Source organism: Sorangium sp. So ce406, assembly GCF_051474675.1.
Classification (GTDB): Bacteria; Myxococcota_A; Polyangia; order Polyangiales; family Polyangiaceae; genus Sorangium; species Sorangium cellulosum_G.
This window is the reverse complement of the sequence record NZ_CP150340.1, coordinates 749,731-807,401: the sequence shown is the minus strand read 5'-3', so window position 1 is coordinate 807,401 and position 57,671 is coordinate 749,731. Positions and strand designations below refer to the sequence as shown.

Annotated in this window: 42 protein-coding genes (2 of these 42 only partly in view); 17 read left to right on the top strand and 25 right to left on the bottom strand. The window is 73.4% G+C overall.

The features are described from left to right. From WME96_RS02985 to WME96_RS02970, 4 genes are all read right to left on the bottom strand, one after another. Window positions 1–312: the beginning of a hypothetical protein gene (locus WME96_RS02985; protein WP_437288667.1), read on the bottom strand. Its footprint begins 540 nt before the window's first position; 312 of the gene's 852 nt are visible here — the first part of the coding sequence; it begins with the start codon at window positions 310–312; the stop codon falls past the left edge of the window. 218 nt (window positions 313–530) lie between these two features. Next, on the bottom strand, window positions 531–2,120 hold the full coding sequence (locus tag WME96_RS02980) for a vWA domain-containing protein (protein WP_437288666.1): 1,590 nt from the start codon (window positions 2,118–2,120) through the stop codon (window positions 531–533). A gap of 11 nt (window positions 2,121–2,131) precedes the next feature. Further along, complete coding sequence (locus tag WME96_RS02975) at window positions 2,132–3,718, bottom strand: hypothetical protein (RefSeq protein WP_437288665.1); 1,587 nt, start codon at window positions 3,716–3,718, stop codon at window positions 2,132–2,134. A gap of 217 nt (window positions 3,719–3,935) precedes the next feature. Beyond that, window positions 3,936–5,093, bottom strand: a complete 1,158-nt coding sequence (locus tag WME96_RS02970) for a zinc-dependent alcohol dehydrogenase (protein ID WP_437288664.1) — start codon at window positions 5,091–5,093, stop codon at window positions 3,936–3,938. 391 nt (window positions 5,094–5,484) lie between these two features. Between WME96_RS02970 and WME96_RS02965 the strand changes: the two genes are divergently transcribed. Continuing rightward, window positions 5,485–6,372, top strand: coding sequence for a DUF58 domain-containing protein (locus WME96_RS02965; RefSeq protein WP_437288663.1), 888 nt, complete (start codon window positions 5,485–5,487; stop codon window positions 6,370–6,372). Between the two features lies 1 nt (window position 6,373). After that, window positions 6,374–8,443 (top strand): VWA domain-containing protein, encoded by a 2,070-nt coding sequence (locus WME96_RS02960; RefSeq protein WP_437288662.1) that lies wholly within the window; start codon window positions 6,374–6,376, stop codon window positions 8,441–8,443. Window positions 8,444–8,590: 147 nt separating this feature from the next. Here WME96_RS02960 and WME96_RS02955 read toward each other — a convergent pair whose 3' ends face one another. From WME96_RS02955 to WME96_RS02945, 3 genes are all read right to left on the bottom strand, one after another. Continuing rightward, entirely contained in the window at window positions 8,591–9,061 is a 471-nt protein-coding gene (locus WME96_RS02955) for a hypothetical protein (RefSeq protein WP_437288661.1), read from the bottom strand. A gap of 644 nt (window positions 9,062–9,705) precedes the next feature. Continuing rightward, window positions 9,706–11,082, bottom strand: a complete 1,377-nt coding sequence (locus WME96_RS02950; RefSeq protein ID WP_437288660.1) for an AAA family ATPase — start codon at window positions 11,080–11,082, stop codon at window positions 9,706–9,708. 111 nt (window positions 11,083–11,193) lie between these two features. After that, entirely contained in the window at window positions 11,194–12,339 is a 1,146-nt protein-coding gene (locus tag WME96_RS02945) for a serine/threonine-protein kinase (protein WP_437288659.1), read from the bottom strand. Between the two features lie 399 nt (window positions 12,340–12,738). On the opposite strand from WME96_RS02945, the gene WME96_RS02940 reads away from it, so the two are divergent. Next, window positions 12,739–15,873 (top strand): VWA domain-containing protein, encoded by a 3,135-nt coding sequence (locus WME96_RS02940; RefSeq protein ID WP_437288658.1) that lies wholly within the window; start codon window positions 12,739–12,741, stop codon window positions 15,871–15,873. A 378-nt stretch (window positions 15,874–16,251) separates the two neighbouring features. On the opposite strand, the gene WME96_RS02935 is transcribed toward WME96_RS02940, so the two are convergent. Beyond that, window positions 16,252–17,463 carry a vWA domain-containing protein gene (locus WME96_RS02935; RefSeq protein ID WP_437288657.1) on the bottom strand — a complete coding sequence of 404 codons (1,212 nt, stop codon included), beginning with the start codon at window positions 17,461–17,463 and terminating at the stop codon, window positions 16,252–16,254. 348 nt (window positions 17,464–17,811) lie between these two features. Further along, window positions 17,812–19,203: a styrene monooxygenase/indole monooxygenase family protein gene (locus WME96_RS02930; protein ID WP_437288656.1), complete on the bottom strand. Its 1,392-nt coding sequence runs from the start codon at window positions 19,201–19,203 to the stop codon at window positions 17,812–17,814. Between the two features lie 567 nt (window positions 19,204–19,770). Between WME96_RS02930 and WME96_RS02925 the strand changes: the two genes are divergently transcribed. From WME96_RS02925 to pyrE, 4 genes are read left to right on the top strand one after another with little or no spacing between them, the layout of a single operon-like run. Further along, window positions 19,771–20,193 (top strand): bactofilin family protein, encoded by a 423-nt coding sequence (locus tag WME96_RS02925; protein WP_061614915.1) that lies wholly within the window; start codon window positions 19,771–19,773, stop codon window positions 20,191–20,193. A gap of 54 nt (window positions 20,194–20,247) precedes the next feature. Then, window positions 20,248–20,562 carry a bactofilin family protein gene (locus WME96_RS02920; RefSeq protein ID WP_061611987.1) on the top strand — a complete coding sequence of 105 codons (315 nt, stop codon included), beginning with the start codon at window positions 20,248–20,250 and terminating at the stop codon, window positions 20,560–20,562. 3 nt (window positions 20,563–20,565) lie between these two features. After that, window positions 20,566–21,303, top strand: a complete 738-nt coding sequence (locus WME96_RS02915; protein ID WP_437288655.1) for a bactofilin family protein — start codon at window positions 20,566–20,568, stop codon at window positions 21,301–21,303. Further along, window positions 21,300–21,878, top strand: coding sequence for an orotate phosphoribosyltransferase (gene pyrE / locus WME96_RS02910; RefSeq protein ID WP_437288654.1), 579 nt, complete (start codon window positions 21,300–21,302; stop codon window positions 21,876–21,878). The genes WME96_RS02915 and pyrE overlap by 4 nt, the downstream gene beginning before the upstream one ends. Before the next feature lie 132 nt (window positions 21,879–22,010). Here pyrE and glyQ read toward each other — a convergent pair whose 3' ends face one another. From glyQ to WME96_RS02895, 3 genes are all read right to left on the bottom strand, one after another. Then, window positions 22,011–22,958, bottom strand: coding sequence for a glycine--tRNA ligase subunit alpha (gene glyQ, locus WME96_RS02905; protein ID WP_061619340.1), 948 nt, complete (start codon window positions 22,956–22,958; stop codon window positions 22,011–22,013). Window positions 22,959–23,129: 171 nt separating this feature from the next. Next, the gene (locus WME96_RS02900; protein ID WP_437288653.1) at window positions 23,130–23,981 is read right to left on the bottom strand and encodes a hypothetical protein; all 852 of its coding nucleotides are present in this window, start codon (window positions 23,979–23,981) and stop codon (window positions 23,130–23,132) included. Between the two features lie 183 nt (window positions 23,982–24,164). Continuing rightward, on the bottom strand, window positions 24,165–28,151 hold the full coding sequence (locus WME96_RS02895; protein ID WP_437288652.1) for a serine/threonine-protein kinase: 3,987 nt from the start codon (window positions 28,149–28,151) through the stop codon (window positions 24,165–24,167). Window positions 28,152–28,224: 73 nt separating this feature from the next. Here WME96_RS02895 and WME96_RS02890 point away from each other — a divergent pair, with 73 nt between their 5' ends. The 3 genes from WME96_RS02890 to WME96_RS02880 all read left to right on the top strand — a co-directional run bounded on the left by WME96_RS02890 (window position 28,225) and on the right by WME96_RS02880 (window position 32,329). Next, window positions 28,225–29,718, top strand: a complete 1,494-nt coding sequence (locus WME96_RS02890; protein WP_437288651.1) for a serine/threonine-protein kinase — start codon at window positions 28,225–28,227, stop codon at window positions 29,716–29,718. Window positions 29,719–29,943: 225 nt separating this feature from the next. Continuing rightward, on the top strand, window positions 29,944–30,423 hold the full coding sequence (locus WME96_RS02885; protein ID WP_433933085.1) for a MarR family winged helix-turn-helix transcriptional regulator: 480 nt from the start codon (window positions 29,944–29,946) through the stop codon (window positions 30,421–30,423). A 1-nt stretch (window position 30,424) separates the two neighbouring features. Beyond that, window positions 30,425–32,329 carry a chloride channel protein gene (locus WME96_RS02880; protein ID WP_437288650.1) on the top strand — a complete coding sequence of 635 codons (1,905 nt, stop codon included), beginning with the start codon at window positions 30,425–30,427 and terminating at the stop codon, window positions 32,327–32,329. Here the strand turns inward: WME96_RS02880 and WME96_RS02875 are convergent. Continuing rightward, a complete protein-coding gene (locus WME96_RS02875; RefSeq protein WP_437288649.1) occupies window positions 32,326–33,540 on the bottom strand; it encodes a pyridoxal-phosphate-dependent aminotransferase family protein in 1,215 nt (404 codons plus the stop codon). The genes WME96_RS02880 and WME96_RS02875 overlap by 4 nt on opposite strands. Window positions 33,541–34,149: 609 nt before the next feature. After that, window positions 34,150–34,407 carry a GlsB/YeaQ/YmgE family stress response membrane protein gene (locus WME96_RS02870; protein WP_437288648.1) on the bottom strand — a complete coding sequence of 86 codons (258 nt, stop codon included), beginning with the start codon at window positions 34,405–34,407 and terminating at the stop codon, window positions 34,150–34,152. Between the two features lie 411 nt (window positions 34,408–34,818). On the opposite strand from WME96_RS02870, the gene WME96_RS02865 reads away from it, so the two are divergent. Further along, on the top strand, window positions 34,819–35,118 hold the full coding sequence (locus tag WME96_RS02865; RefSeq protein ID WP_437288647.1) for a CsbD family protein: 300 nt from the start codon (window positions 34,819–34,821) through the stop codon (window positions 35,116–35,118). 151 nt (window positions 35,119–35,269) lie between these two features. Here WME96_RS02865 and WME96_RS02860 read toward each other — a convergent pair whose 3' ends face one another. After that, window positions 35,270–35,992: a GNAT family N-acetyltransferase gene (locus WME96_RS02860; RefSeq protein WP_437288646.1), complete on the bottom strand. Its 723-nt coding sequence runs from the start codon at window positions 35,990–35,992 to the stop codon at window positions 35,270–35,272. 117 nt (window positions 35,993–36,109) lie between these two features. Further along, window positions 36,110–37,477 carry a sigma 54-interacting transcriptional regulator gene (locus WME96_RS02855; protein ID WP_437288645.1) on the bottom strand — a complete coding sequence of 456 codons (1,368 nt, stop codon included), beginning with the start codon at window positions 37,475–37,477 and terminating at the stop codon, window positions 36,110–36,112. 143 nt (window positions 37,478–37,620) lie between these two features. Here WME96_RS02855 and WME96_RS02850 point away from each other — a divergent pair, with 143 nt between their 5' ends. Next, a complete protein-coding gene (locus tag WME96_RS02850; RefSeq protein WP_437288644.1) occupies window positions 37,621–39,153 on the top strand; it encodes a phytoene desaturase family protein in 1,533 nt (510 codons plus the stop codon). Between the two features lie 60 nt (window positions 39,154–39,213). Here WME96_RS02850 and WME96_RS02845 read toward each other — a convergent pair whose 3' ends face one another. Both WME96_RS02845 and WME96_RS02840 read right to left on the bottom strand, forming a co-directional pair. Then, window positions 39,214–39,648 (bottom strand): VOC family protein, encoded by a 435-nt coding sequence (locus WME96_RS02845; RefSeq protein ID WP_437288643.1) that lies wholly within the window; start codon window positions 39,646–39,648, stop codon window positions 39,214–39,216. Window positions 39,649–39,753: 105 nt separating this feature from the next. Then, window positions 39,754–40,365 (bottom strand): hypothetical protein, encoded by a 612-nt coding sequence (locus WME96_RS02840; protein WP_437288642.1) that lies wholly within the window; start codon window positions 40,363–40,365, stop codon window positions 39,754–39,756. 167 nt (window positions 40,366–40,532) lie between these two features. On the opposite strand from WME96_RS02840, the gene WME96_RS02835 reads away from it, so the two are divergent. The 3 genes from WME96_RS02835 to WME96_RS02825 are packed head-to-tail and all read left to right on the top strand — an operon-like array spanning window position 40,533 to window position 43,744. Further along, window positions 40,533–41,918, top strand: a complete 1,386-nt coding sequence (locus WME96_RS02835) for a cystathionine beta-synthase (RefSeq protein WP_437288641.1) — start codon at window positions 40,533–40,535, stop codon at window positions 41,916–41,918. A gap of 25 nt (window positions 41,919–41,943) precedes the next feature. After that, window positions 41,944–42,213, top strand: a complete 270-nt coding sequence (locus tag WME96_RS02830; protein WP_437288640.1) for an acyl carrier protein — start codon at window positions 41,944–41,946, stop codon at window positions 42,211–42,213. 10 nt (window positions 42,214–42,223) lie between these two features. Further along, window positions 42,224–43,744 (top strand): AMP-binding protein, encoded by a 1,521-nt coding sequence (locus tag WME96_RS02825; protein WP_437288639.1) that lies wholly within the window; start codon window positions 42,224–42,226, stop codon window positions 43,742–43,744. Here WME96_RS02825 and WME96_RS02820 read toward each other — a convergent pair. The 5 genes from WME96_RS02820 to WME96_RS02800 all read right to left on the bottom strand — a co-directional run bounded on the left by WME96_RS02820 (window position 43,723) and on the right by WME96_RS02800 (window position 48,783). Continuing rightward, window positions 43,723–44,208, bottom strand: coding sequence for a carboxymuconolactone decarboxylase family protein (locus WME96_RS02820; RefSeq protein ID WP_437288638.1), 486 nt, complete (start codon window positions 44,206–44,208; stop codon window positions 43,723–43,725). The two genes, WME96_RS02825 and WME96_RS02820, sit on opposite strands and share 22 nt — an antisense overlap. A 302-nt stretch (window positions 44,209–44,510) precedes the next feature. Beyond that, window positions 44,511–44,984, bottom strand: coding sequence for a hypothetical protein (locus WME96_RS02815; protein ID WP_437288637.1), 474 nt, complete (start codon window positions 44,982–44,984; stop codon window positions 44,511–44,513). Between the two features lie 108 nt (window positions 44,985–45,092). After that, window positions 45,093–46,622 (bottom strand): PLP-dependent aminotransferase family protein, encoded by a 1,530-nt coding sequence (locus WME96_RS02810; protein WP_437288636.1) that lies wholly within the window; start codon window positions 46,620–46,622, stop codon window positions 45,093–45,095. A 148-nt stretch (window positions 46,623–46,770) separates the two neighbouring features. Continuing rightward, a complete protein-coding gene (locus tag WME96_RS02805; protein ID WP_437288635.1) occupies window positions 46,771–47,916 on the bottom strand; it encodes a hypothetical protein in 1,146 nt (381 codons plus the stop codon). A gap of 336 nt (window positions 47,917–48,252) precedes the next feature. Continuing rightward, window positions 48,253–48,783, bottom strand: coding sequence for a hypothetical protein (locus tag WME96_RS02800; protein WP_437288634.1), 531 nt, complete (start codon window positions 48,781–48,783; stop codon window positions 48,253–48,255). Window positions 48,784–49,449: 666 nt separating this feature from the next. On the opposite strand from WME96_RS02800, the gene WME96_RS02795 reads away from it, so the two are divergent. Together WME96_RS02795 and WME96_RS02790 are read left to right on the top strand one after the other, a co-directional pair. Beyond that, window positions 49,450–53,382 (top strand): serine/threonine-protein kinase, encoded by a 3,933-nt coding sequence (locus tag WME96_RS02795; protein WP_437288633.1) that lies wholly within the window; start codon window positions 49,450–49,452, stop codon window positions 53,380–53,382. A gap of 1,007 nt (window positions 53,383–54,389) precedes the next feature. Then, a complete protein-coding gene (locus tag WME96_RS02790; RefSeq protein WP_437288632.1) occupies window positions 54,390–55,277 on the top strand; it encodes a squalene/phytoene synthase family protein in 888 nt (295 codons plus the stop codon). On the opposite strand, the gene WME96_RS02785 is transcribed toward WME96_RS02790, so the two are convergent. Together WME96_RS02785 and WME96_RS02780 are read right to left on the bottom strand one after the other, a co-directional pair. Next, window positions 55,265–55,633: a response regulator gene (locus WME96_RS02785; RefSeq protein WP_437288631.1), complete on the bottom strand. Its 369-nt coding sequence runs from the start codon at window positions 55,631–55,633 to the stop codon at window positions 55,265–55,267. The two genes, WME96_RS02790 and WME96_RS02785, sit on opposite strands and share 13 nt — an antisense overlap. Beyond that, a protein-coding gene (locus WME96_RS02780) for a HAMP domain-containing sensor histidine kinase (RefSeq protein WP_437288630.1) crosses the window boundary here: on the bottom strand, window positions 55,630–57,671 show its 3' portion. Its footprint extends 97 nt past the window's final position; 2,042 of the gene's 2,139 nt are visible here — the last part of the coding sequence; its start codon lies beyond the right edge, outside the window; its stop codon occupies window positions 55,630–55,632. The genes WME96_RS02785 and WME96_RS02780 overlap by 4 nt, the downstream gene beginning before the upstream one ends.

Below are 57,671 nucleotides of genomic sequence, written 5' to 3'. Positions count from 1 at the left end.
ATGAGAGCAGATGACGTTGATGCCCCTGTCGCAGTCCGACGTGCACTGCGTCGTGCAGCTGTCCGTACAGGTCGCCTCCGCCGAGAGGGTGCACTCCGACTTGCACACCGGCACGAGCTTCGTGGCGCACGCCGTCTTGTAGATCCCGAGCTCGGTGCAGCTCGCGGCGCACTCCGCCGTGACGCGCACCTCACAGTTCGACAGCCCGTCGAACCGGATATTGCCGCACTCCTCGACACCCGCGCTCACCGGGAGAGCGGCGGTCAGACAGGCGATGATCGCCGCAAACCCAAGAAAACCAGTTCTTCGCATGAGCAAACTTCCTTCCCCGCGACGGTAAACCAAGCATTCTACACAGGGCGCTTTCCGAGGGAAGCGCCATCTCCTCCGCGCACGCGCGTTGCGCACGCGCGTGCGGGCGCATCCCGGGACTCTCCCGTCTTCCCCCTCCTCCCTCCCCCCTCCTCCCTCCCCCCCTTGCGCGGTTCCACATCGATGGATACGCGCGGCCGAGGATCGATCTCCCGCGATCAGTCGGCGGGCCAGGGGTTCGGCGGATCGGCCGGCGTGTAGGGCTGCACGTTCGCCTCCGCCTCGATGAGGTTCTGGATGAACAGGTCGACGTAGCGCAGGTCGTCCTCCACGTCCGGATCCGGGCTCTCCTCGAGCCACGCCTCCACGTTCGGGCGCAGCGCCTCCAGCGTGCGGCGCGCGGTGCGCGGATCGGCGTCCGCGGCGAGCTGGGCGGCGAGCTTGAACCCGGCGAAGAGGTTCAACATCACGAAGCCCTTCTCGACCGTGGCGTCGGAGAAATAACCGGCCCTGGGCGGCGCGTCAGGCGTACTCGGCGCCTCGACGTCGACCTGCTGCGAGCGCACCTCGCCGGTCAGCGGGTGCTTCCAGGAGAGCTCGAGGCTGCCGACGGCGTGCGGGTCCTCGACGCGGCTCTGGTCCTCCCTCGGCACGAGCTCGAGCAGGATCGCGCCGCCGCCGCCGCGCCGGCCGGCGCCGATGGGCTCCGCGGCGCTGGTCCGCCCGGCGAGGAACAGGCTCGGGATGTGCACCGTGCCGCCGCCCTCGCCGACGCGCCAGCCGTTCGTGCCGTAAGCGCCGCGCACGACGTAGCCGTCGCCGAGCGTGACGTCGAGATCGACGTCGAGCGCCAGGGGCACGAGGAACGTCTTCACCTCCTCCGTGAAGACCTCCTCGACCGCCTTCGGGTCCTCCAGGAAGTAGAAGTTGCCCGCGCCGACCTCGCTGATCCCGCGCATCGCGTCGACGTCGAACTGGCTGCCGACGCCGACGGCGGTGACGCCGATCCCCATCTCCGCGTAGCCCGCCGCGAGCGTCTTGAGCCGCTCGGGCGACGTGAGCCCGACGGTGGCCACGCCGTCGGACAGGAAGATCACGCGGTTCTGCCACGCCGGATCGAGGTGCCGCTCGGCGAGCGCGAACGCGGTGAAGAGCCCCTCGTACAGGTTGGTCGACCCGTCCGCGACAAGGTGTTCGAACGCCTCCGTCAGCGCGTCCCGATCCGAGGCCTCTGCCCGCTCGAGGACGACCTCGGCGGCGTCCGCGTAGCGGACGAGCGAGATCCGATCGGTCGGCTCGAGGGCGTCGATCATCTCGACGAGCCCCGCCTTCACGTAGGTGATCGGGTCGCCTTCCATCGAGCCGCTCGTGTCGACCGCGACGACGAGGTGCAGCGGCGGCCGCTCGATCGCGCCGAGGTCCACCGGCGAGTTCATCCCGATCTGGATGAGCGTGCAGGGCGACCCGCTGATCATGTTGCCCATGATCCCGAGCAGGCCGTGCATGCACACGTCCTCGCCGCAGGTCGCGGCCGGGTAGTCGAGCTTGTGCTCGGCGAAGAAGCCGACGTCGTCGAGCGTGTCGGGCCCCGGGATCTCGCCGTCCTCGAGGATCTGGCGGAACAGGCCGAAGTCCTGCGAGCCGCTCTGGGAAACGCCCACGCTGCCGGTGGGCCCGGGCACCCCGGGCGCCGTGGGCGGGGCGGCGCCGTACGCGTCGTCCGCGTCGCCCGCGCCCATGCTGCACCCGGACGCGCCGAGCAGGGAAGCGGCGCCGAGCGCGAGAACATCAAGGATTCGAAGCTTCATGGGTTGACCTCCTACGGGGCCGCCGGGGCGGCGACGAAGACCGACTCGAGCAGGCGCGTTTGATCGATGGGCGCGGAGAAGCACTCCGTGTCGCGGACGGGCATGTCCTCCGCGCGCACGAGGTGGAGCGTCCCGACGCCCTCCTTGAGCACCTCGCTCTCCCCGGCGCGCAGCGAGACGACCCCGGAGATGCCCTCTCCGAGGAGCGACACCTCGAGCGGCGCGACCAGGCTGCCGCACGCGTCGTGGAACCCGTCGCAGCCCGCGATCGGCGAGAGCTCGACCGTGAAATCGCGGGCGGCCACGCCCCGATCGAGCATCCACGGGCGGGCGAGCACGTTGCCTTGCAGCGCGACGACGGCGTACGCCTCGCTCTCGATGGCGACGCCGCGCGCGCGCGCCTGCTCGCCCTGCCGGAGCTCCGGGTAGAGCCCGCTGACGACTCCCGTGATCATGACGGAGCGCAGGCTGACCATGTCGCCGGCCTTGACCGGCAGCGCCTCGGCGGGCAGGCAGAGATAGAAGATCCTCTTGTCGGGCTCGAGCGCGATCGCGTGGCATCCATCCGGCGACGACGTGACGCTGGCCACGACCGCGGTCACGTCGTCGCGCACGGTCCAGTCGAGCCGGCTCCCCTCGGCGGAGGGGCTGCACGCCTCGGCGGGCGGCGGAGGCTCGACCGGCGGCGCGTCGAACACCGCGGGGTGCTCGGCGAGCTCGAGCCGCGCCCCGGCGCGCTGGAGCGCGATCACCCGCGCCGGCTGCGGGTTCTGCGTCGACGTGGTGAGGATCTGCTCCGGGAACTGCAGCGCGGACCACGCGAGCAGCGTGAGCGGCAGCCCGTCGGCGTCGATCAGGTAGGCGTCGCACCCCGCGTTGCCCAGCGGCAGCGCGCGGCCCGGCTGGATGAGCCAGGTCTCGGCGTCCGCGAACAGCTCGCGCGAGAGGGCGCCCGTCGGATCGGCGAGCAGGACGCGGCAGTCGACCCGCACCGACTCGCGCAGCCGGCGCACGCGGATGAGCTGCTCGGTCTCGGTCGTGTTGCCGATCACGAGCGACGCGAGCTCCTGCGGCTCCTGTGGCAGGCACCCGTTCGTCCCGCCGCACGGCTCCGGCTCCGGCGCGCGGCTCGTGGCCACGCACGCGAGGCTGCCCGCCATCAGCGCCAGCCGGTGCGCGATCGGCTGCCGCGCGGGCTCGGGCCCCTGCGCGGCCTCGCCGAGCGCGCGGTACGAGAGGAAGAGCATCGGCAACGCGGTGAGGTCCGTCGGATCGACGGTGATGCGCCACGGGAGCGGCGTGAGCGCCATGAGCGCCTCGACCGCGCGGGCGGCCTCCGGAGCGAGCTTGATGGCCGAGAAGACGACGCCGGTGGCGAGGTGGGCGCCGAGGAAGCCGCGGCGCGAGGAGACGCGGAGCAGCGCGGCGAGGACCGCGGGCGCGACCAGCAGCCCGGCGAAGTCGCTGACCTTTCCGGTCAGCCACCCGGGGAGGAGGCCAGAGCCTTTGAGGGCGTGATCGTTGAGGACAAGGAGCGCCAGGGCGCCCAACCACAAGGGGTGAAGGAGCGATCGATGCGGGCGCAGAGGTCGAACCATCAGAGCTATCCCTCCGTGCGATGACGGGCCGGCACGGGTGCCCAGGCAAGCGGGCGGCCTGCCGAGGCCGGCGCTGAGCAAGCGACATACCCGGAGGGAAGCTGTGTGTTTTCGATGATTTACAACGCAGCGTCGCGGCGCGCCCCTGACGCCGGTGTCAGCCGGCGCGCGCGGTCGAGCGTGGTCGAGCGCGCGCCGGGCGATCGGAGGCGGGGCGTCAGGGCGTGAGGACGACCTTGACGCAGTCTTCGAGCTTCTTGTTGAAGACCTCGTAGCCGTGCGGGGCGCGCGAGAGCGGGAGACGGTGACTGATGATGTCGTCCGCCCGGAGGTGGCCGTCCTGGATGTGCTTGAGGATCTGATCGATGTAGTTCTGCGCCGGGGCCTGGCCGGCCCGCATCCTGAGGCCCTTGTCGAAGAACTGGCCCAGCGGGAAGTTGTCGTATGGCACGCCATAGACGCCCACGACCGGCACGACGCCGCCCCGGCGCACGGCGCTGAACGCGAGCTTGAGCGCCGATATCGTCCCGACCTGGCCATGGATGACGTTGGCGGCCTTCTCGAGGACGGTGCGGTGCGCCTCCATCCCGACGGCGTCGACGCACACGTCGGCGCCGCGCCCGTCGGTCATCGAGCGGATCGCCTCGACGGCGTTCACCTGATCGATGTTGATCGTCTCGGCCTGGGCGACGTCGCGGGCCTTCTTCAGGCGGTACTCCTCCCGGTCGACGCCGATGACGCGCCCCGCGCCGCGGAGCCAGGCGATCTTCATGGTCGCGAGGCCGACCGGCCCGCAGCCGAACACCGCGACCGTCTCTCCGCCCTTGAGCTCGGCCCACTCGATCGCCGTCCACCCGGTGGGGAGGATGTCGGTGGCGAAGAGGACCTGCTCGTCGGTGAGCCCGTCGGGCACCTTCCGCGGCCCGACGTCGGCGTAGGGGACGCGCACGAGCTCGGCCTGGCCGCCGTTGTAGCCGCCGTAGAGGTCCGTGTACCCGAAGAGGGCGGCGCCCTTGCCCTCGATCACGCCGCCCTCGGGGCCATAGTGCTTGGGGTTCGAGCGCTCGCAGTGGACGGGGAACTCCGCCTGACAGAAGAAGCAGTGCCCGCACGCGATCGGGAACGGGACGACCACCCGGTCGCCCTTCTTCAGCTTCGTGACCTGCGGGCCGACCTCCTCGACGATGCCCATGAACTCGTGGCCGAGCACCATCGGCCGCGGCTGGGGGAAGAAGCCGTTGTAGATATGGAGATCGGAGCCGCAGATCGCGGTCGCGGTGACGCGCACGATGGCGTCGGTGGGCTCTACAATCCTGGGATCCGGAACGTTATCGACGCGGACGTCGGAAGGTTTGTGGAAAACAAGGGCCTTCACGATACCTCCTCTTCAGGTGAAACATCGGTATCGGGCGATCGACGGCTCTACCCGGTCGAGCCCACTCACGAACTGCTGGACCGCTGCGCCGGTCGCATAAAGCGAGCCATGGAGAAAGCTGCGCCCGTGGACGGAAGTGGACGGAAAATGAACGGCGGCGCCGAATCCGGATGTGGCGCGGTGCCCCAGGGTGGCGGTTTGTCTCGGAGTCGCACGGCAGCGGCGAGCCGAGCCGGTCCGCCGCTCGTTCACGGCCTCTCCGGCCGCACTCGACCCGTTCGCCGCTCGTCTCTGCCCGTCCGCCGCTCGTCTCTGCCCGTCGCGCGCGCGAGCAGCCGTCCCCCGCGACCCCGCTGGCACCGCCGGCCGCAACGATGTCTACTCCTCCCCGATGCTCCCCTCCTCTCCCGAGCCGCTCCTCGGCGCGAGCTTCGTCCGCGAGCTCGAGGTCCTGCAGCGGCGGCTCGAGATCCGCGCCCGCTCCGGCGGGGCCGGCGAGCACCTCGCGCGGCGCCGCGGCGGGTCGGCCGAGTTCAAGGAGCACCGGGCCTACGCGCCCGGCGACGACATGCGGCGCATCGACTGGGCCGCCTACGCGCGCACCGGCGAGCCGGTGCTCAAGCTGTTCCGCGCCGAGGAGGACGTCATCGCCCGGATCGTCTGCGACGCGTCGGCGTCGCTCGATTTCGGCGAGCCAACGAAGCTCGACGCCGCCCGGCGGCTCGCGGCCGCGATCGGCTACATGACGCTCGCGCGCTCCGAGCGCGCGCAGCTCTTCGTGGCGGGCGACGGCATCGCCCGCGAGCACGCGCCGGTGCGCGGGCGCGCCGGGCTCGCCGCGCTGCTCCGCGCCCTCGACGGCGTGAGGGCGTCCGGCGGGACCCACCTCGCGCGGGCGATCGACGCCGTCGTGCGGCAGAGCGCCCGGCCCGGCATGCTGTGCGTCCTCTCCGATTTCTTCGACCCGGGCCCCGTCACGGCCGCGCTCGGGCGCGCGGCGCAGGCGGGCCACGACGTCGCCGTCGTCCAGGTCGTCGCCGCCGAGGAGCTCGCGCCGAGCTTCGAGGGCGACCTGACGCTGGAGGACGCCGAGACCGGGGCGCTCGTCGACGTGACCATGGACGCGGCGGCACTCGCCGCCTACGCCGCGCGCTTCGCCGGCCTGTGCGAGGCGCTGCGCGCCTGGGCGCGCCGGCACGGGGCGACGTACGTGCGCGCGCGGAGCGACGAGCCGCTCGAGGGCGCCGTCCGCCGCTTCGTCTCGAGGAGCGTCGACTGAGGTGGCCGCGCCGCTCGCACAGGCCTCGGCGGGCTCTCCGCTCTCGCTGCTCGCCCCCGGCGGCCTGTGGCTGCTCGCGCTGCTCGGCCCGCTCGTCCTCCTCTACATCCTCAAGATCAAGCGGAGCCGCCGCCGCGTCCCCTCGACGTGGCTCTGGGCCGCCGCGCAGCGCGACCTCATGGCGCGCGCGCCCTTCCGCAGGCTCATCGCCCAGCTCCCGCTCGTTCTGCAGGCGCTCGCGCTCGCGCTGCTCGCGCTCGCCCTCGCCCGCCCCGCCTCGCGCGGGCGCGCGTTCACCGGCGACCACGTGGCGATCATCCTGGACACGAGCGCCTCGATGTCCGCGGCCGCGCGGTCGCCGTCCGGCGAGGCGACCACGCGCATCGAGCTCGGAAAGCGGCTCGCCAGGGATCTCCTCTCGGGCCTCACGCCGGGCAGCGACGCGCTGATCCTGGAGGCGGGGCGCGACGCGCGCCTCGTCGCGGCGCTCGATCGCGATCTCGTCCGGCTCAAGGCGGCGGTGGACACCGTCGCCGCGCGCGAGGTCGAGGGCGACCTCGGGGCCGCGGTGGCGCTCGCGGTCGACAGGCTCCGGCAGCTCGGCGGCGCCCGCCGGATCGTCGTGATCACCGACGGCAACCTGGCCCGCCCCGCCGCGCTGCGCGGGGTGTCGCTCCCGCTCGAGGTCATCACCGTCGGCGCCCCGGTGGACAACGCCGCGATCGTCCGCGTCGACGTGCGCTCCGGGAGCGGCGCAGCGAGCGCGAGCGGCGCGAGCGGCGCGGACGCTCCGCGGCCCGACGATCGCGAGGAGGTGCAGGCCTTCCTCGTGGTCGCGAACCTCGGGGCACAGCCGCGCGATCTCTACGTGACGATGCGGCAGGACAACGCGTCCGACGTGCTCAGCTCGCGGCGCGTGCTGGTGAAGCCGGGCGAGCGCCTGCCGGTGGTGCTCACGTTCCGCCCGTCCCCCGGCGACTACCGCAAGGGGCTGCTCTTCGAGCTCTCGCCGCGGGACGCGATGCCGATCGACGACGTCGCGTACGGCCGCGTACCGGCGGGCGACAAGCTCCCGGTGTTCCTCGCGTCGGGCGGCGGGGGTCAGGGCGCGCCGGGCCAGGGCGGTCCGACGGGAGCGACGGCCTCCAGCGGCTCTCCGTGGCTCGCGCGGGCGCTCGCGTCGGACCCGATGACCTCGGTGACTTCGGGCTCGCTCGCGGAGCTCCTCGGCGCGCCCGCGCTCGATCCCGACACGTTCGTGGTGGTCGACGGCGCCTGCCCGCCCGACGTGCCGGGCGGCGACCTCCTCCTCGTGAACCCGCCGCCCGGGCGCTGCTTCGGCACGGTCGTCGGCCCGACGCTCGAGCAGCCCACGCTCACGTCGTGGGACACGGCCGATCCGCGGCTGCGCTTCCTCACGCTCGACGGCGTGCACCTGCGCGCCGCCTCCTCGCTCGAGCCCGAGTCCGCGACGAGGACGCTGATCCGCGCCCAGGAGGGCACGGTGGCGACCGACATCTCCACCGCCTCGCGGACCGGCACGCTGCTCGGCTTCGACGTGGGCGAGAGCGACTGGCCGCTCAAGGCGTCCTTCGTGCTCTTCGTGCGCAACCTGCTCGAGCAGGCGCGCGCCCACCGCGCGCACGGCATCACCGGCCCCGCGCGCACCGGCGAGCCGCTGCGCATGAGCGTCCCTGCGACCGCGCGCGATCTCCAGGCCATCGGCCCTGCCGGCGAGCGGCTCGACGTCGCGCAGCGCGGCGGCGTCGCCGTGATCGCCGAGACGCCGCGCGCCGGCTTCTACCGCCTCTCCTGGCAGGGGCCGCAGGCCGGCTCCGTCCTGGTGCCGGCCAACCTGACGAGCGTCGCCGAGAGCGACCTCACGCCGAGGCCGCTCGTCGCCGAGGGCGGCGGCGAGGTCGCCGTCTCGAGCGCGTCGAGCGAGCCGGACGCCCACACCGAGTGGACCTGGCTGCTCGCGCTCGCGGCGCTCGCCTTCGTTGTGTTCGACGTCTGGTATTTCACGCGCGTGCCCCGGCGGGTGCAGGGCCACGACACGCCCGTCGGCTAGAACCTCGGGTCAGAGATCCTGCCAGGGACCGGTGTCGCGAGGGGAGAGAGAGTTCAACGCCAAGGCGCAAAGGCGCAAAGGCGCAAAGGCGCAAAGGTGCATGGCGGCGCGCTCCCTGGCCCGACGTCCCGCGGCAGCGCCAGGATCCTACCCGATCACGCTGGCTGATATGGTCTTCGTCTCGATATCGACCCACAGCCGAGATCTTCGAGCTTCGAGCTCCTTCGCGTAGAAGATCTTCGGGTAGGGCTGACCGTTGAGCATCACCCCTTGTTTGCAGGTGGCCGCGATCGCCGCCTTCGTTGCGGCGAACAACCTGGCCACGTTGGTCTTCCTGGCCAAAGGGCGGATCGTGACCTGCTCGAGATCCTCACCGCGCTGACGCGCACCGGCAAACTCGAGCAGATCGGCGGCCTCACGGTCGACGAAGCTCCAGTCCTGCTCGCTCGCGGGCGCCTTTCGCAGCGCCAGATACGCCAGCTCATAGCCGCCGCTCAGGTACTCGTCAGCCGCGAGAGAGGTTGCTTCGACGACGGAGAGCGCCGCGCCGTGATGAGCGGTCTCGAAACGCTGGAGCACGAGACGCGCCTTGTGAGGACGAGCGACGTCGGCGATCATCTGAAAGAGCGTCGCTGTCGGAACAAACGCCTCTACCCTGGTCATGCGGCCCCCGCGAGGATGAACGCGTCGTCAGTCTTCAAGATCCGCGCGGTCGATGAGGCTTCACTTCGAGACCAACCACCGTCTTCGTTGTCGGCCGCAGCCGCCGAACGGTCGCCCGACGCCGGACGCTGCGAGCAAGATCGCCACCTACCAGGATTCGCCTAGCTCCGCAATCGACGGCGCCCGAGGCCGCAGGAGCGAGGATCTGGCTGGACGAGCTTCTCCGCGAGGTTCATGCGCGACCTGTCGCGAGCATACCCCGCGGCGGCGGCGGAAGCTGGGCGCGCGGCAGGATCGGAACGGCCGAGCTAACGCAGGCCACCCGGCTGGCACGCCTCCCCCTCGATGGCGCGCAGGGCGCGGCGCCTACGCGCTTCGGCTAGGCGATGGCTCCGTTGCGGGAAGGCTTTGAAGCCAGGTAACAGCCTCGTCCCAGGTCAAAGCGCGCCTCGGCACGCCCTCGCGGAGCCGCCGCCATTCTTCAGAGATAGACCTGAGCGTGGACGACCACCTCGACCCCGCGGGTTTGAGCGAGGCGGCACAGGTCCCGAATGGCGCGAGGGCTGCGTGCCGCGTTGGTATCGATCCAGAGGCGCACGTCAAGCGTCCTTGGAGGACGTGTCGCCCAGGCCAAGCTGCTCGTCGAGCTCTGCCTCTGTCCAGGCCTCCCAGCGGCCCTCCGGCCGTGAGCGCAAGAACCAGAGATACCCGCCGTTCTGCAAGCTGAGATTGCTTCGCATCTCCGCAGGAAGCTGGGTGTAGCCTTCCGGCGTGACCCACTGCTCGTCGGCACCGCTCGCGCGCGCGCGGGCCCGGAGCGCGCGGTCCGAGCGCGAAGGCTGCCGCGTGACGAGCGTCTCTCCCTCGGGGGAACGGCTGAACCGGAGCACCTCCGGACCGTCGAAGACCTGGACATGGCTCTCGAGGAAGATCTGATCGACGATCCCGCGCTGCGCCTGCTCGCGCAGGATGTCGCGGACGAGCTCCTGGTTCTCGGGATGCAAGCTCATCTCCGGCTCCTCGATCGCGACGAGCGCCGCGCGGGACGTGAGCACGGCCGCGACGAGGGCGACCACCTGCTGCTCTCCTGAGCTGAGCTCGGAGAGCCGGAGGATCTGCTTGCCCCGGACCTCGAAGCGCAGATCGGTCACCTCCCCGCCAGCCACTGGAGCGCGGAGCACGGAGATCTCTCGATCCGAGAGCGTCTTGAACCGATGGATGAGGTCCACGAAGGCGCGCCAGCGCTCGGTCTCGCCCGGGTCGAGCGAGGTGGCCAGCGCCAGCAGGCGTTCGGCCGTGGCGACGGACAGCGTGCTGGACCCCTCATCGCGCGGCACCCCCTCGCCAACGGCCCGGAAGTCTCGACGGCGAGCGTCCAGCAGGAAGAACGGTTTGCTCCCGGGGCCGAGCGGCGCCTCCAGGGCATTCTTCAGCGGGGAGATCTCGTCATCGTGCAACCTGTTCCCCTCGCCATCTTTCAGCACAACCCCCCCCGCGTTCTTCAGCGCTCGCGGAGCCCTCCAGTGGTTCGCTGAGGCGGGAGTCGCCCTCTCCAGCCGGAGGAGGACGTCGTTGCCCGACGGGGTCAACGTGACGCGGAGTGCGCCGAGCCACGCATCGTCGAAGTGGACCTCGATCCGCTGCGGATCGCGAATACCGGGAGGCCAGCTCCGGTGGTTCATCAACAAGCCAAAGTGGTCGTCTCTGAACCCCCACTGCAGCTTGAACGCTGCGTCCGGTGGGCTCGCCCCACCACCACCAGCGACGGAGCTCAACCAGTACGAGGCGCACCGAAAGAACAGATCGATCGCCGCCAGCGCGTTCGACTTGCCCGCCCCGTTGGGACCGTGGAACACGGGCATCCCATCCGCCGCGCCGCCGGACGTGAAGACGATCTCCGTGGGCCCCCGGAATGTCCGGAAGTTCTCGATCACGAGCCGCGCGATGCGCAGCGACGGTGTAGCGCGGGCGTTCACCGGCCAGAGCAGAGCAAGACGCAGGCCGCAAGGTCAAGTCGTCCACCCGCGGTCCGCGCTTCCGTCAGCCCGCAGCGCATCCCCCTGCCCCGCTCCTCAGCGCCCCGGCCCTCAGTGGCAGGCCGCCTGCTCACCCGCCGGCCGGACCCGGTGCAGCCGGTGACCCCGCCGACGCGACGACCAGCGGCGGCTTGGCCGGCCCCGCTCTTCCACCCATGAAAGGCGTGGCGTTACGCCACAGTTGGACGGCACACAGACGTCCTCGCAGGGGATCCACTCTCCCTGGAGCGACACCCCGCGCGCGTCCTCGCGGACGCCCCGCGACCAGAGCCACGCGGCGAGCGCCTCGCCGAGCTCGCGCAGGCTCGACCAGCGCGCCGTCGGCTCCTTCTGCAGCCCGCGCTCCAGGATCGCCCAGAGATCCGCGTCGAGGTTGCACGTGTCGACCAGCGACGGCACCGCGTCCTGCAGCACCGCCCGCAGGCCGTCCAGCGCGTTCCTCGACGAGAACGGGGGACGGCCCGACAGGAGCTCGTACAGCATCGCGCAGAACGACCAGACGTCGGCCCGGCGATCGACGGTGGGCGCCGCGAGCGCCTGCTCCGGCGGCATGTAGTCCGGGGTCCCGAAGACCTCGAAGCTCGCCGACGCCGGGCTCTCCTCGCGCTCGGAGAGGAGCTTGGCGACGCCGAAATCGATGATCTTCGGCTGCATCCGGCCGCCGGCGCGGCGGACCAGCATCACGTTGTCCGGCTTGAGATCGCGGTGGACGACCCCCTTGTCGTGCGCGGCGTGCATCGCGCCCGCCACCGGCAGGAGCAGCGCGATCGCCCGCTCCGGCGTCATCCACCCCTCGCGCGCCAGCACGCTCCGCAGCGACTCGCCCTCGATGAGCTCCATCACCAGGTACGGATCGCCCGCGGCGGTCTCGCCGAGATCGAACACCCGCACGATCTCCCCGTGGTTCATCCGGCCCGCGGCCCGCGCCTCGCGCTGGAAGTACTCCACGAGCTCCGGCGACCGCAGCTCGGGCCGCATCAGCTTGATCGCGACCGTCGACTCGACCGCGACGTTCGTCGCGACCCAGACCGTGCCCATCGCCCCCTCGCCGATCTTGCGGAGCAGCCGGTACTTGCCCGCGATGAGATCACCCTCCTGGTAGTGCACGCTACAGGGCGACTCGCCGAACCCCTCGCCGAGGTCCCATGAGCTGTCGTCCGTGGTGCTCCAGGCGTCCGTGGTCTCGATGCGCGACATGATCTCTCCTGCCCCCTGCCACGCGGCCCCGCCGCGGTCGTGACCGGTTCGTCAACAGTGGGAAGCAGACGGCGTGCCATCCCTGGCAAACCTGGAAAGGTTTCCAGGAACGGCCGAAATGCCGCATGAAACACGCAAGACACCGACAGCGGCGCCGCACGGTTGCCCCGATGGGGCAGTCGGCCACACCCCGCCGAAGCGGCGTGCCCCGACGCGCCCCAAAGGTGGTTTACTGCGGCACCCCCGCATGCGGATCGAACGGAGGCCTTCCTGATCCCGGCGGCCGCGCTGCGCGCCCTGCCCTTTGCCGCCACGGCGGCCGGCGCGCTCGCCTTCGCCGCGCTGCTGCGCCTCGCCCTCCGCCGCGGCGCGCTTCGCCGCCCGATCCTGCTCGCGTGGATGCTGGCGGGCGCGCTGCCGGCGCTCCACGTCGGCCTGGTCTGGTGCGGCCTGCTGCCGGACGTCTACCTGCGGCTCGCGCGCCCCTGGGGCGCCGTGCTCGCGCTGGGCGCGACGTCGTTCGTCGCGCTCCGGTACCTCGCGCTCTCGCTCGCGTCGCCGCGCGCCCGCGCGCAGGGGGCGTGGCGCGCGCGGCTCGGCGATCTCCTCGCCCCCTTCGCCGCGTTCGCCGCGGCCATGGCCGTGGCCGGGCCGGAGATCGGCCGGCCACTCGATCGGCTCACCGTCCTGGTCGCCGTCGATCGCAGCCGCTCCATCGATCTCGTCCCGAACGCCGACAAGCGCGTCGCGCACGAGCTCTCCATCGCCGAGCTCGGCATGCGCGACGACGACCGGATCGCCACGATCGCGTTCGCCGCCGGCGCGGCCACCGAGGACCCGCCGCGCCCGCGATCGCAGCTCCCCGCCCCGCAGCGGGTCGCGCTCGGCCGCGACGGGACGGACCTCGCCGCGGGCCTCCGGCGCGCGCTCGCCGAGGTGCCGCCCGACTCCGCGGCGCGCGTCGTGCTCGTCACCGACGGCGTCGCGACCCGCGGCGACACGATGGCCGCGGCCGCGGCCGCCGTCGCGGCCGGCCTCCCGGTCGACGTGATCCCGCTGGAGCAGCGGGCTGTCCCCGACATCCGCGTGGTCGCCCTGCGCGCGCCCGCGCGGGCCGACGAGGGCGAGGCGCTCGACCTGCGGCTCGTCACGTCGTCGCCGTCGCCGGCCGAGGTCGAGATCCGCCTCCGCCGCGACGGCGAGCTCATCGCCCGCACCGACGCCTCCATCGCCGCGGGCGAGGACGTGCTGCGCATCCGCGAGAAGGCGCCGGGGCCGGGGCTGCACCGCTACGACGTCGAGATCACCGCGAAGGATCCGCGGCTCGACGAGGCCGCCGAGGACAACGCGGCGAGCGCGTTCCTGCGCGTCCGCGGCGCCGCCGCGGCGCTCGTGCTGGAGGGCGACGCCGGGCAGGGCGCCTTCGTCGCGCGGGCGCTCGAGGGCGGCGCGTTCCGGGTGGCAGAGGGCGGCCTCGACCGCGTCCCCGCCGACCTCGGCGGGCTCGCGGGCTACGACGTCGTGGTGCTCAGCGACATCCGCGCCTCGGACCTCTCGCCGGGGCAGATCGACGCGCTCGCGAGCTACGTCCGCGACCTCGGCGGCGGCCTCGTCCTGATGGGCGGCGACCGGAGCATGGGGCCTGGCGGCTACGCGCGGACGCCGATCGAGGAGGTCTCGCCCGTCTCGTTCGATCTGAAGCAGGAGCGCCGTCGGGGGAGCCTGGCCGAGGTGATCGGCATCGACATCTCCGGCTCGATGGCGGCGAGCGCCGGCGCCCACACGAAGCTCGAGCTCGCCAACGAGGCCGCCGCCCGGTCGGCGGCGCTGCTCGGCCCCGGCGACCGGCTCGGCGTCGCGCACGTCGACACGGCGGTGCGGTGGAGCGTGCCGCTCGGGCCGGTTGTGGACAGCGCCGCGATCGACAGGGCGATCCGCGCGGTGGGCCCGGGCGGCGGCGGCATCTACGTCGACATCACGCTCGAGGCGGCCTACCGCGCGCTCGACCAGGACGCCTCGAACCTGAAGCACGTGCTGCTCTTCGCCGACGGCTCGGACGCGGAGAACATGGGGCCTTGCCGCGCGATGGTGGAGGCGGCGGTGCGCCGCGGGATCACGACGAGCGTCGTGGCGCTCGGCCAGGGCAGCGACGTGCCGGAGCTCGAGACGCTGTCGCGCCTGGGCAACGGCCGCTTCTACCTGGTCGAGGACGCCACGCGGCTGCCGGCGGTGTTCACGCAGGAGACGATCCTCGCGGCGAGGAGCGCGCTCGTGGAGGAGCCGTTCCACGTCGCGCTGGGCGCGCCGTCGTCGATCACGGCCGGCGTGCCGTTCGGCGAGGCGCCGCCGCTCGCGGGGTACGTGGTGACGATCCCGAAGAGCCGGGCGACGGTGCTGCTGTCGGGGCCGGAGGGCGATCCGGTGCTCGCGGTGTGGTCGGCCGGGCTCGGCCGGGCCGCGGCGTTCACGAGCGATCTGAAGGGCCGCTGGGGCGCGGCGTGGACGCGGTGGCCCGGCGCGGCGCGGATGATCGCGCAGGCCGCGCGCGACGTGACGCGCAAGGCCGAGGATCCGCGGGTGCGCCTCGAGGCGGACGCGTCGGGCGGCGAGCTGTCGGTGCGCGCGAGCGTCGTCGGCGACGACGGGCGGGCGCAGTCGTTCCGCCGGCTGGTGGTGCACGTCGCGGGGCCCGACGGCTTCGCGCGCGAGCTGCCGCTCGAGGCGACGGGCGCGGGGTCGTACACGGCGACGCTGCCGCTGTCGCGGCCGGGGACGTACGTCGCGGTGGCCCGGGACGAGCTCACGGGCGAGGCCGTCGGGACCACGGGCGCGGCGATGACGGCCGGCGAGGAGCTGCGCCCGACGGGCAGCGATCTGTCGCTGCTCGGGCGGATCGCGGAGTTCACCGGGGGCAAGCGGCGCGACACGCTCGCGGGCATCTTCGAGGACCGGGCGTCGCGGCGCTTCGCGTACCGGGACGCGACGCCCCCGCTCGTGCTCTTCGCCGCGCTCGCGCTGCTGCTCGCCGTCGCGGCGCGGCGCCTCGCGCTGCCCGAGGCGGCGGCGGCGTGGGCCGCGCGCGCGGCGGAGCGGCTGCGGGCGGGCCGGTGGGGCGCCGCGGCCGAGGCGGCCGGCGCCGGAGCGACGGTGGGGGCGCTGCTGTCGGCGAGGGAGCGCGGGCGCGAGCGGCGCGGGAGCACGCCGGAGAGGCCGGGGGCGCAGGGCGAGCGGCGCGACGAGCGCGACGAGCGCGGCGTGCGCGGCGGGCCTGGCGAGCGCGGGCCGGCGTGGGCGGCGCCTCCCGGGAGGCCGGCGCCGCCGGCGTGGAAGCCGCCGCCCCCGGGTGCGGCGCAGCCGGCGTGGACGGCGGAGCAGGCGGCCGCGCGCCCGGATCAGGGCGGAGCGGCCGGAGCGCCGGAGGCGGGGCGGGGCGCGCACGGGACGGCGGCTCCGGGAGCCCACGAGCCCCCGCGCGCGGAGCGGCCGCTCACCGCCGCCGAGAAGATCCTGGCGCGGCGCCGCGGTCGCCTGTGACATGGCCAGTCGGCCGTCGCGATGCGCATCGTGAGCGCGCTCGACGGTGCGCGAGAAGCGGCGGTATCCGCAAGAGTTCGTCGATACCGTGCCGCGTCGCCCGAGGTCATCCCCGGGTCATGAGAGAGAGATGGAACCACAGAGGCACAGAGGGCACAGAGGGAGAGAGAGAGAAAAAAAATTTCTTCCCCTCTCCTTCTCTTCCTCTGTGCCCTCTGTGCCTCTGTGGTTCAAATTCTTCCCATCATACTCCCAGGAACGAGCTTGGCATCCGGCAAGGCGCCGACGTTCGCGGTCGAGCGCTCGCCGGCGCGAGAGGAGCGCGTGGCCAGCGAGGGCCGCTATTGACGTACCTCGCTGGCCAGGGAGCGCCGCCGATCACAGCGGGACTTCGATCACGTCCTCGCAGGTGAACTCGACGCTCAGCGACGCCGCGGGGTCGGCTTGCACCGTGGCGCACGCGCTGGCGCAGAGCTCGATCGACGCCGGATTCGCTGGGTCGTCGTAGCGCCATGCGCTCTCGGCCGCGCAGTCCTGATCATACAGGAGGGTCGTCGGGGTATTGCTCGCGCCGCTCGTGTACGTCACGTTGACCTTCTGCTTGTCGAACGACCTGCCATCGGGCGCCGGCGGGATCGCGATCGTGCACGAGATCGCGGTCCCGCGGATCTGGTCGATGGCCGCCTTGAACGTGGCCGTGGTCTGCGCCGGGTCGCCGGTGTCGATGATGAACGCCTCGCCCGTGCCGCCCGCCTCGGCGATGTCGTGCAAGTTGTCGACGTTCTCCGGCGCGTCCGGCACCGGCGGGTTCGCGACGCCGACCACGTAGGTCGCGATGCCGTTCTCGCGCGCCGCCCGGACATGCCGCACGACCGCCTCGATCGAGTCCGACCCCTCGCAGAGCTGCGGGTAGCCGTCGGTCACGAGCACGAGCGCGTATTTCCCGGGGCTCTGCGGCCGCTCCTCCTCGATGAAACCGACCGTGCCTTCCACCACGAACGCCGTCGGCGTGCCCATGCGCCAGTCGTCATCGCGCCTGGGCGTGACGTCATCGATCGCCTCGCCGAACGCCTCCGAGGGCAGCGACGTCATCGGGACATCCGGGTTCTCATACGTGCCGGCCCTGCACATCCGCCGCCGATCGGGGCCGGGGAAGAACGTGAGCGACGCCATGAGCCCGGTGGACTCGGGATCCGAGAAGAACTGCTTCGTGGCGGCGACGACGGGATCCCACTTGAGCGCCTTGTCGTGCCACTCCTCGTTGTTCGCGCCCATGCTGCCCGACACGTCGAACGCAAAGGCGAGGTACACCTGTTGAAGACCGGTCTGGGCAGACTGCGCGGCGCACGCCTGCCCCGCGCCCGTCGAGCCGACGGCGCCGCTGCTGCCAGAGCCGGAGTTCCCGCCCGGGCCAGCGCCGGCGCCCACCCCGAAGTCGCCGGTGCTCGCCGAGCCGGTCGGCGAGCCGCCGCTCTGCGAGCTACCGCCGCCCGAGCTACCGCCGCCGTCGCTGCTGTTCGAGGCGCCTCCACACGCAGCGCCGGCCAGAGCCACCATCGACAAAGCAATGGTCATCGTAAGCAATCGCATGGTCCAACTCCTCTTAAGCACGTGCCAGCGCCGTCGACGGCGCTGTAGCAACTAGAAGCGAGGAGGCCTCCGGAGACGGCAACCTGCCGGACCACATCCTGAAACTCCGGGACCAGTGTGGAGTATAACCGAGAACGCTGCACCGTGCGTGACAACTGCATGAAAAAGAGATCGCGACGATCACAGCGCAAGATATTCATGCGCGTGCAACGCGCCTGTGTGCTCGTGTGACCGAGGGTCTCACATAGAAGGGTGATGGGAGCTCAGCGCGCGTTCCGTGAGCGTGAGGCGCGCCGCCGTGCTGCACATCCGGAGGCGAGCCGAAGGGTGGAAGGACTGTTATCGGTGCTACGCGAGCGCTCCCCCGGCGTGCGCCTGCGCTCCCGGGTGCCCGGGCGACAGCCCGAGGCGCTGCCGCACCTGCGCGAGGCCGACGCCGACGCCCCCCGCGGCGAGCGCGAGCGGCCACGGGCGGCCGGTCTTCTGCCCGATGAACGCGCGCACCCGCCCCACGTCCTCGAGGATCGGCGTCAGCTGGGCCGGGTCGGCGAAGTTGTTCACGAACGCGTTCGCGAGCGCCTGTTGCCTGCTCGTGTTGTCCGCCCGCCCGTCGCTGCCGTATTGCGCGAAGAGGAGGTGAAACACGCCGGCCGAGGCCGCGAGGAGGAGGTTGTTGAACCTGTCCGTGGGCCCGCCGTGGCGGGCATAGAAGCGATCGAAGGTGCGCGTCATCCATCCGGCGTCGAAGGGGCCGTCGCCGTGCTGCGCGACGCACTCGACCAGGTTGCGCGCCATCTTGTTGCCGCTGTTGGCGCCCTGGCCGCCGATCGGATCGAGCGAGAGCGCCGTGTCGCCGAGCGGCGTCACTATCCGGCCGGAGGGCAGCCGCCCGACGGGGTTGCGCACCGCCGGGACGACCCGCCCCACCTGCCATCCATGCCTGTCCGACAGCTCGGCTGACCTGAACCATTCATGGTCCCAGGGGATGAGCTCCTTCACCAGCCGCTTCGTGATCGCGACGGCCTCCTCCCCCGTCTTGACGCCCTGGAACCGGTCCAGCGGCCCCCCGGGGATCGCCTCGATGATACAGTTCCAGCTCGGTCCCACGTCCTTGTGGTGGTAGGGCACCCAGAACGCCTCCCCGACGCCCGCGAACAGGTTGAACTTGACCGGGAGCAGCGGGACGCCGTCGAACCCGAGCTTCGGGCCGGTCACGCAGACCATGGCGAGGTTGCGCTGCGCTTCGGCGTGGACGCTGCGCGCCGGGTCGCGCTCGAACAGGTTGCACAGGTCGCCTCTCCCTGCAGCGACGATGGTGAGATCGTTCTCCGCCGCGATCTGGTCGAGCCGCGCGACGGAGACGGGCTCGATGGCGATCTTGCCGCCGCGCGCCTCGAGCTCGAGCATCCACCGGTGGCTCTGGAGCCGGAGATCGATCGCCATGAACGGCCGCTCCAGGCGGCCCGCCAGCGTCAGGAGGCGGTTGCCCGGGGCGGCGCACGCGGTGAGCTGAGCGCCCTCGCCCCTGGGCGCGGCGTCTTCCCAGAAGGCCAGGCCGAGCTCGCGCTCGAACTCGAGGGCCATGTCGAACCGGGCGGCGGTGCCGGTCGGCTTCGACTCATTCAGCCACTGCTCGGGCGTGCGATCCGAGTAGAGCGTCACCTCATGGCCGGCCTTCACCAGGCCGTGCGCCGCGAGCAGGCCAGCCTGTCCCGACCCCACGATAGCTATCTTCCGCATAGGACACCCCCAGGTTGCGTTCGTCCACGTTCGCCTCACGACGACGCGCGCCGAGCCGTCCAAGTCGGTTCATCGCCCGGCGCGTCGCGAGCATGGAAAGCCCAGTCGAATCGCACCTTATCACCAGAGCCAGCTCCTCAGGAAGCCTCCCGCAGCGCCCACAGTCCCCCGCTGCCGATCTGAACCACCCCCCATTCACCAGAGAGAGCGCGGGAGGGGTGGGGTGTCGCGCGGGGGGCCGAGGGGGAGGGCCCCACGAACCCGAGCGCCGGCCCGCATCGCAGCGGGTCGCGCCTTCACCCCTGCACTCGGCACTTCCGCGCAGCGGGCAACAGCCACCACGAGGCGCGAGTTCGTGGGAGGGCCCCCCTCGGCCCCCCGCGCGACACCCCACCCCTCCCGCGCTCTCCGTCGCCTCGTCGCCTGGTTGCGAGGCGCGACGCCTTGGAGTAGCGTCCGCGCCGCCGCGGAGCCTGGGCGATGTCGCTCGCCCAGCTCCAGCGGACGAGCCGGGCTTCTGGTGCGCGCCCCGGCTCACGCGGCCCCCACCGCGCACGGGAGACGAGAATGGCCCGAGGCTCGACAACCACGCGCAGCGAATCGGACGCTGCCGAATCGCTCATCGGCCGGGGCGCCCGCATCCGCGGGCGGGTCCACGGCGACGGCTCGCTCCGGGTCGAGGGGAGCGTCGAGGGGGACATCCGCCTGGCCGGCGACCTCGAGATCGAGGACGGCGCGTCGGTCACCGGGGACGTCGAGGCGAGCTCGCTCGTCGTCGCCGGGCAGCTCACGGGAGACGTGACGTCGCGCGGCCCCGTCACCATCCGGGCGACCGCGCAGTACGCCGGCAACCTGGGGGGCAGCGAGGTGATCCTCGAGGAAGGCGCGGCGTTCGCCGGTCGCATCGAGGCGGAGTTCGACCTCCCGGCCGAGCTCTCGGAGCGGACCGGCGGGCGCGGTCAGGGCACCCGGCAAGCGGCGGGGCGGTAGCGCGCGTTGACGGACGAAGCATCGCGCCCCGAGGGCGCGACGAGGAGCACGAACGTGGCGGGTACGATCATCGGAAACGGGCTCACGATCGAGGGCGAGATCACCTCCGACGAGGAGGTGATCGTCGCCGGGACGGTGCGCGGGCGGCTCACCGTCGAGGGGCCTCTGACCATCGACGCTGGGGCGCTGGTCGAAGCGGACATCGGGGCGGCGTCGCTCCAGGTGGGCGGCAACGTGACCGGCAACGTCACGGCGGCCGACCGCGTGGACCTCCTCGCGGGCGGTCGCCTGGTCGGCGACGTGAAGGCGTCGCGGCTCACCATCGCGGACGGAGCCTCGTTCAAGGGCAACGTCGACATGGACGTGTAGCCGATGGCCTCCCAGTCCTCGATCGGGCCGACGACGGCCATCCGCGGCAACGTGCAGGGCGACGGGGATCTCGAGATCCTCGGGCGCGTCGAGGGGAGCGTCGTCATGACCGGCGACGTGACCATCGGCGAAGGCGCGCTCATCCAGAGCGACGTGCGCGGGCGGCGCGTGGTCGTCCGCGGCGCGGTCGCCGGCAACATCTCCGGGGAAGAGGCCGTGATCCTCGAGCCCGGCGCGCGCGTCGTCGGCGACCTCGGCGCGCCGCAGATCGGCATCCACGCGGGCGCGCTGGTGCGCGGCAACGTCACCACCGGCGCGCCGCTCGCCGCGCAGCCGGCCCCGGCGCGCGCCGCAGCGGCAGAAGCCGCGCCGCGCGCCGCCGCGCCCGCGGCCGCGCGGCCGGCCCGCGCGCCGGCCCCCGCGCCGGCGGCCCGGCCTGCGCCCCGCGTCGCGCCTGCGGCGGCGCGCCCCGCGCCGGTGGCGCGCCCCGCGCCGGTGGCGCGCCCCGCGCCGGCGGCGCGCCCTGCGCCGGCAGCGCGCCCCGCGCCGGTCGAGGCGGCGCCCGAGCCGCGCCTCGCGGCGTCGCACGACGAGGACGACGCCGATCTGGCGGCCTCGGCGGGCGGCGAGGGCGACGAGCCCGAGGCGGCCGAGGGCGCCGGCGGGCCGCCGCCGCCCGTCGTCCCTGCGCTCCGGAAGGGGGCCGCGAAGGCCTCGCTCCGCAAGCGGGGCGGGCGGTGAGCGCCATCGGCACCTCGGAGCGGGAGCGGCTCGTCGCGCTGCTGCGCGAGCGATCGTTCGAGCAGAAGCGCGTCGTGCTCGCGTCCGGGCGCGAGAGCGACTTCTTCATCGACTGCAAGCAGTCGGTGCTGACCGCCGAGGGGCACGCGCTCGTCGGCGCGCTGATGTTCGAGGCGCTCGACGCGCTCCCCCGGTGCGAGGCCGTCGCCGGCGTCGAGCTCGGGGGGTGCCCCCTCGCGAGCGCGGTGTCGCTCACGAGCTTCCTGCGCGGCCGCCCCCTCCCCGCGCTCTACGTGCGCAAGGAGGTCAAGGACCACGGCTCGCGCCGCCTGGTCGAGGGCGATCGCGGGCTCGTGCCCGGGATGCCCGTGGCGATCCTCGAGGACGTGATCACGACCGGCGGCTCGACGCTGAAGGCGGTCGAGAAGCTGCGCGCCGCGGGCGCCTCGGTGGTCGGCGTGGTCGCCCTCGTCGACCGCCTCGAGGGCGGCGCGGAGGCGATCCGCGCGGCGGGGCTGCCGGTCGTCGCGATCTGCACGCGGCGGGATTTCCTGCCGGACAGCCCGCCCGGCTGAGGCGCCGCGCGCTCCCGCGCCCCCTCGGGGCGCGGGCTCGGCCGGTCGGCGGCGACGCGCTGCTCGACCAGCCTCGCGGCGCGCGCTGCTCCGTGACCCTCGCCAGCGCGCGCTGCCCCGTCGCCTGCGGCGCTACTCCGCCGCCTTCGCCTGCTGCTCGCCGAGGAGCGGGAAGCCGAGCGCCTCGCGTTGCGCGAGGTACGTCTCGGCGACCGACCGCGCCAGCGCGCGGACCCGGCCGATGAAGCGCTGCCGCTCGGTCACGCTGATCGCGCCGCGCGCGTCGAGGACGTTGAAGCGGTGCGCCGCCTTCACGACGAAGTCGTAGGCCGGCAGCACCAGCGCCTTGCGCGGATCGATCGCCGCCCCCTTCGCCGCCGGATCGGCGCCCCGGTACAGGAGCCGCTTCACCTCGGCCTCGCACACGTCGAACGCCGCGAAGTGCTCGGCGATGTCGGCCTCCTCGAAGTTGTAGGTCGACCACTCCCACTCCGCGCGCTGGTAGAGATCCCCGTACCGCACGACCTTGCCGCCGGCGTCGGAGTAGACGACGTCGTAGATGCTGTCCTTGTCCTGCAGGTACATCGCGATCCGCTCGAGGCCGTACGTGAGCTCGCCGGACACGGGGCGGCAGTCGATGCCGCCGATCTGCTGGAAGTAGGTGAACTGCGAGATCTCGAGCCCGTCGAGCCACACCTGCCAGCCGAGCCCCCACGCGCCGAGGGTCGGCGACTCCCAGTCGTCCTCGAGGAACCGGACGTCGTGCTCAAGCGGGTTCGTGCCGATCGCGCGCAGCGACTCCAGGTAGAGATCCTGGATGTCGATCGGGCTCGGCTTGAGGATGACCTGGAACTGGTGGAACTGCTGAAGACGATTCGGGTTTTCGCCGTAGCGGCCGTCCGACGGCCGACGGGAAGGCTCGACGAACGCCACGTTCCAGGGCTCGGGGCCGAGCGCACGCAGGAACGTCGCCGGGTTGAAGGTGCCGGCGCCGACCTCCGAGTTGTACGGCTGCACGACGAGGCAGCCGCGCTCGGCCCAGAACTTCTGCAGTGCGAGGATGAGGTTTTGGAAGGTCATGGGAGGGCCGGTTCTTAGCGTGGATCTCGCGCGCGGGCGATATGCAGCCCGGCGCCGCGCGAAAAGCAGCCGCCGACCGACCATCCCGTCGAGGACGACGCGGGCCCCGGGTCCCCCTCCAGCGCAGAGGGCCGCTCCCCCTTCCTTCCCGCGCGGGCGCAGGGGCGTGGGTCAGGGAGGCGGGCTGCACGACGGGTAAAGCGCGGTGAAGCCCGTCTCATCGAGGAACGTCGAGATCGCCTCCGCGTACACGGTGTTGCCCGGCGTCCTGCAGACCGGGTTGCCAAGGCTGTCGGGCGAGCAGTCGGCGCCCGCCTCGTCCTGGCACGCGCCGAGGAGGGTGATGCCGCAGAGCGACGAGCCGTCGCAGATGCGCACGTCCGCGAAGACGCTCCAGCTCAGGCCGCACGCCGCAGCGGCGGCGTCGTCCGCGCAGGCGAAGACCTCCACCTTGGCGGGGTCGAAGATGTTGCCGAACATCGTGGCGTCCGGAATGGAGTAGTTCACGGCGTCCTGCGCCGAGGCGTCCGTGAGCCCCCCGTGGCTGCCCACCATGCGGATCGGCACCTTCGCGCCGATGCCGTTGAGGGTCTGGAGCAGGCACGCCGTCACCCAGCGCTGCGATGACAGGGCGCCCAGCTTCCCCGCCTTCCACGTCGGCGCGAGGCCGATCGCGCCCTTGAAGGACACCGCTGGCATCGACGTGTTCACCGTGGTGCCGCGAGGGAGCGCGCAGCCCACGACGTAGTGGAGGAGCTTGCGCCCCGCGTCGCTGGACAGGAGCCGCGTGGGCGTGAGCAGGCCGGTCGCGGGGTCGACGAGCGGAGACAGCGCGAGCCGCTGCAACAGATGCTGCGTGGTGGTCTGCCAGAAGAACGACGGCACGTCGCCGTTGGTCCAGATGATCGCGTCCTCCGCGACCGCGAGCTCGTCGTCTGCGCCGTCCTGCGGCGCCGCGACGCAACCGGACGCGAAGAGGAGAGAACCGGCAACGACAGCAAGGGACGATCGGGCGTTGAACATGCTCTTCCTTCCGCCGCTGGCGCGGCATGCGAACGCGCTCGCTCAGTCCATGGATCGTGCCAGCCACGCGCGGCGGCGCCGCCGTCGACCGGCCCGCCGCTTCCGGCCCGAACAGCGCCGTGTCTCGACGCGCGAAGCCGGCGGCGCCCGGGCGGCGCCATGGCCGACCGGAGGCGCTGGCCCTCAGCCCATGGAGGCTCGCGCCTCCACCTCGCGGAAGCGCCGCCAGAGGTCGTCGAAGCGAGGCTGCCAGATCGGACACGCGACGAGGAGCGCCCCGGCCTGCGCGAGCGCGCCGGACGCCTCGTCCGGCTCGCCGCGCCGGATGGCCATCGCCGCGCGCCAGTGGAGGAGCTCCAGGAGCTCGAACGGGAGCAGCCCGCCGCTGGCCTCGTCGAGCAGCGCGGCCCAGCGACGCCCCAGCGCGCCGGCGTCGGGCGCGTCGGGCGGCCCCGCGCCGAGCTGCTCCAGGACGAGCCCGAGCATCCGGAAGAGCGCGGACAGCGAGGGGGCCGTCGCGGCGTCCGGCGGGCAGCGCCGGGCGATCCAGTCGACGAGGCGCGCCGCCTCGTCGTGGCCGCCGCGCGCGATCAGGATCCGGGCGAGCAGCAGCGAGCTCTCCGGCACCGGGACCTCCACGAACCGCTCCTCGAGGACGAGGGCGCGCCGCGCGAGCGGGAGGGCCTCCTCATCCTGGTGGTTGGCGTGGAGCAGCTCGGCGACGTTGTGCGTCGCCATCCGCTCGAAGAGCGGGTTGCCGATCTCCCGCGCCAGGGCGATCGTCCGGCGCATGTCGTCGATCGCGAGGAGCAGCTCGTTCCTGGTCGTCCACAGCAAGGCGCGGTTGACGTACATCGCGCAGACGTGGGGCCAGTCCTCGACCTGCGCCGCCAGCTCGATGCCCGTCTGGAACGTCGCCTCCGCCTCCTCCAGCCGCCCGGCGAACACGAGCGCAGCCGACCGCAGGACGAGCGCCACGACGCGCGCCTCGTAGTCGCGCGCGGCCTCGGCGGCCGCGACGCCCTGGCCCAGGAGGTCGGCCGCCTCCGCCATGCGCCCCTGCCGCATGCACGTCCGCCCGAGCCCCACCACGAGCCGGGCGGCGAGGCCCGGCGAGCCGGCGCGCTCGACCAGCGGGCGCGCCTCCTCCACCCGCCTGGCCGAGGTCTCGAAATCGTTGGCCCAGTCGAGGACGGTCGCCTCGACGAGCAGGGCGTCGGCCAGGAACGCGGCGTCCCCTAGCTGCTCCGCGAGCGCACGCGCGGCGGCGAGATCCTCCAGCGCCTCGCGCGGGCGGTGGACGCCGTAGCGGCTCTTGCCGCGCCCGATCCGCGCGAGCGCGCGCGCGCGCGGCTCGCCGTCCGCCGCGAACGAGAGGCACGCGGTGTAGTGCTGGTCCGCCTCGACGTGGCGGTGCCGCGAGAGGGCGGCGTCGCCGAGCCGGAGGCACGCGTCCGCCGCCTCCTCCAGCGCCCCGCACCCGCCGGCGTGCCGCGCCAGCGGCTCGAGGAGCTCGGGGCGGGGCCCCTCCGCCTCGACCCTGGACCGGAAGTACGCGAGCGCGTGCCGGTGGATCTGCGCGCGCTGCGCCGGATCGAGCAGCTCGTAGACCGCGTCGTGGAACACCGCGCTCTGGAACGAGCAACGCTCGCCCGCGCCGCGCTGGAGGATCCCCCGCTCCGCGAGCGCGCTCAGGCCGTAGCCCGCGTCGATCGGCGTGCCGGCGCCGCCCGCGCGCTCGATCGCGTCCTGGACCTGCTCGAGCTCCGCCCGGCCGAACGAGGCGCCCAGCACCGAGCAGAGCCTGACGCAGGCCGCGAGCTCCGGCGGCAGGGCGTCGATCTGCCGCTCCGCGAGCCACTGCCACGCCGGCGACGGAGGCAACGCGTCGAGCTCCGCCGTCGCGACGTAGTGGCTGCCGGAGCCCGCGCGGCGCCGCACGATGCCGGCCCGCTTCAGCGAGCGCACGAGCTCCGCGAGGCAGGCGGGGTTCCCGCCCGCCCAGCCCGCGAGCCGGCGCAGCGTGGCGGCGGGCGGGTACTCGGCCGGCCGCAGGAGCTCGGCGGCGAGCGCCATCCCGGCCTCCTCGTCGAGGGGCGCGAGCGCCGCCCGGCGGTGGCGCTGCGTGCGCGCGCCCCACGCGCGGCGCACCTGCTCGAAGCGGGGGTGCGCGGCGACAACGACCCAGAGCGCGACGCCCGCGCCGTCGAGCGTCGCGTACTCGAGCGCGTCGACAAGCGCGTCGTCGGCCCTGTGCGCGTCGTCGAGGAGCACCGCCACCGGGCCGCGGCGCGCGAGCCGGCGCAGCCCCTCCCCGATCGCCTGCACCACGCCGAGGTGGAGCGACGCGGGCGCGCCGCCGCCCGCCGGGGGCGACCAGCCCAGCGCCGCGGCCACTGCCGGCCACGTCGCCGAGCCGAGCGCGTCGCCGAGGCGCTCGCGGCAGAACGCGGCGGGATCCGCCGGCGGGTCCGCGGGCGCCTCGAGCACCTGGCGCAGGAGCTCCGCCGCCTCGCGCGCCGGCTCCCCGGGCAGCGGCTGCGCGGCGCGCAGGGAGATCACCCGCGCCTCGGGCGCCCGGACCGTCAGGCGGCGCGCCACGGCGGCGGCCTCCGCCACGAGGCGGCTCTTGCCGAGCCCCGGCTCGCCGACGAGCGTGAACAGGCCCGGGCACGTCCCGTCGAAGGCCGCCCCGGCGCTCGCGGAGAGCGCCGCGACGACGTCATCGCGGCCGGCGAGCGGCGCCTCGAGCTCGGCCGAGGGCGCGGCGCGCGACGAGGCGGGGCCCGGGTCGTCGCGCGCCGGCAGGGCGCGCTCGAGCTCCGCGGTGAGCGCGACGCCCGACCAGGGCTCCGGGGGCAGCCAGGTCTCCGGGCGCTCGACGGCGGCGCCGTACGCTGCGGCGGCGCTCCGCGCCTTGCGGCGGAGCGTGACGGAGGCCAGGTGGAGCGCCGCCCGCGCGCCGTGCCGCTCGGCGAGCTCGCGCGCGGCGGCGAGCGCGGCCTCGGCCGGGTGATCGGCGTTCCGGCCGGAGAACACGGCCACGTAGCGGCTGCCGCGTTGCCGCGCGATGAACCCGTTGCGGCCGGTCACGACGGCGATGACCGGCGGCGCCGGGGCGACCGTGTCGGCGACGAGCAGGACGACCGGGTGCCCCCCCTCGGCGATCAGCCTGGCCGGCGCGGCGGCCGCCCGCGCCGCGACCGCCCGCGCCGCGACTGCCCGCGCCGCCTCGGCGCGCGCCGCCGCGAGCGCGCGTCGCAGCGCCGAGGCGCTCGCGGGGCGGCGGTCGCGGTCCTTGGCGAGGCACGCGAGCGTCAGCGCCTCCAGCGCGGCGGGCACGGGCGCGAGCTCGCCCGGGCGCCGCGGGCGCAGCGCGAGGTGGCCGTGCTCGACGGCGCCGCCGTCGCCCGCGAACGGCAGCTCCAGCGTGAGCAGCTCGAACAGGACGACGCCGAACGCGTAGAGGTCGGCGCGCTCGTCGATCGCCTCGCCCCGGATCTGCTCGGGGGCCATGTAATCGGGGGTCCCGAGGACCGCGCCGGTGCGGGTGAGCTGCGCCTCCTCGCCGGGGGCGCCCGCGGCGCGCTTCGCGAGGCCGAAGTCGAGCAGCACGACGCGCGCTCCGGGGGCGGAGGGCGCGCCCCCGGAGCGCGCGATGAAGAGGTTCTCCGGCTTGAGATCCCTGTGGATCACGCCCTCGGCGTGCGCGGCCTCGAGCGCGGCGAGCACGGCGTCGGCCCGCGCGGCGGCCCAGTCCGGGCCGGGCGGCTCGGCGAGCGAGGCGAGCTCCGAGGCGAGCGTGCGGCCGGAGAGCCGCTCCATGACGAGGTAGGGGCGGCCGTCGTCGAGCCGACCGCGCCCGTGGAGCCGCGGAGCGTGCGGAGGGCCGATGCGCTGGAGCGCCTCCGCCTCGCGGCGGAAGCGCTCCTCGAGCACCGGGGTGGCGGAGAAGCCGACCTTGACGGCGACCTCGGCGCCGTCGCTGCCCGAGATCCCCGCCCACACCGCGGCGAACCCGCCTTGCCCGAGGCGCTCGCCCAGCGAGATGCCGTCGATGCGCGGCGGGGCGGGCGCCGGGCGCTCGCTCGCCGGAGGGGGCGTCCACCCGTCGCGGGGGCACGGAGCGCCGCCTTCGCGGCGCCGGTGACAGGAGGGGCAGCGATGCACTCGATGATGGCTCCGGCGGAGGGACGCGCGCGAGCGCCGACCTTCCCTGTGATACTCTCGCGCCCGCTGGCAGATGGCACGCGCCGATGATCGTACCCTCCAGAGCGCGCTGCCCGGGATCACGGGGCTCGCCGGCGAGACGACGGTCGACCTCCCCGCGGACGAGGGGCAGGCGGCGGCCGCCGGGGGCGAGCCCACGCGCGAGGCGCCGGATCGCGCGGGCGATTACCGGATCGGGCGCGCCCTCGCCGCGGGGGGCTTCGGCGTCGTCTACCGCGGGGAGCACGCGGAGCACGGCTCGCCCGCGGCGGTGAAGGTGCTGCACCCCGAGCTCGCCCTGCACCCCGACCTGCTCGTCCGCTTCGAGCGGGAGATCGAGGCGACGCGGCGGGTGCGGCACCCGGGCGTGGTCGAGATCTTCGACGTCGGCCGGCTCGCGGACGGGCGCCCCTACCTGGTCATGGAGCTGCTCGAGGGCGCCGACCTCGCGCAGCTCCTGCGCGACCGCGGCCGGCTGCCGCCGGAGGAGGCGCTCGCCGTGCTCGAGCCGCTGTGCAGCGCGCTCCAGGCGGCGCACGCGCAGGCGATCGTGCACCGCGACGTCAAGCCGTCGAACGTCTTCCTGTGCGCCGGGGGCGACCGCCCGCGCGTGGTGCTGCTCGACTTCGGGGTGGCGAAGCTGCTCGACGCGCCCGGGCCCGCGCTCACGACGTCGCGGCACGTCGTGGGCTCGCCCTCGTGCATGTCCCCCGAGCAGCTCATGAGCCGCCCGCTCGACGCGCGGTCGGACATCTACGCGCTCGGCGCGCTGACGTACACGATGCTCGTCGGGGAGCCGCCGTTCTCGGGCACGTCGCTCGTCGTGCTGCGCCAGCTCCACCTGTTCGCGAGCCCGCCCCGCCCGAGCGCGCGGGCGCGCGTGAGCCCGTCGCTCGACCGCGTGGTGCTGCAGGCGCTCAGCAAGGACCCTGCGGAGCGCCAGGCGTCGGTGGGCGAGTTCATCGCCGGCCTGCGCGCGGCGCTTGCGGCGCCCGAGGCGCGCGGCGCCGCCGAGCGGCGCTCCGCGGTGGGCATCCACCTCGAGGTGCAGGCCGACCCCGGCGCCCTCGAGGAGCCGGACGCGGAGCTGCTCGACGATTTCGAGGCGGTCCTGCCGCTCGCGCTCGGCGCGCTCGCGGACGCGGGGTTCGCGGCCGCCGTCGAGGCGGGCACGGCCGCGCTGGTCACCGCCGACCGGCCGCTGGATCCGGCGGGAGACCAGGCGGCGCGGCGCCGCGCGGTGGACGCGGCGCTGTCGCTGATGCGGCGGCTCGACGCGCGCGCCGGGCGCGACCCGAGGGTCCACGTCCGCCTCTGCGTGCACGCCGGCGAGCTCGTCGCGGGCAGAGACGGCGCGCTGACGGGCGGTGACCTGCTGGAGCTCGCCGCCTGGCTTCCCGAGGGGACGGCGCACGGCGTGTTCGCCTCGCCGGCGGTGCTCGACGGGCTCGGCATCGCCGCGCAGCCCGCGCCGACGTCGCGGCGCTCGAGCGCGCTGCTGCGCGTGATCGACGCGGAGCGGCGGTAGGGGGATCCCCTCGCCGGCGGGAGCCCCGGCGGGCTCGCGCCTCGAGCGCGCCGCGCAGAACGCCGCGGCCTGCGCCGCTCTGCGCGGCGCGGCAGAGGCGGCTTGCGCCTGCCCGGCCGGCGGCGTAGCTTCCGGCGCGATTGTATGGGGTCCCATGCATCATCACCCGGGCGGCGAAAGACCACCGCGCAGCGGGCGCCCGGCGGGCCGGACGCGCAGCGGGTCATGGACGCGATCCGCGCCATCGTGCAGCGCCTGCGGGTCTCCTCGCGCGCGTGCGAGCGGCAGCTCGGCGTGAGCAGCGCGCAGCTCTTCGTGCTGCAGCAGCTCGACCAGGCGGCGGCCGCGTCGATCGCCGAGCTCGCGCAGCGCACGCTGACGCACCAGAGCTCCGTGTCGGTCGTGGTGACGCGCCTCGCGGAGCGCGGGCTGGTCGCCCGGCGCGCCTCACCCGAGGACGCGCGCCGGACCGAGATCGCGCTCACCCCCGCCGGTCGCGCGCTGCTCCGCCGCGCGCCGCGCACCGTTCAGGCCGAGCTCATCGCCGCCGTGGACGGCCTGCCGGCCGACGAGCGCCGCGGGCTCGCGCAGAGCCTCACCACCCTCGCCCGGGCGCTCGGCGCCGGGGACGAGGCACCCCCCCTGTTGTTCGATGGCGACGAAGCCCGCTCCGGCACCGGGGCGGGAGATCACGAGGAGAGCTGACATGTCGAGCGCGAACGCCCCACATACCAACGCGGCCGCCGGGAGCCTCCCGGTCGCCCCCTCGATGGGCCCGGCCCTCGAGGACCTCCGCGTCCCCGCCCCCGCGGCCGCCGTCGACCGGCGGGTCGTCCTCGTGAGCGGCCTCGCGATCGCGATCGCCGGCGTCGCGTTCCTCGCGGCGGAGCTGCTCACCGCGCTCATCGCCGTCATCACGAACCTCGCGTTCTTCGGCCGGCTCTCCGCCGCGCCCGCGTCGCCCGCCGAGCACCAGGTGGGCGCGTTCGTGCTCGTCGTGCCGATCGTCGGCGCGCTCGTCGTCGGCGTGATGGCGCGCTACGGCTCGCAGGCGATCCGCGGCCACGGGATCCCGGAGGCGATGGAGCAGGTGCTCTTCAACCAGAGCCGCATCCCGCCCCGGATGACGCTGCTCAAGCCGCTCTCCGCCGCGATCGCGATCGGCACCGGCGGGCCGTTCGGCGCGGAGGGGCCGATCATCGCGACCGGCGGCGCGCTCGGCTCGCTGGTCGGGCAGGTGCTCCGGATCACCGCGGACGAGCGCAAGACGCTGCTCGCCGCGGGCGCGGCGGCCGGCATGTCGGCGACGTTCGGGAGCCCGGTGGCCGCCGTGCTGCTCGCGATCGAGCTCCTGCTCTTCGAGTACCGGCCGCGCTCGGTGATCCCCGTCGCCCTCGCCGCCGCCACGGCGGCCGCCGCGCGCCTGGCCGCCGGCCAGACCGCGCCGGCGTTCGAGATGCCGGCCGTGGCGCCCTCGACCGGCCCCGCGCTCGCCTTCTACATCGTGCTCGGCGCCGTCCTCGGCGTCGCGGCGATGGGCGCGACCCGCGCGATCTACGCGATCGAGGAGGCGTTCGAGCGGCTGCCGATGCACTGGATGTGGTGGCCGGCGATCGGCGCCGTCGCGATCGGCGCGGTGGGCTACTTCGCGCCGCAGACGCTGGGCGTCGGGTACGACAACATCGACGACATCCTGAGCGGCCGGCTGGCGCTCGCCGCGCTCGTGTCGCTCTCGGTGCTGAAGTTCGTCTCCTGGTCGATCGCGCTCGGCAGCGGCACCTCGGGCGGGACGCTCGCGCCGCTCTTCACCATCGGCGGCGGGCTCGGCGCGGCCCTCGGCCTCGCCGCCAGCGCGCTCTTCCCCTGGCTCAACGCGGACGCGCGCGTCGCCGCGCTCGTCGGCATGGCGGCGATCTTCGCGGGCGCCTCCCGCGCGCTGCTCGCCTCGGTGGTCTTCGCCTTCGAGACGACCCGGCAGCCGATGGGGCTCCTGCCGCTGCTCGGCGGCTGCAGCGCGGCCTTCCTCGTCTCGAGCCTGCTGATGCGGCACTCGATCATGACGGAGAAGCTCGCCCGCCGCGGCGCGCGCGTGATGGTGGAGTACGCGGCCGATCACCTGGCCCAGATCACCGTGCGCGAGGCCGCCTCCTGCCCCGCCGTGACGCTCTCCGCCGACGAGACGGTCGAGGCGGCCCGCGCCTTCCTGCTGTCGCAGGGCAAGGGTTCGCGCCACCAGGGCTTCCCGGTCGTGGACGGCCGCGGAGAGCTCATCGGCGTGGTCACCATGCGCGACGTGCTCGCCCAGCAGGCCGGCGATCTCCCGATCCGCGACCTCGTCCGGCGGCCGCCCGCCGTCGTGTTCGAGGACAGCTCGCTGCGGGAGGCGGCCGATCACATGGTCACCGAGGGGGTGGGCAGGCTCCCGGTCGTGTCGAGGCAGGAGCCCCGCAAGGTGCTCGGGATGCTGACGCGCAGCGACCTGCTCGACGCGCACAGGAGCCGGATCGAGGCCGGGCAGCGCCGCGAGCAGGCGCTCGCCAGGCGGGGCGGCGCGCCGCCCGAGCGCCGGCCGAAGCGCCGCGAGCGAGGAGCTCCCGTCCTGAGGGGCTAGTCGACGAAGTAGTCGCGGTCGCCGGCGAGCCCCTGCTCGAGCGCGGCCATGCCCTTGGCGACGTCGAGCTTCACGCCTTCGCGCCGGAAGCTCATCCCCATGGCGTAGAGCGTCTTGAACAGGTTGTGCGAGCGGCACTGCTCGCCCATCTGGCCGACGCGCACGATGTTGAGGCCGAAGGCGCCCGAGATCTCGACGCGGAAGGCCTTGGTCATGTACTCGCGGATGCGCGCGCTGTCGACGCCGCTCGGCAGCTTGATGGCGAGCACGCTGTTGAGGCGCACGTCCTTCGCCGCGAACAGCTCGAGCCCCATCGCCTCGACGCCCGCCTGCATGGCCAGAGAGCTCATCTCGTGGCGGCGGAAGCGCCGCTCGAGCGTCTCCTCGCAGACGAGGCGCAGCGCCTCGTGCAGCGCGAGCACGCCGGGCACGGGCGCGGTGTAGTGGTATTGCTGGTAGCCCCAGAACCGCTGCGCGCGCGTGGCGTCGTAGCACCAGTGCGGGCGCGGCGAGGGGCGCTCCTCGACCACCTTCCACGCGTCCTGCGAGAACGCGCAGGCCGAGACGCCCGGGATCGACGACAGCGCCTTCTGCCCGCCGACGATGCCGACGTCGATGCCCCACTCGTCCATGTGCACCGGCATGGCCGTGAGCGTGACCACCGCGTCCACGATCGTGAGCGCGCCGTGCGCCTTCGCGAGCTTGCAGATCTCCGGCAGCTCCACCATGCGGACGCCGCAGGACGTCTCGCCGTGCGCCATGGTGACCACGTCGTAGCGCTGCTTCTTCAGCGCCTCGCGCACCTCCGCGAGCGTGACGGGCCGCCCGGGCGGCCCCTCGAGGAAGGTCACGTCGGCGCCGACGCCGAGCGCCATCTCGCCGAGGCGGCCGCTGAACGTCCCCACCTTCAGGCAGAGGACCTTGCGCCCGGGCCAGCACAGGTTCGCCACGGCCATCTCCATGGCCGCGGACGCGGGCCCGGCGATGCCGAGGATCTTGTCGCTGCGCGTCTGGAACGCGTACGCCGCCATGTACTTCACGTTCTGGATGACGCGGTCCATGGTGGGGCCGAGGTGATTGATGATCACCCCGTTCGCCTGCGCCACCGCCTGCGGGATGGGCACCGGACCGGCGCCCATGAGGAGCAGCGGCTCGGACGGCAGTATCGCGGCGAGGGGCGTGATCGGCGGGGGCAGGATGGAGAACGACATGGCCAGGACCTTGGGCAAAAGCGCGGAGCGCGCTAGCAAGCCCAATGCATCCTGCCGCGTCAAGTTTTACCCGGCAAGCGGGCGCGACGCCTGACGGACGCGGGCGGCCGGCGGGCGCCGGCATGCGTTGATCCCGATTGCCGACGGCGTCGTTCTCGGGACGTCCGGCGCCGGCGCGGGCTGCCGGCCAGGAGAGGCCCTGCTCGTCGCACGACCCTGGGGGGGTGAGTCATGCGACGAGCGGGACCTCCGCTGCTCCCGCAAGGGAGGCCCTGCTCGTCGCACGACCCTGGGGGGGGTGAGTCATGCGACGAGCAGGACCTCCGATGCCCTTGCTCCGAGGAGGCCCTGTTCATCGCACGACCCTGGGGGGGTGAGTCATGCGATGAACAGGGCCCCCTCTGGCCTACCGTGATGCGTGGAAGCGAGCGCTGCTTCGCCTGAACCCGAGTCGGGCTCATGAACAGCAAGGCTTCCTCCACGCCGCGTACGGTAGACCCAAGGTGTTCCCCGACGTCACAGGGCGCAGCAGCGGAACAGGAGCTCCTCCATGTCGCGCCCTGTGACGGTATCGGGCGTAGCGCCTCGGCAGAGGGTCAATCGACCCGTTCATACCACCGAGCGACGCCGCGTGATCGCCTGATAGCCCGCGGTGAGCAGGATGGCGCCGATGAGGGACATGAAGAACCCCGCCGGCTCGCCCTCGCGGTACATGAACAGCATGCGGCCGAGCAGCCCGCCGACGAACGAGCCGACGACGCCGATGATCATCGAGACGACCCACCCGCCCGGCTCACGGCCCGGGACGATAAGACGCGCCAGAGCACCGACGACGAGGCCAAACAGGAGAAAGAGAACGAACGACATGATGAACCTCCCAGGAAGGAGCGAAGTGCTCCTCGTTGCTTGCAGACTGTTCAGCAAGCGCCGCGCCATCTCGCGAAGTCCGCGCTCTCCACAGCCGCCCGGGCGGACAGGACGCCGCGGACAGAGCTCGGGGGCGCCGTTTCACCGCAGAATCCGCCTGCAGCACGGAATGCGACCGGGAGAGCCGGGACGGCCTGCTCGCCCGGCGGGGACGCTTCCGCCGTATCTGTGTGGCGTAGTGCCTCAAACGAGCTGAAAGGGAGAGCGCGGGCGGGGTAGCCTGCCTCAATGTCCCCTCCGCCCTCCCGATGGGGTCGGACCGCGCCGTCGTGGCGTGGCGGTTGCACGTGGTGGAGAGCGATGGCGCGCCGCAGAGAGGCGCGGCCGACGTCCAGTCAAGAGGAGGGTACGATGAGCAACGAAAGCGACCGTAACGAAGGAGCCGCCGAGGAGCTGGGCGGCAAGCTCAAGAAGGGGCTCGGCAAGCTGATCGGCGACGAGCAGATGGAAGCGGAGGGCCGGGCCAAGGAGGTCAGGGGTAAGGTCCAGCAGGAGGACGCCAAGGCAGAGGAACGCGCGAAGGGCGCGCTCGAGGAGGCCGCCGGCGCCATCAAGAACCGGGTCGGCAAGCTGGTCGACAACGAGCAGATGGCCGCCGAGGGGAAGGCCAAGGAGCTCCAGGGCGAGAACCGGCAGAGGGCCAATCAGTAGGTAGAGCTCACGCCCGGAACGGGCGCTGCCCCCGGACAGCACGCTGCCTGCGGCGCTGTTCGAGGGCAGCGTCCACCCGACCCACTGCCGAGCTCAGCAGCTCCGCAGGACCATCATCGTAAGACGCACTACAGTCAAGCCGATGCGCGCACTACTCCGCCGACTCGACAGACGGTCGCGGTGGTTCGGAGGTTTGCGCCTCGGCGGCCGTCCCCCGCCGGAGCTGATCCAGCAGGAGCGGCATCGCGCCGAACCCGGCGTTGACGAGGCGCTCGTCGAGCCTGGCCAGGCCGCAGCGGAACTCATACGCCCTGAGGTGTGCCTCGTTGTGAAAGTACCTGAGGTTCACGCCCGGGCCGACGGCGGCGTCGATCTCCATGGCCACGATCCGGAATCCCGCCCTCAGCTTGGCGATGAGCACCGCGTTGTTGCACGGTGCGTGCTCGCTGACCACGTAGTCGAAGCCGAGCTCGCGCGTGTAGGCGAGGATCCGCCGGACGATCTCCGCATAGATGCCGCGCCGACGGTAAGCGGGGTGGACGTTCGAGTGCCACATCCGGTAGGTCTCGTCATCCTTCTGATGGCCAGAGAACATGGCCACGATCGCCTCGCCGTCGCGCGCGACCCAGAAGTCCGCGAGGCGATGGGCCCCCTCCGACGCCGCGAGCAACGCGCGGGCGCGCTGGCCCTCCCCGCCCGACAGCGCCCGGAGGTCGAAGAAGACCTCGGCAGGGAAATGGCGGCGCAGCTCGGCGTCGTGCAGCGCCCAGTACGCCTCCGCGCCGGCGAGCCGCTCGACCGGATAGAGGCCGGTGAGCGGCTCACCAAAGTGCTTCTGGCGAATCGGAGTGACCCAGTCCCAGGCGTCGCTCATGCGGAGAGCCTACCATGGCGGGTCGCTTCACCCCGAGTTTCCGCAGCCGGGGGGTGGATCGACTCCCCACCTCCCGGGCGCGCCGTCACGCCGTCGCGTGGTGACGCTGTCGCGCCGTCACGCCTCGGTCGCCGATACGGCGTGCCGCTGGAGCAGCTCGCGCAGGTGGCTCCGGTCCATCCGGGCGGCGCGCGCGGCGCGCGAGAGGTTGCCGCCGTTCGCGCGCACGAGCGCCGTCAGGTACGCCCGCTCCCAGCGCGCCACGGCGCGCTCCTTCGCCTCGCGGAACGACAGGCTGAGATCGTCGTCCCGGAGCGCCTCCAGCCCCGGGGGATTGCCCTCCCTGCCCTCCGAGCCCATCACGGCCTCGCGAAAGAGCGCCGGATCGATCATCAGCACCGCCCGCTCCACCGCGCCGCGCAGCTCGCGGACGTTGCCCGGCCAGTCCTGGCGCATGAAGGTCTCGAGGAGCTCGCCGGGCGGGCTCTGGTCCTGCCCTTGCGCGAACTGCCGGTAGAAGTGCGCCGTGAGCAGCGCGATGTCGTCCGGGCGCTCGCGCAGCGCCGGCACGCGGAGGCGGACGATGTTCAGCCGGTAGTAGAGGTCCGACCGGAAATTGCCGCGGTTCACCTCCTGGCGGAGATCGCGGTTGGTCGTCGCGATGACGCGGATGTCGAGCTTGGTCGGCTCGACCGTGCCGATGCGCCGGATCTGCCGCTCCTCGAGCACGCGCAGGAGCTTCGGCTGCATGTCGAGCGGGAGCTCGCCCATCTCGTCGAGCAGCACCGTGCCGCCCCGCGCCGCCTCGAAGGCACCGACGCGCGCCGCCTGCGCGCCCGTGAACGCCCCCTTCGCGTGCCCGAAGAGCTCGGCCTCGATCAGCGTCGGCGGGATCGAGCCGCAGTCGATCACGACGAACGGCCCGCCCGCGCGCGGGCTGCTCTCGTGGATGGCCTCGGCGAGCAGGCCCTTGCCCGTGCCCGTCTCGCCCTCGATCAGCACCGTCGAGTCCGACGCGGCGATGCGCGGCAGCGCCGCGAAGATCCGGCGCATCGCGGCGCTCTGCCCGAGCACCCGGCCGTACCGGTCCTCGTCGCCGAGCGGCTCGCGGATCTCCTCGGCCAGCGGCTCGAAGCGGAGCGTCGACTGCCCGAGGCCGAGCGCGGCGCCCGGCTGGAGGTAGGCGGCCTCGATGCGGAAGCCGGAGAGCGTCGTGCCGTTCTTGCTGCCGAGATCGCGGAGCAAGAAGCCCCGCGGGGTGACGGTGATCACGCAGTGGTGCCGCGACACAGCGCGGTCGGTCAGGATGAGCTGGTTGCCGGGCGCCGTGCCGATCACGAACTCGGCCGCGTCCGACACCTGGGCCGCCCCGGCGTCCGGGCCGGCCGTGACCTGCACGCGGAAGCGGCTGAACGCGATCTCCTTGGAGCGGACCTTGAGGAGCGCCGTCTCGGCGCTCGCGTGACCTTTCGGCTCGGAGCCCATCGCGCCAGCGTACCACGCCGCCGCGCAGGGCCGGGGCCGGTCGGTGACCTCCCCGGGGGCGCGCCGGCGCGTCGCGGGCGCCCCCGCCTGTCGCGGGCGCACCGGCTTCCCGGGAGCGCACCGGCGCCCTACAGGGAGCGGCCATGACCCCGGCCAGCCCAGGCGCGCGGCGCGGCGCTGACGCGGACGTCCTCGTGATCGGCGCCGGCTTCGGCGGCCTCGGCGCGGCGCTCTCCCTCGCGGAGCGCGGGGCGAAGGTGGTCCTGTGCGAGGCGCTCAGGTACCCCGGCGGCTGCGCCAGCACCTTCGAGCGCGGCGGCTACCGCTTCGAGTCGGGGGCCACGCTGTTCTCCGGGCTCGCCCCGGAGCAGCTCTTCGGCCGGTGGATCGCGCGCCACGGCCTCGACGTCGCGGTCGACTGGATCGACCCGCTGGTCGAGCTGCGGACGCCCTCGCTCCGCCTCGCGATCGGGCGCGACCGCGGCGCGCTCGTGGACGCGCTCGCCGGCCTGCCGGGCGCCCCGGCGCGCGGGATCCGCGGCTTCTTCGCCTACCAGGCGCGGATCGCCGACACCCTGTGGGCGCTCTTCGACGACCCCGCCCTGCTGCCGCCGCTCGGCGTCCGCGCGCTCGTGCGCCACGCGGCGAGCACGGCCCGCTACGCCGCGCTGCTGCCGGTGCTCGGGCGGCCGCTCGAGAGCGTGCTCGCGCGGTTCGGCGTGGCCGGCTTCGCCCCGCTCCGGCAGTACCTCGACGGGCTCTGCCAGATCACGGTGCAGTGCGGGGTCGCCGAGGCCGAGGCGCCCTTCGCGATGGCGACGATGGACTACTACTTCCGCGGCACCGGCCACGTCCGCGGCGGCATCGGCGCGCTCGCGTGGGCGCTCGTCCGGGCCGTCGAGCGGCTCGGCGGCGAGGCGCGCATGGCGAGCCGCGTGCGCTCGCTCGAGCCGGTCCCGGGCGGGTTCCGCGCCGGGACGCGCTCGGGCGAGATCCGCGCGCGCCACGTCATCGCGAACCTGCTCCCGCAGGACCTCCGCGCGCTGCTCGGCGCCGCGCCGGGCGCGCTGCCGCGGCTCGATCGGCTCGCGCGCGACGTCGAGGGGGGCTGGGGCGCGGCGATGCTCTACCTCGTGGCGCGCGCGCCCGAGGGCGCGTCGGCCGCGGCGCACCACCTGGAGCTGGTGCAGGACCCGCGCGCGCCGTTCACGGAGGGCAACCACCTGTTCGTGTCGGTGAGCGGCGCCGCCGACGAGGGCCGCGCGCCGCCGGGGCACCGCACGCTGACCGTGTCGACGCACGTCCCGCTCGCGAAGCTCCGCGCGCTCCCGCCCGCGCAGCAGGGCGAAGCCATCGGCGCGATCCAGGCGCGGATGCGCGAGGGGCTCGCGGCGCTCGCGCCCGAATGGAGCGAGAACATCGTGCACGCGCTGACGGCCTCGCCGCGGACGTTCGCGCGCTTCACCGGGCGCGCGGGCGGCGCCGTCGGCGGCGTGCCGCGGCGCGCGGGGCTCGGGCACTACCTGTCGGTCTGGCCGCGCCCGGTGCAGGACGGGCTCTGGATGGTGGGCGACTCGGTCTTTCCCGGGCAGAGCACGCTGGCGACGGCGGTAGGCGGCGTGCGCACCGCGGAGAGCGTCGCGCGGCGGCTCGGGCTCGCGCCCGGCGGGGGGTGAGCGGCGCCCGGTAACGCGGGAGCGCCGGAGAGCGCGACGCGCAATCGCGTCGTCGGTGGCTCATCCCGGAGCGCCGAGCAGCTCGGCGTCCCACCCCTCGGCCCCAGGCCCGAGCGGCTGGCCGTAGGAGAACTCGACATAATTGCCGTCCGGATCCCTGAGCGCGCAGAAGTAGGCGACGGGATAGGGTAGCTCCCTGGGAGGCCAGACGAGGTGTGCTCGGCCGCGACTCGCCACCTCGTCGACGGCGGCGCGGCTCTCGAGCGCGAACCCGAAGTGGCTCATGTCCTCCGGTGCCTGCGGAGCGCGGCGGCCCCCCTCGATCATCACCAGGACGAACGTCCGCTCTTTCCCCTCCTCGGCCAGCCATGCGACCCGCGTGCCGGCGTCGTTGCGCTCGTGAACCACCTTGAGCCCGCAGAAATCGCGATAAAAGGTGATCGTCGCGTCGAGGTTGCCGACGTGGAGCGCGACGTGGGTCATCATGGGTCTCATTGTAAATGCTCCTTCCTTGTCCTCGCAGGCGATCGTGGACGGACGGACCGACTCGACAGCAACGGGAATCGCGGCCCGACCGGCCGCGGCGAGTGCCCGTCCTCGCTAGGCGGGATCGAGCGCCTTGCTCGCCGCGTACCTGCGCGCGGAGGCCCGGATCTTCTCGATCTGCGCCGCGTCGAAGGAGACGGGCGCTCCGGTGCGCGTGTAGCTCATCACGTTGTCGTCCGTGCCGCTGTGGCCGAGCCCGAAGAAGTGGCCGAGCTCGTGCGCGAGCACGGTCGGCCGCGCGTTCGCCGCCAGGATGACGAACCGGCGCTCGGGCGTCGCCCGGCGGCGCCAGTGCACGCCCATCCGGAAGCGCCGCGGATCGTCGACGTCCCGCAGCGACGCGACGACCATCACGTTGATCCGGCGCGCCTCGATGGCCGAGGCGAGGGCGTCGCGGTCCTCGCGCGTCTCGATCCGCGAGAAGCCCGGGGACAGCGCGCGCGAGCCGGCCTTGCGCAGCGCCACGCCGGCGGGCTCGAACAGCCGGACCGCCTCGGCGATCTGCGCGTCGACCCAGGCCTCGTCGCGCACCGGCTGCCCCGCCTCGCCCTCCGCCACGGCGATCGACAGGGGAAACGCATGGACGGGCGAGGCCGCTGGCCCCGCGGCGCGGGCCAGCCTCGAGGCGAACGCGCCGACGGAGAGCAGGCCGGCTGTGGCGAGCAAGGCGCGGCGGGAGACCATGGATAAGGCACTGTACCATGCGCTCTCCAACCACCGCGAGAGCGCCCGTGAAGCCGAGAACCACCGACGCGCGGGGCGATGTAACGCGGCCCGCCGCGGCCGCTTGCTCCCCTTGTCGCTGCGGCGCGCGGCGGGTAAGAGGTCCCCGCATGATGCGAGGCGCGCTCAGCGACATCACGAGAGCGGTCGGCGACACGCCGATCGTCAAGCTGAACCGGGTCACCGAGGGGCTCCAGAGCGACATCTACGTCAAATGCGAGTACCTGAACCCGGGCGGCAGCCACAAGGATCGGGTCGCGCTGAACATGATCCGCGACGCCGAGGCGCACGGGCTCAGGGCGGGCGGCACCATCGTCGAGGCGACCAGCGGCAATACGGGCGCCGCCCTCGCCATGGTCGCCGCCATCCGCGGATACAAGTGCGTCTTCGTCATGCCAGACAAGATGTCGCAGGAGAAGATCGCGACCCTGCGCGCCTACGGCGCCCGCGTCGTGGTCTGTCCGACCGCCGTCGAGCCCGACGACCCGCGCAGCTATTACCAGGTCGCGAAGCGCATCGCCGAGGAGACGCCGAACTGCTTCTACGCGAACCAGTACCACAACCCGTCGAACCCCGAGGCCCACGTCGGCTCCACCGGCCCCGAGATATGGCAGCAGTGCGGGGACGAGCTCGACGTCTTCGTCGCCGGCATGGGGACGGGAGGCACCATCAGCGGCGTCGGCAAATTCCTCAAGCAGAGGAAACCCGAGATCAAGATGGTCGGCGTCGACCCGGTGGGCTCGCTCTATTACGACTACGTGAAGACCCAGCGGATCACGAAGCCCTTCGCGTACAAGGTCGAGGGGATCGGCGAGGACTTCTTCCCGAGCACGATGAACCTCGAGATCATCGACGAGATCATCCGGGTCGACGACAAGGAGTGCTTCCTCATGACGCGCGATCTCGTGCGCCTCGAGGGCCTCTTCGTGGGCGGCTCCGCGGGCGCGGCGGTCGCCGGCGCGATCAAGTATGCGCGCCAGAGCGGGAAGAAGGAGAACATCCTCGTCCTTTTGCCCGACGGCGCGTCCAAGTACATCTCGAAGATCTTCAATGACGACTGGATGCGGGAGAACGGCTTCCTCGAGGAGGAAAAGAGCCTCGGGACGGTGCGCGACCTGCTCGCCGGCAAGCCCAGCGCGTCGGTGGTCACCGCCGACGCGAACGCGCGCGTCCGCGAGGTCATCGACATGATGAAGTCGCACGGGATAAGCCAGCTCCCGGTCATCCAGGACGGCAAGCTGCGCGGGCTGGTCCACGAGGTCGACCTGCTGCGCCACCTCGTGGAGGGGAGCGGCACGCTCGACTCGAGCGTGAGCGGGCTCGTCGAGAGCGACTACGCGACCGTGACGCCGGCCACGAAGGTCGAGCTCCTGAAGGGCGTCCTGAGCGACGCGAGGATCGCGCTCGTCGTCGACGAGGAGACGGTGCTCGGCGTCGTGTCCAAGATCGATCTCATCGATTACCTCGCTCGCAAGGCGACGCCGGCGGCCAGCTAGCGTCTGGACAGGAAAGGAAGTTCGCGTGACGGTCGATATCGACACGGTGCGGCGCGCGCTGCACGACCATATCGTGAAGGAGATCTTGCTCCGCAAGGCGCCGCTCGCGCCGGACGAGGATCTCTTCGCCGGCGGGTCCGGGTTCGATTCGATGTCGCTGACGCGGGTGCTCGTGTTCATCGAGCAGCGCTTCGGCGTGAAGATCCCGGACGAGGAGGTGGACCTCGACGAGGTGTCGACGGTCGACAGGATGGCGCGCTTCGTCGCCGGCCGCGTCGCGGCCGCGCAGGGCTAGCCGGGCCGCCATGGCCGGCCCCTACCGGCTGCGCGCCGAGGACCTGGCCGCGCGCGGCGACGCCGTCGCGCTCGCGTCGCGCGGCGCCGCGGTGACCTACGCCGAGCTCGCCGCGCGCGCGGCCGCCGTGGGCGCGGCGCTCGCCGGGGCGGGCGCGCGCCCGGGCGATCCGGTGGCGCTGCTCTCGTCGGGCCGCGCGCACGACGAGCCGGCGGCGCTCGCCGGGGTGCTCGCCGCCGGCGCCGTGGCCGTCCCGCTCGACGCGACCGCGCCGCCCGCGCGGCTCGGCCGGATCGCCCGGGCCCGCGGCTGCCGGGCGCTCGTGCTCGACACGGCGGCCACCGGCCTCGCGGACGGCATCGACGCCGCGCTCGGCGCAGGCCTGGCGCGCGTGGAGCTCGACGCCGAGGGCCGGGTGGTGCGCGCGACGGCGCCCTCCGACGCAGGCGGCGAGCGAGACGCAGGCGGCGCGGGCGGCGAGCGCGGCGGCGGGGCGCAGGACGTCGCGTGCATCCTGCACACCTCGGGCAGCACCGGGGAGCCGAAGCCGGTTCCCATCACCTGGGCCGGGCTCGACGCGTTCACGGCCTTCTGCGTCGATCTCATCGGCCTCTCGCCGGCGGACCGGGTCCTCCGCGTTGCCGAGCTCGTCTTCGATCTCGCCTGGTTCGACCACCTGGCGACGTTCCGCGCCGGCGCGACGCTCGCCACCATGACGCGGCGCGACCTCGCCTCGGGCCGCGCGCTCCGCGACGCGGTCTTCGCGCTCGCGCCGACGGTCATCTACGGCGTGCCGTCGATGTTCATGAAGCTCGCCTCGGCGCTCCCCGCGGCGGACGCGGGCGCGCCCGCCGCGGCGCTCTCCCCGCCGGTGCGCGCGATCCTGTTTGCCGGCGAGGTGTTCCCGCCGCGCGAGCTCGCCGCGCTGGCGGCGCGCGCGCCCGGCGCGGCGCTCTACAACCTGTACGGCCCGACCGAGACGAACGTCTGCACGTTCCACCGCGTCGACCGCGGGGCGCTCGACGGGGCGAGCGAGGTCCCGATCGGCCTCGCGTGCCCCTACGCCGCCTGCGCGCTGATCGCCGAGGACGAGGGCGGCCGCGTCATCGAGGGCCCGGGGACAGGCGAGCTCGTCGTCTCGGGGCCGACCACCGTGAACGGCGGCCCCTACCGGACGCGCGACCGGGTGGAACGCAAGGCCGACGGGCTCTTCTACTTCCGCGGCCGTATCGATCGGATGGTGAAGATCCGCGGCTACCGCGTCGAGCCGGGCGAGGTCGAGGCGGCGCTCGCGTCGCACCCCGCGGTGCGCCAGGCGGCCGTGATCGCCGTCGAGGACCCGCGCCTCGGCAAGACGCTCCGCGGCTTCGTCGCGTTCACCGCCGACAGCGGCGACGCGGACGACCGCGCGCTCAGGATGTACCTCGCGGAGCGGCTGCCCCCGTACATGGTCCCCGAGAAGATCGTCGCGCTGGACGAGCTGCCGCGGACCTCGACAGGGAAGATCGATTACCGCGCGCTGCCCGGGTGAGCGTTCGCCCGCTCCCCGGCCTCGTAGGAGCCGGGGACCTTCCGGAGCGCGATGGCCATCCGGTTCCACGCGTTGATCGTCGCCACGAGCCAGGTGAGGTCCGTGAGCTCCCGCTCCGAGAAGTGCGGGCGCACGGTCTCGTAGGCGCGATCGGGCACCTGGCCCTCCGCCACGAGGGTCACCGCCTCTGTCCACTCCAGCGCGGCCCGCTCACGCTCGCTGTAATAAGGCGCCTCGCGCCACGCGCTGAGCCCGTAGAGCCGCTGCTCGCCCTCCCCCGCGGCCCGCGCGTCCTTCCAGTGCATGTCGATGCAGAACCCGCAGCCGTTGATCTGCGAGGCGCGGAGGAGCACCAGGTGCTTCAGCGCATCCTCCAGCGCGCAGCGGTTCACGCAGGCGCTGAGCCCGAGCATCGCTCTGTACGGCTCGGGGGCGACGCTGGCGTAATCGATACGTGGCTGCATGCTCACTTCGTCCTCCATGAAATCCCTTCCCGCGCCGGCCACGCCGCGCGCGACAGCCCCCCTCTAGATGGCGCGCGGCGCCGCGACGAGAGCCACTTCGCCCCGATCGACTGGATCCACCGCGCGCGGGGCGCTCGCGCTCGTGCCGCGCGCCAGGGCTCCCGATCCGACGCCGGCGAGCGAGGTGCTGCGCTGGCTCCGGGCAGCCTCGTCCGGTTCGCCGCAAGGAGGAGCCCAGTCGCCTGACAGGCACGACACAGGCGGCGAGCATGCCCATGGCGGCACGCGCGCCCCGGCCGCCTTCAACCGTTCGGAGCCATCATGAACCACTCATGGAACACGTGCGCGACATAGAATCTCTCGCCCGGCACACGATCGCACACGGCCAGGAATCCTGCAGAAAAGAACTCGAGCTTCGGATCGTCGACGTAGGTCGTGTCCTTCAGAAAGAGGGTCAGGCTCTTCCCTTCGTCTCCGATGATGGTGCGCAGGACGGTGATGTTCGGGTGGTGCGACCGGCCCACCGGTAAGAGCACGTCATGGCCTGCGATCTGCAGGAACTCTGCCGGATCGGGCTTGTAGTCGTCCTCGATGTCCGGAGACACCGGCTCCGGGAGCCACGAGGGCCGCTCGCTCGGATCCCGGAGGTACCACTCCCAGGATTCGGGCCCCTCGTGCTTCTCGATGATGCGGTCGTACCGGAAGGTCTTGAGCCTTGCGATCGTCTCGGGGGACAGGTCCGCGAGGCGGAGCGGTGGAGCGGCGCGGCTCGTCATGCGGGAACCGTAGCACCGCCCGCGGCCGGGCGCGCCTGCGCCTGCCCGCGGCGGGGCCGCGCCTGCGCCTCACGGTTCCTGTGCATCGTTTGACTTGCTCGACACAGGCTAGCGCAATGCCGCCCTGAGCCGCCGGACGCCCTCGTCGATCTCGTCCTCCGGCACCGCGGCATAGCCGAGCAGCAGGGCGCCGCGGCCGGCGGTGTCGACGCGGAGCTCGGACAGCGCGACGCACCGCACGCCGTTCGCGGCCGCGCGCTCCGCCGCGGCGCTGTCGGCGCGCCCGGCCGGCAGCCACCCGAGGAGGTGCATGCCGGCGGGCGCCGCGGGGACCTCGAGGAGCCCCGAGAGCTCCCGCCCCGCCGCCGCGACGAGCGCGGCCTGGCGCCGCTCGTACAGCACGCGCATGCGGCGCACGTGGCGCGCGAAGTGCCCCTCGGCCATGAAGTCGGCCAGGACCGCCTGCTCCAGCGGGGGCGACGACACGTCGGCCAGCACCTTGGCCGCGACGAACGCGTCGACCAGCGCCTCCGGGACCACGAGGTAGCCGAGCCGCAGCGACGGCGAGAGCACCTTGCTGAACGTGCCCGCGTAGATCACCCGCGCGTCGGGCGACAGGCCCTGGAGGGCGGCGAGCGGGCGGCCCGCGTAGCGGAACTCGCTGTCGTAATCGTCCTCGAAGACCCAGCCGCCCGACGACCGCGCCCAGTCGAGGAGCGCGAGCCGGCGCCCGGGGCTCATCGTCACGCCCAGCGGGAACTGGTGCGACGGCGTCACGACGGCGAGCCGGGCCGGCGCCGAGGCCGAAGATCGAGCGCCCGCCGCCACGTCGAGCCCCTCCCCGTCCACCGGGACCGGGACCGGGATCGCTCCGGCCGCGACAAGGGCGCTGCGCGCCGCGGTGTAGCCCGGATCCTCGACCCAGACCGGGTCGCCTGGATCGAGCAGCACCTCGGCCGCGAGCGAGATCGCCTGCTGGGCGCCGCTCACCACGATGACCTGGGCCGGCGTGCACCGCACGCCCCTCGCCGTGACGAGGTAGTCGGCGATCGCCCGGCGCAGCGGCGCGTACCCCTGCGGCTCGTGGCGCGGCAAGAGCGCCCGCCACGAGCGGTCCCAGCGCCAGCTCATCAGCCGGCCCCAGACGGCGGCGGGATAGGCGTCGTACGCGGGCGCGCCCACCTGGAACGCCAGGCCAGCAGGCCCGGGCGGCGAGGAGGCGCGCCGGAACGGCGACGCCGCGCTCGCCACGAGGGCGCCGCGCCTCGACAGGGCGGCGCCGCCCGGCGAGGGCGCCGGCCGCGGCGCGGGCTCGCGCCGCGCGAGCAGGAGGTGCTCCGGCAGCGCGTCGGCGACGTACGTCCCGGAGCCGATCCGGCCGCGCAGGTACCCTTCCGCGAGGAGCTGCGCGTACGCGCCCAGCACCGTGTTGCGCGACAGGCCAAGGTGCGCGGCGAGGGCCCGGGTCGACGGCAGCTTGCTCCCGGACCGGAGCCGCCCGGCGAAGATCGCGCCGCGCAGCGCCTCGTAGACCTGCCGGTGGAGCGGGGCGCTCGATGCAGGATCGAGCACCACGGCCGTCACCGCGCCGGCGGGCGGAGAGGCCCGCCCCGGGCGCCTCGCCGAGGTCTTCCGCATCAACGGTGCGCTCTCCGACGTGGATCTATCGTGGATCCATCCGCTCGACCAGGGCAGCCTCGGAGGTCGGTCTCCTCCGCGCCCCGGGAGCGTCTCGGGAAGGGCCCGCCGGGCGACGCGCGCCGCCCGGCCCCCTCCCCCGCAGGCGTCAGCGCGTCCCGACCTTCGCGCCCGCGCTCGCGCGGGCCGACGCCGACGCCTTGAAGGTCGGCTTGGGGATCGAGATGCTGGGCGCCTTGATCTGCACGTTCACGCTCGGCGGCGTCACGCGGACGCTCGGCGCCTTGACGTGCACGTTGGCCTTCGCGTTGGCCCTGGCGGCGGCGCCGGACGCCGCGTGGACGTGGACCTTCGGGTCGATGTCGGCCTTCGCCTTCAGGTCGGCGTGCGCGTGGGCGTGCGCGTGCCAGTCGGTCTTCATGCGCACCTTCACGCGCGGGGCGTGCGCGTGGACGGCGAACGCCGCCCCGGCCCGGTAGCCGCAGAGGGCCACCGCCGAGCGGCCCGCGTTGCGCACCGCGATCGTCACCTTCAGCGGATCGGCGGCGAGCGCGAGCTTGCCGGTCAGGTACGCGCCCGCGGCCACGCCCGCGGTCGCGGTCGCCGCCACCGGCGCGAGGACGACCACCTGCGGCGCATCGGCGACCACGCCGAGCGTGACCTTGCGCTCGCCGATGTCGACGGGCTTCAGGTCGACGTCGAGCACGTAGACGCGGACCTCGCCGGTCGCCTCGTCGACCAGGAGCTCCAGGCGGTCGTCGCCCACGATCTCGATGCGCCCGCCGTGCGGGCCGAGCTTCCCCTCCGGGAGCCCGAGATCCGCCGCGCCCTTGGCGTTGGCGTGGAGCTCGGCGGTGCCGCCGGCGGGGACGTGCAGCGTGCCGCTCCACGGCTTGCCGGCGACGTTCAGCGTGTAGCCGATCTGCGTGAGGTCCGCCTCGAGCTTGGGTCCGGCGGCGACCAGCAGGCCGGTCTTCGCGTCGAGCGTCAGGGGCACGGTCTTCTCCTCGCCGGACGCGTCCTTCCACAGCAGCGTGCCGCCGACGTCCTCCCGGATCGGCTTGCCGTCCGGCCCGGTCACGGCCGCCTTGACGTTCCCGTCCGCGGCGACGTTGAAGGCGGCCTTGCCGCTCTCGTGCTCCTCGACATAGGCGCCTTCGCCGATCGCCGACTCGGCGGTGGCGGTCACCTCGGCCGTCGCGTTCGCCTCGACCTGCTGCTCGCCCTTGCCGCATCCAGCCGCGGCGGCGATCAGCAGCATGGCAAACACTCCGGAAAGCTTGGTGATCTTCATGAAATCCTCCTCGGTTCGAGCGAACCCTCGGCGGGAGCCGCGACTTCGCTCGAGCCGGCGCGCCGAGGCCGAAACCTCCCCGGGCGCCCCGGCTTCGGAGCCCATCATACGACGAGATGCCGCCGGAGGCGCGGACGAGCGCGAATATCGGTGGGAATCGAAAGATCCAGGCGAACGGAGGTGGGACAAGGGGGCTCACGGCCGCTGAGCGGCCGTGACGCGCCTACCCGCAATTCGTTCAGGCGGCGATCCGTCGGCGTTCATCCGTCGGCGTTCAGTCGGCGTTCAGTCGGCGTTCTCCGCGCCGATTCCATCAGCCGCGCCGCCGCGCCGCGATCAAGGATTCTCGGTGCCGTGCCCCTCGCCTTCGTCGTCCGTGGCGATGATCTGCGGGCACTTCCGCGCCACCACGTCGCAATCCGGAGGAGCGGTGTCCAGCGAGGTCAGGGTCGAGTCGCACGTGAGCGCCCGGATCATCTGGGTCTGGGCCAGCAGGCAGACCTCATACTCGGCCAGCGTGGCGGTGCAGCCCGCGCGCTGCTCGTCCGGAGGCAAGCAGTCACCGTCGACGGCCTGCCCCTGGGTCGACCCGTCGGCCGCGGAGATGCACTCGTCCTTCAGCGTGCCGCACGGCTTCCCGAGGGCGGGAGCCGCCATGAGGCCGAGGTATTCACAGGCGTCTTCCTTGGAGAGCTTCACCCTCGCCTCGAGCGACTCGCACGTGGACCGGACGTCATCGGCCGTCAGATCCTTGAGCTGCTTGTTGCTCATGGCGGTGTCCGTCGGGGCGGAGTCTGGACCTTCGCCGCCGCACGCGGCGAGGGACAGGACGGTCACAAGGGCCCCGAGATGAATCGTACGCTTCATTCGTTGTCTCCCTTTCTAAGTCCGGCCGCGTGCGCGGCCGTGGCGGCACTCGGGAGCAAGGCATGTACCGCGAGCACAGCTGTGCACGATCGGACCGCGCAGCGGCGCCGCGCGCCCGGCGAAGCAGGACAATCCCATCGGAGATGCCGGATCCACCAAGCGGGGAAAGCAAACCTTTCTTGGCGCGCCGAGCGCGCCGACGAATCGAGACGTTCTGGCCCGAGCGCCGCGCCGCCAGCCTCGCCGCGAATTCGCGGCTCGCCGCCCGCCGCCGGCGGCGGCTCACGCTGGCGGCGGAGCGGCGCTCCGCCGAGTCCCGGCTCCACCGCGCCTCGCGCCCCGGAACGCCCGAGGCGCGCTCTCCGCCGGGCGCTCGCTCCCGTGCACGCGCCGCCCGCGCGCCGCGCCTCGACCCGCCGTCCGCGGGAAGACAGCCACTCTCACGCCGCGTCGCGTGTGGTCCCCTGTCGGTGAAAGAGCCCTTCACGCGGCGTACGTGCGATGACCGGAGCTCGATACAGACTTGTTGTACGGTCGGCCGCTCCGTGACATCATGGCAGGCCGTCGGGTGGATGTACTCAGCCTCAGCGGCGATGTGGGGAGCTCGCCTCGGGCCTACCACCTGGAGCGGAACCCGGCCCAGGCCAGGGACGCCTCGGTCCCCAGATGATCACGACGCCGAGCTCGTCACAGGCCAGGCCTTCGCCGGACGTCCCGGCTTCCGTCGGGCCGTGGCGGGTGCTCGATCCGCTCGGCCGCGGCGGGATGGGGGTCGTCTACCGCGCCCAGCACAGCGCCACGGGCGCGCTCGCGGCGCTGAAGACCGTCTCCGTGGGCGACGAGAGCCTCGTCTCGAGCATCCGCCGCGAGATCCACGCGCTCCGCGGCGTCGAGCACCCGGGCGTCGTGCGGATCCTCGACGAGGGCATCCAGGGCGGGATCCCGTGGTACGCGATGGAGCTGCTCGAGGGGCGCACGCTCCGCGACCACAACCAGGAGCGCTGGCGCGGCCGGGCGAGCATGAACAGCGAGCCCACCGTGAGCGTGTCCGAGGGGTACGAGGCGCAGGCGAGCGCCGCGACCGCGACGGCCGAGATGGCCCCCGTCTCGATCGTCCCGCGCTCGTACCAGCCGTTCGCGCCGCGCCCGTTCCACCGCGCGGCCGGCGGGGCGCTCCGGCAGGCGCTGACGCTGCTGCGCGCGATCTGCCGGCCGCTCGCGTACGTCCACGGCCGCGGCCTCGTCCACCGCGACCTCAAGCCGGACAACGTCTTCATCCGCGAGGACGGCGCCCCGGTGCTCTTCGACTTCGGCCTCGCCTTCCAGTTCGAGGGCCACAAGGGGCGCGACGAGCTCCAGCCGGGCGGCCGGCTGATGGGCAGCCCCGACTACATGTCCCCCGAGCAGATCCGCGGCGACCTCGTCGACGCGCGCGCGGACCTCTACGCGCTCGGCTGCATGCTCTACGAGGCCGTGACCGGGGCGGTCCCGTTCCTCGGCGACTCGAGCTCGGTCGTGCTGTCCATGCACCTCTACGCCGAGCCGCTCCCGGCCTCCGAGCTCGTCGCCGACGTCCCCCCCGAGCTCGACGCCCTCATCGCGCGGCTCCTGAAGAAGCGCCCCGAGGAGCGGCTCGGCTACGCCGACGACGTCGCGACCGCGCTGGCCAGGCTGGGCGCGGACGACGCGCCGCCGCGCGGCGAGGCGCGCGCGCCCGCGGCGCAGCCGTACCTCTACCGGCCGCGGCTCGCGGGGCGCGGCGAGGCGCTGCGGCAGCTCGGCGAGGCGCTCGAGCGCGCCCAGGAGCGCCGGCAGGGCGGCCTCGTCTTCGTGGGCGGCGAGAGCGGCGTCGGCAAGACGCGCCTCGCGGTCGAGGCGGCGCACCAGGCGGCGCTCATCCAGATGACCGTGGTCGCGGGCGCGTGCGCGGCCGTGTCGGCGGCGGCCGGGCGCGCCGGCGCGGTCAAGGCCGCGCCGCTGCACCCGTTCCGCCCGCTCCTGCTCGCGGTGGCCGACCGGTGCAACGAGCTCGGGCCCGGCGGCTACGACGCGCTGCTCGGCCCGCGCGGCAGGGTCCTCGCGCCGTACGAGCCGTCGCTCGCCCAGCTCCGCGGCCACGAGCGCTACCCCGAGCCGCCCGAGCTGCCCCCGGACGCGGCCCGCTACCGGCTGCGGACCGCGCTCGCCGACACGCTCGCCGCGTTCGCGGCGACGCGGCCCGTCCTGCTCGTGCTCGACGACCTCCAGTGGGCCGACGAGAACTCGCGCGGCGTCCTCGAGCACCTCGACGCCGATTACTTCGCCGCCCACCCCGTCGTCCTGCTCGGCACCTACCGCACCGAGGAGACGTCCCCCGCCCTCGCGTCGCTCCTCGCGGCGCCGTGGGCCTCGCGCATCGCGCTCGGGCGGCTCGACCGGCCGTCGGTCGGCCGGATGGTGCGCGACATGCTCGCCCTCGACGAGCCGCCCGAGGCGTTCGTTCGGTACCTCTTCGAGCAGTCGGAGGGGAACCCGTTCGTCGTCGCCGAGTACCTCCGGACCGCGATCCAGGAGCGGATGATCTACCGCGACGAGGGCTACGTGTGGCGGATCCGCGCGAGCGCCGAGGGCGCCGCCGCGGAGCTCGCCCGCGCCGCGCGCGCGAGCCAGCCGCCCGCGGCGTTGCCGCTGCCGGGCTCGCTGCGCGAGCTCGTCGCGCGCCGGCTGTCGGGCCTGAGCCAGGGGGCGCTCGCGCTCGCGCGGCTCGCGTCGGTGCTCGGCCGCGAGCTCGAGGAGCGCCTGCTGCTCGGCGCCGCCGGCCTCGCCGAGGTCGAGGCCATGGACGCGCTCGCCGAGCTCGCCGATCGCTGCGTGCTCGAGGCGACCGAGCCCGGGCAGCTCCGCTTCGTGCACGACAAGCTGCGCGAGGCCGTCTACGCGGGCATCCCCGATCCGGAGCGGCGCGCCCTGCACGCCGCGGCCGCGCGCGCGATCGAGCAGCGGCACCACGACGCGCCGGACCTCGCGCTGTCGTACCCGATGCTCGCCCACCACCACGCGATCGCGGGCGCCGTGGAGAAGACGCTCGAGTACCTCGACAAGGCGGGCGCCCAGGCGCTCGCGACCGGCGCGTCCGGCGACGCGGTGGATTTTTACACGAGGGCGCTCGACCTCGACGGCGCGCTCCCGCCGGAGAAGCGCGCGCCGCCGCTCCGGCGCGCGCGCTGGGAGCGGCGGCTCGGCCAGGCCCACTACAACCTCGGCGACCTGCTCGGCGCGGAGCGGCACTGCGCCGCGGCGCTCGATCGGCTCTCCCGCGACGACGCGGCGTGGCTCCGCGCGGCGGGCCGGGGCGCGCCGCTCCGGGAGCGGCTCCGCCCGATGACGGCGTCGCTGCGGCAGCTCGGGCTGCAGCTCGCGCACGTCGCGGGCGTGCCGATCATCCCGCGCGCGCGGGATGAAGGCGAGCGCGAGCGCCTCGCCGAGGCGTCGCTCGCGGCGGAGAAGCTGTCGGAGACGTACCTGTTCCGCAACGAGCCGACGCGCGCGTTCCTCGCCGCGCTGACCGCGACGAACGCGGCGGCGCGCCTCGGCCCGTCGCTCGCGCTCGCGCGCGGCTACGCGACCCTGAGCGTCGCGTTCGGGTACGTCCCGTGGAAGGCCGTCGTGGACGCCTACGCCGCGCGCGCGACGGAGGCGGCGGCGGCGCTCGACGATCCGCGGGGCGTCGCCTTCGTGTCGTGCCTGCGCGGGCTGACCGCGCTCGGCGAGGGCCGGTGCCGCGACGCGCGCGCGCTGCTCACGGAGGCGGAGCGGCTCGCGGAGGCGCTGCAGGATCGCCGCCGCAGGGAGGAGTGCATCGCGCTGCTCGCCAGCGTGGCGCACACCGAGGGCCGCTGGATGGAGGCGCTCGACCGCTACGGCGCGCTCTCGGTCGCGGCGCGGCGGAGCGACAACGCGCAGGGCCACATCTGGGCGGAGAGCGGCCGCGCGCAGTGCCGGCTGCTGCTCGGCGACGGCGAGGGCGCGGTCGCGATCTTCGACGAGCTGGCCGCCGAGGTGCAGCGGCTCGGCGACCACTCGCAGCAGATCACGCACGGCCAGGTCGCGCTGGGGCACCTGCTCTGCGGCGCGCGCGGCGAGGCGCGCGCGGCCGCCGAGCGGACACTCCGGCTGATCTGCGGCGGGCAGCCGGCCGGCTATCACTGCCTGTACGGCTACGCGGCGACGTGCGAGGTGCTGCTCTCGCTGCTCGAGGACGCCGGGAGCCCGACCGAGCGGCGCGACCTGTCGCGGCTCTCGGCGCAGGCGTGCCGCGCCCTGGGCCGGTACGCGCGCATCTTCCCGCTCGGCCGCTCGACGTCGCTCCGCCTGCGGGGCCTCGCCGCGTGGCTCGCCGGCCGCCGCGCGCGCGGCAGGCGGCTCTGGGCCGCGGCGATCGGCGAGGCCCTGGCGCGCGGACTGCCCGTCGACGAGGCGCGCGCCCGCTTCGAGCTCGCGCGGCACCTCGCGCGGCGCGATCCGGAGCGCGGGCGCCACATCGCGCGCGCCGCCGCGCTCTTCTCGACGCTCGATCTCCAGTACTGGCGCGACCGCGTGGAGCGCCTGCGCGAGCGGTAGCCCGGGTCGGCGCCACGCGCCGCGCGCCGTCCGGCTCCCGCGTGGTGCTGCTCACGTCCGGGCCCGTCCGCGTCCGCCCGCGCGAGAGCGCCGGGCGCAGCTCGCTTGGGCATCTCCTTCATCTCTGTGTCTGGAGCGGATATTCCGTGGACGCGCCGAGCGTGGATGGCGGCTTCAGGTGGTGATCACAGCCACAGATTCGCCGCGTTCACCACGGTACGACGACAAGCGCTGAATCATTCAGCGCTCGAGATCGTCTAGCATCGCGCCGATCGCCTCTCGGAGCGCCCGAATCGCGCCGCGCGCCGCGGAAGACTGCGCACGAGAAGGACGAGAAACAGGGATTCACCGGGCGGCGTTCACGCGGCGTCGCGCGGCGTCGCGCGGCCTGGCGCGCCGGCAGCGCCGCTGCGCTGCGGTATCCACCAGGAACTCCGGAAAACCCATCTGCCCAGGACACCAGGGGGAGCGCAGCGACAGATCATGAAGCGGCAAAAACGCCGAGCCAGCCTCGGTTTTATCCGTTGGACAACGTATCAGCCCGGGGTATACACCGACGCTCATTGACGGCGTGGCCGCAGCGCACCGGCAAATCACGCAAGGAATCCATGCATTCTCCGCGGCGCCCGTGCCCTGGACGACGAATTTCCGCGTCGACTGGGAGACTATAAGGTCTCATAAAGGAAGGCGAGCGGGCGTCAGCTTGCATCTCGGGGAGGAGCGGAAAGTTCTACCGGACCGCGGACAACGCGTCGTCGCGTGCGCAGGCGATCCGGATCCTCGGGATGGGCAACAGCCATCATTGTCAATGACCGCACGCGAGCGCAGGGCGACACCGGCGACAGGCACAATCAACGGCGGCACGCGATCTCGTGAAACCTACTCAACCCACCTCCCCTCGACTGCCTTGCGTACCCGCCGCGGCGCCGGTGTCGGAGAGGAGTGCTTACCAGCCCATCTCAGCGGTCGTCGGCTCATCGCACTATCGCGCCCTGTCGGACGACGCCTTGAAGGACGAGGACAACGCCGCCTGGGTGCTCGGCCTCGACCCCGACGTGAAGCAGGCGTGGCTCGACCGCATCCGCTGGATCCGCATCGTCGACCGTCTGGCCGAGAACGAGCGCATCGAGCCTCACGAGCGGCGCTTCAGCCGGTTCATGGAGGCGTGGAGGCTGCTCCGTTCACGCGGCTTCGTCGATCCGAGCTGCCCCTTCGCGAGCGAGCTCTCGGCCATCCGCGCGCTGTGGCTCCGCGACTCGAGCGCACCAGATCAAGGCGCCGCGCGCGAGCCACGTGAGGCAGACGACATCCAGAGCCGCTCGCTCGCCGCCTGGGACGCTTACCTGCTCGCCCTCGCCGACTACCACGCCCCTGGCCTCCTCATCCGCACGATGAAGGAGCACGACACGATGCTGATGCGGCTGTCAGGCCACATCTTCCAGCTCGTTCCGTTCCTGACGATGGAGCACTGGGACGCAGCCGGGGAGTTCGGACGGCTCGATCAGTTCTTCAACAACCTCAGGGACATGCAGGAGGACGCCGATCGCGGCCTCTGCTACCTGCCCGAGGAGGAGCTCGCGCGCCATGGCGTCACGCGCGCTCAGGTGATCTCCGGGCGCTGCGTCGGTACGTCCGGATACGAGCGCCTGATGCGATCGTGGCTCGATGAGGTCATGCCGGCGCTCTACGCGCGGGCAGCGCCGTTCATCGAGGCGCGGGGCCTCCATCCCTCGCTCGAGATCATGCGAGCCTGGAGCCTGCGCCGATATGCCCGCGTCACCCGCGTGTTCCGCGCGACCGGCTTCGATTACCGGCGGTTCCCCGCGCGGTACTGGGCCGAGGTGCGGCGCGACCTCGCCGGGCGCCGGCAGCTCCCGCGCGCTCACCCTGTGTAACGCCTCACCGTCGAGAGCAGCGCGTCCGGGTCGAACGGCTTGCCCAGCCACGCGTCCGCGCCGACCTCGGCCGCCCGCCGGTGCGCGTCCGCCGCGGCGGTGAGCACGATGATGGGCGCCTGCCGCCCGTGACGGACCTCGAGCTCGCGCGCGAACTCCGGTCCGTTCATCACCGGCATCTTCATGTCGAGCAGGATGAGATCGGGGATGTCGTTCTCCAGCTTGGCGAGCGCCTCGCGGCCGTTGCAGGCGATCTTCACCCGGTAGCCGTCTTCCTGGAGCACGAGGCAGACCAGCGCCACGAGGTCCGCGTCGTCCTCCACCAGGAGCACCGTCTTTGCATGTCTGTCGCTCATCGTCGGTCGACCGCGGGGGCCTCGCTGCGGAGTGGAACGGTGAAATAGAACGTGCTGCCCTTGTCCTCCTCGCTCTCGAACCACATGCGACCGCCGTGGCGGGCGATCATGTCCTTCGCAAGGAACAGCCCGATCCCCATGCCGCCGTAGTCGTGCCGGGTGTCCGTGTGCGCCCGGAAGAAGCGCTCGAAGATCCGCGCCTGCTTGTGCGCCGGGATGCCGACGCCCTGATCGCGCACGGACACGACCGCCTCGAAGCCCGGCGACGTGCCGTGGCGCTGCGAGAAGAGCGCGGCGTCGCAGAGCGACTGCGAGGACGCCGGCGCGCGCTCGGCCACGGCGACGCGGACGTCGATGTCGCCGCCGTCCGGCGAGTACTTCACCGCGTTGTCGAGCAGGCTCGCGAGCACCTGGCGCAGCCGCTCCGGATCGGCGCGCACCACGGTCGGCCGCTCGGCGTCGACCGACAGCCGCACGCGGTGGCGGCTCGCCGACTTCGCGACGCAGTCGACCGCCTGCTTCACGAGCTCCTTCAGATCGACGTCCTCCTCGGAGACGTGGAGGACGTCGAGCGAGACCTGCGAGATGGCCAGGAGGTCGTCGACGATGCGGTTGATCCTGTCCGCGCCGCGGTCGATCGCCTCCAGCATCTTGCGGCGGGGCGCCGGCAGGTCGTTCGTGTTGCGCAGCAGGGCGAGCGCGTAGCCCTTCATGATCGCGACCGGCGTCTTGAGCTCGTGCGCGCCGACGCGGATGAACTGGTCCTTGACGAGGTCGAGCTCCATGAGCTCCGTCACGTCGCGGGCCACCGTGACCGCGCCGAGGATCGCCCCGTTCTCGCTGCGGATCGGCGCGGCGCTGGTGCGCAGGAAGACGTCCCGTCCCGCGCGGCCGTTCGCGAGCACCTGCTCCTCCTGCACGATGGTCTCGCCGGCGAGCGCCCGCACCATGGGCAGCTCGTCGCGCGTGAACGGCCGGCCGTCGGTGTGGCGCATGCGGCTGAGGTCCATCACCTCCTCGACCATGCGGCCGACCTGCTCGGAGCGGCCCGACAGGCCGAGCAGCCTGAGCCCCGACGCGTTGAGCATCGTCAGCCGCCCCTGGCGGTCGCACGCGAACACCCCCTCGACGAGGTTGTCCAGCACGGCCCCGAGCTGCGCCGCGCGCTGCGCCGCGTCCTGCAGCAGGCGCTCGCGCTCCGCCAGGTAGCTGCGCATGCGCCGGGACGACTCCTCGAGGCGATCGACCATGGCGTTGACGCCGCCCGCCAGGGCGCCGATCTCGTCCTTGAAGTACACGGGGATGCGCTCCAGCCGGTCGACCTCGCCGCGCTGGACGATGGTCTGGATGACCGCGGCGACCTGCTGGAACGGGCCGGCCAGGGCGCCCGCGAGGAAGCCCGCGCAGACGGGGGCCCAGGTGACGGCGACCATCGAGAAGATCGCGAGCGTGAGGTTCAGGCCGGGCCTGGCCGGCACCGCCGTCTCGCCGAGCACCATCGCCGCCATCCAGCTCGTCGGCGCGATGGCGAGGCACGCGCCGAGGATCACGAGGCGGACCGCGAGCGAGTAGCCCTTGCCGGGCACGGAGAGGCCGCGCTCGCGGGCGAGGAGCGAGATGACGCCGGCGGCGGGCGAGAGCAGGCGGCCGAGGATGCTGTAGGCGAGCGGCAGCGCGGCCGCGAAGAGCGCCAGCGCGAAGAGGGCCAGCGCGATGCCGCGCTGGACGCCGATCGGGGCCTGGTCGGGCGCGATGAAGTAGAACGCCACGGTGACGGGCAGGTACAGGAGCGCCCAGGAGACCGACCAGACCGTCGCGAACGAGAGCGGCGTGTCGTAGGCGGCGTTCGCCGCGGCGAGGATGAGATCCTCCGGGGGCGCCGCGCCGCCGCCGGTCTCCTCGAAGGCCGCGCCGCTGCGGAGGGGGTGGCCCACGGCATACCGCCGCAGGCGCTCGATCGGGCGCAGCATGTGGACGAGCAGCGCGATCAGGCCCGCTGTCTTGACGATGTACAGGAGCCCGATCAGCCCGAGCATGC

What these genes read in the sequence shown, in the direction of transcription:
- WME96_RS02810 (WP_437288636.1), bottom strand. Translation starts at nt 46,622, where the DNA reads ATGCGGAAGACCTCGGCGAGGCGCCCGGGGCGGGCCTCTCCGCCCGCC.
- WME96_RS02870 (WP_437288648.1), bottom strand. Translation starts at nt 34,407, where the DNA reads ATGTCGTTCGTTCTCTTTCTCCTGTTTGGCCTCGTCGTCGGTGCTCTG.
- WME96_RS02805 (WP_437288635.1), bottom strand. Translation starts at nt 47,916, where the DNA reads ATGAAGATCACCAAGCTTTCCGGAGTGTTTGCCATGCTGCTGATCGCC.
- WME96_RS02865 (WP_437288647.1), top strand. Translation starts at nt 34,819, where the DNA reads ATGAGCAACGAAAGCGACCGTAACGAAGGAGCCGCCGAGGAGCTGGGC.
- WME96_RS02850 (WP_437288644.1), top strand. Translation starts at nt 37,621, where the DNA reads ATGACCCCGGCCAGCCCAGGCGCGCGGCGCGGCGCTGACGCGGACGTC.
- WME96_RS02800 (WP_437288634.1), bottom strand. Translation starts at nt 48,783, where the DNA reads ATGAAGCGTACGATTCATCTCGGGGCCCTTGTGACCGTCCTGTCCCTC.
- WME96_RS02885 (WP_433933085.1), top strand. Translation starts at nt 29,944, where the DNA reads ATGGACGCGATCCGCGCCATCGTGCAGCGCCTGCGGGTCTCCTCGCGC.
- WME96_RS02880 (WP_437288650.1), top strand. Translation starts at nt 30,425, where the DNA reads ATGTCGAGCGCGAACGCCCCACATACCAACGCGGCCGCCGGGAGCCTC.
- WME96_RS02915 (WP_437288655.1), top strand. Translation starts at nt 20,566, where the DNA reads ATGGCCTCCCAGTCCTCGATCGGGCCGACGACGGCCATCCGCGGCAAC.
- WME96_RS02820 (WP_437288638.1), bottom strand. Translation starts at nt 44,208, where the DNA reads ATGCAGCCACGTATCGATTACGCCAGCGTCGCCCCCGAGCCGTACAGA.
- WME96_RS02940 (WP_437288658.1), top strand. Translation starts at nt 12,739, where the DNA reads ATGCTGGCGGGCGCGCTGCCGGCGCTCCACGTCGGCCTGGTCTGGTGC.
- WME96_RS02925 (WP_061614915.1), top strand. Translation starts at nt 19,771, where the DNA reads ATGGCCCGAGGCTCGACAACCACGCGCAGCGAATCGGACGCTGCCGAA.
- WME96_RS02935 (WP_437288657.1), bottom strand. Translation starts at nt 17,463, where the DNA reads ATGCGATTGCTTACGATGACCATTGCTTTGTCGATGGTGGCTCTGGCC.
- WME96_RS02835 (WP_437288641.1), top strand. Translation starts at nt 40,533, where the DNA reads ATGATGCGAGGCGCGCTCAGCGACATCACGAGAGCGGTCGGCGACACG.
- WME96_RS02795 (WP_437288633.1), top strand. Translation starts at nt 49,450, where the DNA reads ATGATCACGACGCCGAGCTCGTCACAGGCCAGGCCTTCGCCGGACGTC.
- WME96_RS02975 (WP_437288665.1), bottom strand. Translation starts at nt 3,718, where the DNA reads ATGGTTCGACCTCTGCGCCCGCATCGATCGCTCCTTCACCCCTTGTGG.
- glyQ (WP_061619340.1), bottom strand. Translation starts at nt 22,958, where the DNA reads ATGACCTTCCAAAACCTCATCCTCGCACTGCAGAAGTTCTGGGCCGAG.
- WME96_RS02860 (WP_437288646.1), bottom strand. Translation starts at nt 35,992, where the DNA reads ATGAGCGACGCCTGGGACTGGGTCACTCCGATTCGCCAGAAGCACTTT.
- WME96_RS02890 (WP_437288651.1), top strand. Translation starts at nt 28,225, where the DNA reads ATGGCACGCGCCGATGATCGTACCCTCCAGAGCGCGCTGCCCGGGATC.
- WME96_RS02980 (WP_437288666.1), bottom strand. Translation starts at nt 2,120, where the DNA reads ATGAAGCTTCGAATCCTTGATGTTCTCGCGCTCGGCGCCGCTTCCCTG.
- WME96_RS02875 (WP_437288649.1), bottom strand. Translation starts at nt 33,540, where the DNA reads ATGTCGTTCTCCATCCTGCCCCCGCCGATCACGCCCCTCGCCGCGATA.
- WME96_RS02825 (WP_437288639.1), top strand. Translation starts at nt 42,224, where the DNA reads ATGGCCGGCCCCTACCGGCTGCGCGCCGAGGACCTGGCCGCGCGCGGC.
- WME96_RS02945 (WP_437288659.1), bottom strand. Translation starts at nt 12,339, where the DNA reads ATGTCGCGCATCGAGACCACGGACGCCTGGAGCACCACGGACGACAGC.
- WME96_RS02930 (WP_437288656.1), bottom strand. Translation starts at nt 19,203, where the DNA reads ATGCGGAAGATAGCTATCGTGGGGTCGGGACAGGCTGGCCTGCTCGCG.
- WME96_RS02900 (WP_437288653.1), bottom strand. Translation starts at nt 23,981, where the DNA reads ATGTTCAACGCCCGATCGTCCCTTGCTGTCGTTGCCGGTTCTCTCCTC.
- WME96_RS02845 (WP_437288643.1), bottom strand. Translation starts at nt 39,648, where the DNA reads ATGAGACCCATGATGACCCACGTCGCGCTCCACGTCGGCAACCTCGAC.
- WME96_RS02815 (WP_437288637.1), bottom strand. Translation starts at nt 44,984, where the DNA reads ATGACGAGCCGCGCCGCTCCACCGCTCCGCCTCGCGGACCTGTCCCCC.
- WME96_RS02785 (WP_437288631.1), bottom strand. Translation starts at nt 55,633, where the DNA reads ATGAGCGACAGACATGCAAAGACGGTGCTCCTGGTGGAGGACGACGCG.
- WME96_RS02955 (WP_437288661.1), bottom strand. Translation starts at nt 9,061, where the DNA reads ATGATCGCCGACGTCGCTCGTCCTCACAAGGCGCGTCTCGTGCTCCAG.
- WME96_RS02855 (WP_437288645.1), bottom strand. Translation starts at nt 37,477, where the DNA reads ATGGGCTCCGAGCCGAAAGGTCACGCGAGCGCCGAGACGGCGCTCCTC.
- WME96_RS02965 (WP_437288663.1), top strand. Translation starts at nt 5,485, where the DNA reads ATGCTCCCCTCCTCTCCCGAGCCGCTCCTCGGCGCGAGCTTCGTCCGC.